At 71.6% G+C, this 57,671-nt stretch carries 46 protein-coding genes and 4 pseudogenes (2 of these 50 only partly in view); 29 read left to right on the plus strand and 21 right to left on the minus strand.

The window, feature by feature from the left end; genetic code table 11:
- The 3 genes from PVK37_RS10275 to cysN form a co-directional block, all read left to right on the plus strand.
- Positions 1–579: the 3' portion of an inositol monophosphatase family protein gene (locus tag PVK37_RS10275; RefSeq protein ID WP_275033595.1), read on the plus strand. Its footprint begins 261 nt before the window's first position; only the last 579 of its 840 coding nucleotides appear in the window; its start codon lies beyond the left edge, outside the window; it ends in the stop codon at positions 577–579.
- A 70-nt stretch (positions 580–649) separates the two neighbouring features.
- Positions 650–1,561, plus strand: a complete 912-nt coding sequence (gene cysD, locus PVK37_RS10280; protein WP_275033596.1) for a sulfate adenylyltransferase subunit CysD — start codon at positions 650–652, stop codon at positions 1,559–1,561.
- Positions 1,561–2,856, plus strand: a complete 1,296-nt coding sequence (gene cysN / locus PVK37_RS10285; RefSeq protein WP_275033597.1) for a sulfate adenylyltransferase subunit CysN — start codon at positions 1,561–1,563, stop codon at positions 2,854–2,856. The genes cysD and cysN overlap by 1 nt, the downstream gene beginning before the upstream one ends.
- Before the next feature lie 110 nt (positions 2,857–2,966).
- Here the strand turns inward: cysN and galK are convergent, their stop codons facing one another.
- Positions 2,967–4,268 (minus strand): galactokinase, encoded by a 1,302-nt coding sequence (gene galK, locus PVK37_RS10290; protein WP_275033598.1) that lies wholly within the window; start codon positions 4,266–4,268, stop codon positions 2,967–2,969.
- Complete coding sequence (galE, locus tag PVK37_RS10295) at positions 4,265–5,251, minus strand: UDP-glucose 4-epimerase GalE (protein ID WP_275033599.1); 987 nt, start codon at positions 5,249–5,251, stop codon at positions 4,265–4,267. The genes galK and galE overlap by 4 nt, the downstream gene beginning before the upstream one ends.
- A 166-nt stretch (positions 5,252–5,417) precedes the next feature.
- Between galE and PVK37_RS10300 the strand changes: the two genes are divergently transcribed.
- The 7 genes from PVK37_RS10300 to PVK37_RS10330 all read left to right on the plus strand — a co-directional run bounded on the left by PVK37_RS10300 (position 5,418) and on the right by PVK37_RS10330 (position 11,464).
- The gene (locus tag PVK37_RS10300) at positions 5,418–6,431 is read left to right on the plus strand and encodes a hemolysin family protein (RefSeq protein ID WP_275033600.1); all 1,014 of its coding nucleotides are present in this window, start codon (positions 5,418–5,420) and stop codon (positions 6,429–6,431) included.
- Positions 6,432–6,464: 33 nt separating this feature from the next.
- Complete coding sequence (trpS, locus tag PVK37_RS10305) at positions 6,465–7,490, plus strand: tryptophan--tRNA ligase (protein WP_275033601.1); 1,026 nt, start codon at positions 6,465–6,467, stop codon at positions 7,488–7,490.
- Between the two features lie 9 nt (positions 7,491–7,499).
- Positions 7,500–8,090, plus strand: coding sequence for a 2'-5' RNA ligase family protein (locus PVK37_RS10310; protein ID WP_275033602.1), 591 nt, complete (start codon positions 7,500–7,502; stop codon positions 8,088–8,090).
- Positions 8,091–8,264: 174 nt separating this feature from the next.
- Positions 8,265–9,206 carry a YihY/virulence factor BrkB family protein gene (locus tag PVK37_RS10315; protein WP_275033603.1) on the plus strand — a complete coding sequence of 314 codons (942 nt, stop codon included), beginning with the start codon at positions 8,265–8,267 and terminating at the stop codon, positions 9,204–9,206.
- A gap of 17 nt (positions 9,207–9,223) precedes the next feature.
- The gene (locus PVK37_RS10320; RefSeq protein WP_275033604.1) at positions 9,224–9,967 is read left to right on the plus strand and encodes an SRPBCC family protein; all 744 of its coding nucleotides are present in this window, start codon (positions 9,224–9,226) and stop codon (positions 9,965–9,967) included.
- Positions 9,968–10,070: 103 nt separating this feature from the next.
- A complete protein-coding gene (locus PVK37_RS10325) occupies positions 10,071–10,514 on the plus strand; it encodes a hypothetical protein (protein ID WP_275033605.1) in 444 nt (147 codons plus the stop codon).
- Between the two features lie 77 nt (positions 10,515–10,591).
- Positions 10,592–11,464 (plus strand): hypothetical protein, encoded by an 873-nt coding sequence (locus tag PVK37_RS10330; protein ID WP_275033606.1) that lies wholly within the window; start codon positions 10,592–10,594, stop codon positions 11,462–11,464.
- A 144-nt stretch (positions 11,465–11,608) separates the two neighbouring features.
- On the opposite strand, the gene PVK37_RS10335 is transcribed toward PVK37_RS10330, so the two are convergent.
- Positions 11,609–13,279 carry a glycoside hydrolase family 13 protein gene (locus tag PVK37_RS10335; protein WP_275033607.1) on the minus strand — a complete coding sequence of 557 codons (1,671 nt, stop codon included), beginning with the start codon at positions 13,277–13,279 and terminating at the stop codon, positions 11,609–11,611.
- A 292-nt stretch (positions 13,280–13,571) separates the two neighbouring features.
- The gene (locus PVK37_RS10340; protein WP_275033608.1) at positions 13,572–14,657 is read right to left on the minus strand and encodes a LacI family DNA-binding transcriptional regulator; all 1,086 of its coding nucleotides are present in this window, start codon (positions 14,655–14,657) and stop codon (positions 13,572–13,574) included.
- A gap of 202 nt (positions 14,658–14,859) precedes the next feature.
- On the opposite strand from PVK37_RS10340, the gene PVK37_RS10345 reads away from it, so the two are divergent.
- The 4 genes from PVK37_RS10345 to PVK37_RS10360 all read left to right on the plus strand — a co-directional run bounded on the left by PVK37_RS10345 (position 14,860) and on the right by PVK37_RS10360 (position 20,613).
- A complete protein-coding gene (locus PVK37_RS10345) occupies positions 14,860–16,113 on the plus strand; it encodes a sugar ABC transporter substrate-binding protein (RefSeq protein ID WP_275033609.1) in 1,254 nt (417 codons plus the stop codon).
- Complete coding sequence (locus PVK37_RS10350) at positions 16,113–17,753, plus strand: ABC transporter permease subunit (RefSeq protein WP_275033610.1); 1,641 nt, start codon at positions 16,113–16,115, stop codon at positions 17,751–17,753. The genes PVK37_RS10345 and PVK37_RS10350 overlap by 1 nt, the downstream gene beginning before the upstream one ends.
- A 29-nt stretch (positions 17,754–17,782) precedes the next feature.
- Complete coding sequence (locus tag PVK37_RS10355; RefSeq protein WP_275035070.1) at positions 17,783–18,667, plus strand: sugar ABC transporter permease; 885 nt, start codon at positions 17,783–17,785, stop codon at positions 18,665–18,667.
- 140 nt (positions 18,668–18,807) lie between these two features.
- Positions 18,808–20,613 carry a glycoside hydrolase family 13 protein gene (locus PVK37_RS10360; protein ID WP_275033611.1) on the plus strand — a complete coding sequence of 602 codons (1,806 nt, stop codon included), beginning with the start codon at positions 18,808–18,810 and terminating at the stop codon, positions 20,611–20,613.
- A 33-nt stretch (positions 20,614–20,646) separates the two neighbouring features.
- Here the strand turns inward: PVK37_RS10360 and PVK37_RS10365 are convergent, their stop codons facing one another.
- On the minus strand, positions 20,647–21,357 hold the full coding sequence (locus tag PVK37_RS10365) for a DUF305 domain-containing protein (protein ID WP_275033612.1): 711 nt from the start codon (positions 21,355–21,357) through the stop codon (positions 20,647–20,649).
- A 269-nt stretch (positions 21,358–21,626) separates the two neighbouring features.
- Here PVK37_RS10365 and PVK37_RS10370 point away from each other — a divergent pair, with 269 nt between their 5' ends.
- The 6 genes from PVK37_RS10370 to PVK37_RS10395 all read left to right on the plus strand — a co-directional run bounded on the left by PVK37_RS10370 (position 21,627) and on the right by PVK37_RS10395 (position 29,822).
- Entirely contained in the window at positions 21,627–23,408 is a 1,782-nt protein-coding gene (locus PVK37_RS10370; RefSeq protein ID WP_423791025.1) for an LVIVD repeat-containing protein, read from the plus strand.
- 158 nt (positions 23,409–23,566) lie between these two features.
- Complete coding sequence (locus PVK37_RS10375; RefSeq protein ID WP_275033613.1) at positions 23,567–23,908, plus strand: hypothetical protein; 342 nt, start codon at positions 23,567–23,569, stop codon at positions 23,906–23,908.
- 276 nt (positions 23,909–24,184) lie between these two features.
- Positions 24,185–25,249, plus strand: a complete 1,065-nt coding sequence (locus PVK37_RS10380; protein ID WP_275035071.1) for a BMP family lipoprotein — start codon at positions 24,185–24,187, stop codon at positions 25,247–25,249.
- A gap of 250 nt (positions 25,250–25,499) precedes the next feature.
- Positions 25,500–27,044, plus strand: a complete 1,545-nt coding sequence (locus PVK37_RS10385; protein ID WP_341483444.1) for an ABC transporter ATP-binding protein — start codon at positions 25,500–25,502, stop codon at positions 27,042–27,044.
- Complete coding sequence (locus PVK37_RS10390) at positions 27,041–28,534, plus strand: ABC transporter permease (RefSeq protein ID WP_275033614.1); 1,494 nt, start codon at positions 27,041–27,043, stop codon at positions 28,532–28,534. The genes PVK37_RS10385 and PVK37_RS10390 overlap by 4 nt, the downstream gene beginning before the upstream one ends.
- A 4-nt stretch (positions 28,535–28,538) precedes the next feature.
- Positions 28,539–29,822 (plus strand): ABC transporter permease, encoded by a 1,284-nt coding sequence (locus tag PVK37_RS10395; protein WP_275033615.1) that lies wholly within the window; start codon positions 28,539–28,541, stop codon positions 29,820–29,822.
- A 77-nt stretch (positions 29,823–29,899) separates the two neighbouring features.
- Here PVK37_RS10395 and PVK37_RS10400 read toward each other — a convergent pair whose 3' ends face one another.
- The 5 genes from PVK37_RS10400 to PVK37_RS10420 form a co-directional block, all read right to left on the minus strand.
- Positions 29,900–30,859: an AfsR/SARP family transcriptional regulator gene (locus PVK37_RS10400; protein WP_275033616.1), complete on the minus strand. Its 960-nt coding sequence runs from the start codon at positions 30,857–30,859 to the stop codon at positions 29,900–29,902.
- Between the two features lie 179 nt (positions 30,860–31,038).
- Positions 31,039–31,767 carry a M15 family metallopeptidase gene (locus PVK37_RS10405; RefSeq protein WP_275033617.1) on the minus strand — a complete coding sequence of 243 codons (729 nt, stop codon included), beginning with the start codon at positions 31,765–31,767 and terminating at the stop codon, positions 31,039–31,041.
- Positions 31,768–31,829: 62 nt separating this feature from the next.
- Complete coding sequence (locus PVK37_RS10410) at positions 31,830–32,240, minus strand: hypothetical protein (protein ID WP_275033618.1); 411 nt, start codon at positions 32,238–32,240, stop codon at positions 31,830–31,832.
- Between the two features lie 23 nt (positions 32,241–32,263).
- Complete coding sequence (locus PVK37_RS10415) at positions 32,264–34,642, minus strand: glycoside hydrolase domain-containing protein (RefSeq protein WP_275033619.1); 2,379 nt, start codon at positions 34,640–34,642, stop codon at positions 32,264–32,266.
- Positions 34,643–34,858: 216 nt separating this feature from the next.
- Positions 34,859–35,380 (minus strand): DUF2690 domain-containing protein, encoded by a 522-nt coding sequence (locus PVK37_RS10420; protein ID WP_275033620.1) that lies wholly within the window; start codon positions 35,378–35,380, stop codon positions 34,859–34,861.
- Between the two features lie 154 nt (positions 35,381–35,534).
- Between PVK37_RS10420 and PVK37_RS10425 the strand changes: the two genes are divergently transcribed.
- The 3 genes from PVK37_RS10425 to PVK37_RS10435 are packed head-to-tail and all read left to right on the plus strand — an operon-like array spanning position 35,535 to position 38,236.
- Positions 35,535–36,260: a cytidine deaminase gene (locus PVK37_RS10425; protein WP_275033621.1), complete on the plus strand. Its 726-nt coding sequence runs from the start codon at positions 35,535–35,537 to the stop codon at positions 36,258–36,260.
- Positions 36,257–37,537, plus strand: coding sequence for a thymidine phosphorylase (locus PVK37_RS10430; RefSeq protein ID WP_275033622.1), 1,281 nt, complete (start codon positions 36,257–36,259; stop codon positions 37,535–37,537). The genes PVK37_RS10425 and PVK37_RS10430 overlap by 4 nt, the downstream gene beginning before the upstream one ends.
- 15 nt (positions 37,538–37,552) lie before the next feature.
- Positions 37,553–38,236, plus strand: coding sequence for a DUF4272 domain-containing protein (locus PVK37_RS10435; RefSeq protein WP_275033623.1), 684 nt, complete (start codon positions 37,553–37,555; stop codon positions 38,234–38,236).
- Positions 38,237–38,339: 103 nt separating this feature from the next.
- Here PVK37_RS10435 and PVK37_RS10440 read toward each other — a convergent pair whose 3' ends face one another.
- On the minus strand, positions 38,340–39,245 hold the full coding sequence (locus PVK37_RS10440) for a putative RNA methyltransferase (RefSeq protein WP_275033624.1): 906 nt from the start codon (positions 39,243–39,245) through the stop codon (positions 38,340–38,342).
- A 45-nt stretch (positions 39,246–39,290) separates the two neighbouring features.
- Between PVK37_RS10440 and PVK37_RS10445 the strand changes: the two genes are divergently transcribed.
- Positions 39,291–40,370, plus strand: coding sequence for an adenosine deaminase (locus PVK37_RS10445; protein ID WP_275033625.1), 1,080 nt, complete (start codon positions 39,291–39,293; stop codon positions 40,368–40,370).
- Between the two features lie 93 nt (positions 40,371–40,463).
- On the opposite strand, the gene PVK37_RS10450 is transcribed toward PVK37_RS10445, so the two are convergent.
- A complete protein-coding gene (locus PVK37_RS10450) occupies positions 40,464–41,069 on the minus strand; it encodes a uridine kinase family protein (RefSeq protein WP_275033626.1) in 606 nt (201 codons plus the stop codon).
- Between the two features lie 194 nt (positions 41,070–41,263).
- Between PVK37_RS10450 and PVK37_RS10455 the strand changes: the two genes are divergently transcribed.
- The 4 genes from PVK37_RS10455 (at position 41,264) to PVK37_RS10470 (ending at position 46,138) form a co-directional block, all read left to right on the plus strand.
- The gene (locus PVK37_RS10455; protein ID WP_275033627.1) at positions 41,264–44,656 is read left to right on the plus strand and encodes a sensor histidine kinase; all 3,393 of its coding nucleotides are present in this window, start codon (positions 41,264–41,266) and stop codon (positions 44,654–44,656) included.
- On the plus strand, positions 44,653–45,057 hold the full coding sequence (locus PVK37_RS10460) for a roadblock/LC7 domain-containing protein (protein WP_067370442.1): 405 nt from the start codon (positions 44,653–44,655) through the stop codon (positions 45,055–45,057). Before PVK37_RS10455 ends, PVK37_RS10460 begins: the two co-directional genes overlap by 4 nt.
- Positions 45,058–45,159: 102 nt before the next feature.
- A complete protein-coding gene (locus PVK37_RS10465) occupies positions 45,160–45,540 on the plus strand; it encodes a DUF742 domain-containing protein (RefSeq protein ID WP_275033628.1) in 381 nt (126 codons plus the stop codon).
- 1 nt (position 45,541) lies between these two features.
- Positions 45,542–46,138, plus strand: coding sequence for a GTP-binding protein (locus PVK37_RS10470; RefSeq protein WP_275033629.1), 597 nt, complete (start codon positions 45,542–45,544; stop codon positions 46,136–46,138).
- 123 nt (positions 46,139–46,261) lie between these two features.
- On the opposite strand, the gene PVK37_RS10475 is transcribed toward PVK37_RS10470, so the two are convergent.
- The 4 genes and pseudogenes from PVK37_RS10475 to PVK37_RS10485 form a co-directional block, all read right to left on the minus strand.
- Positions 46,262–47,479, minus strand: coding sequence for an ABC transporter substrate-binding protein (locus PVK37_RS10475; RefSeq protein WP_275033630.1), 1,218 nt, complete (start codon positions 47,477–47,479; stop codon positions 46,262–46,264).
- Between the two features lie 125 nt (positions 47,480–47,604).
- A pseudogene (locus tag PVK37_RS31975) lies at positions 47,605–48,312 on the minus strand (transposase); the annotation flags it as partial.
- 165 nt (positions 48,313–48,477) lie between these two features.
- Positions 48,478–50,208 (minus strand): annotated as a pseudogene (locus PVK37_RS10480) (transposase); the annotation flags it as partial.
- Between the two features lie 55 nt (positions 50,209–50,263).
- Positions 50,264–51,193, minus strand: a complete 930-nt coding sequence (locus PVK37_RS10485) for a DNA primase (RefSeq protein ID WP_275033633.1) — start codon at positions 51,191–51,193, stop codon at positions 50,264–50,266.
- A 146-nt stretch (positions 51,194–51,339) separates the two neighbouring features.
- Here PVK37_RS10485 and PVK37_RS10490 point away from each other — a divergent pair, with 146 nt between their 5' ends.
- On the plus strand, positions 51,340–51,681 hold the full coding sequence (locus PVK37_RS10490) for a PadR family transcriptional regulator (protein ID WP_275033634.1): 342 nt from the start codon (positions 51,340–51,342) through the stop codon (positions 51,679–51,681).
- A 147-nt stretch (positions 51,682–51,828) separates the two neighbouring features.
- On the opposite strand, the pseudogene PVK37_RS31855 reads toward PVK37_RS10490, so the two are convergent.
- From PVK37_RS31855 to PVK37_RS10510, 5 genes and pseudogenes are all read right to left on the minus strand, one after another.
- Positions 51,829–52,689 (minus strand): annotated as a pseudogene (locus PVK37_RS31855) (ATP-binding cassette domain-containing protein); the annotation flags it as partial.
- A gap of 101 nt (positions 52,690–52,790) precedes the next feature.
- Positions 52,791–53,799: pseudogene (locus PVK37_RS31860) on the minus strand (ABC transporter domain-containing protein); the annotation flags it as partial.
- Positions 53,800–53,969: 170 nt separating this feature from the next.
- The gene (gene cydD, locus PVK37_RS10500) at positions 53,970–55,691 is read right to left on the minus strand and encodes a thiol reductant ABC exporter subunit CydD (protein ID WP_275033635.1); all 1,722 of its coding nucleotides are present in this window, start codon (positions 55,689–55,691) and stop codon (positions 53,970–53,972) included.
- Positions 55,688–56,695: a cytochrome d ubiquinol oxidase subunit II gene (locus PVK37_RS10505; protein ID WP_275033636.1), complete on the minus strand. Its 1,008-nt coding sequence runs from the start codon at positions 56,693–56,695 to the stop codon at positions 55,688–55,690. The genes cydD and PVK37_RS10505 overlap by 4 nt, the downstream gene beginning before the upstream one ends.
- A 10-nt stretch (positions 56,696–56,705) precedes the next feature.
- Positions 56,706–57,671 carry the 3' portion of a cytochrome ubiquinol oxidase subunit I gene (locus PVK37_RS10510; protein WP_275033637.1) on the minus strand. 291 nt of this gene lie beyond the right edge of the window, so the window shows 966 of its 1,257 coding nt (coding positions 292–1,257); the start codon falls outside the window, past its right edge — the gene reads right to left on this strand; the stop codon is at positions 56,706–56,708.

Here is a 57,671-nt window from a genome sequence, read left to right on the forward strand (position 1 = left end):
ACCGCCGACCGGGTGTGGATCATCGACCCGCTGGACGGTACCCGGGAGTTCTCCGAGGAGGGCCGGTCGGACTGGGCGGTGCACGTGGCGCTCTGGGCGCGGAACGGCTCCGCCTCGCACGGGCTGGTCGGCGGGGCGGTGGCGTTGCCGGCGCAGCACCGGGTGCTGGGTACCGACCAGCCTCCGGCGTACCCGCCGATGACCCTGGCGGCGGCGACGGCCGGTGACGGCCGGACGATCCGGCTGGCGGCCAGCCGGTCCCGGCCGCCGGTCTTCCTGACCGAGCTGGCCGGGGAGGTCGGGGCGGAGCTGGTGCCGATGGGTTCGGCGGGGGCGAAGATCGCGGCGGTGGTGACCGGTGAGGTGGACGCGTACATCCACGCCGGCGGCCAGTACGAGTGGGACTCGGCCGCGCCGGTGGCTGTGGCGACGGCCACCGGGCTGCACGCTTCCCGGATTGACGGATCTGCGCTGAAATACAACGAGGCGGATCCGCGCCTGCCGGACCTGCTGGTCTGCCGCAAGGATCTCGCCAGTCGGTTGCTTGCAGCGCTGCAGCGGCACTCCGGGGTAGCCTGACCCCACTTCCTGAGGTGTCCGACCGGAAAGGTCTGGAATCCATGAGCCGAGCACGAACCGAGTCGACGTCATGACCGCCCCCGCGGCCTACCGCGTCACCCACCTGGACGCGTTGGAGGCGGAGAGCATCTTCGTGATGCGTGAGGTGGTGGCGGAGATGGAGCGGCCGGTGCTGCTCTTCTCCGGCGGCAAGGACTCGATCGTGATGCTCCGACTCGCCCAGAAGGCGTTCGCCCCGGCGAACATCCCGTTCCCGGTGATGCACGTCGACACCGGCCACAACTTCCCCGAGGTCCTGGAGTACCGGGACCAGCGGGTCGCCGAACTCGGCCTCCAGTTGATCGTGGCGAGTGTGCCCGAGGCGCTGGAGCGCGGCCTGGTCCGCGAGTCCGCCGACGGGATGCGCAACCGGATCCAGACCCCCGTCCTGCTGGACGCGGTGGAGAAGCACCGGTTTGATGCGTTGTTCGGTGGGGCGCGTCGGGATGAGGAGAAGGCGCGGGCGAAGGAGCGGGTGTTCTCGTTCCGGGATGAGTTCGGGCAGTGGGATCCGAAGAATCAGCGGCCGGAGTTGTGGTCGTTGTACAACGGTCGGCATCATCCGGGTGAGTCGATTCGGGTGTTTCCGTTGTCGAACTGGACCGAGTTGGATGTGTGGCACTACATCGCTCGGGAGCGGATTCCGTTGCCGTCGATCTACTTCGCGCACGACCGTGAGGTGGTGGACCGGGACGGCATGCTGTACGCCGTCAACGAGTTCTTCCGTCCCCGGGCCGGTGAGGAGCCGTTCAAGACCACCGTGCGGTACCGCACGGTCGGTGACGCGTCGTGTACTGCTGCGGTGCGGTCGGATGCGGACACGGTGGAGAAGGTGATCGAGGAGGTGGCGGCGACTCGGATCACGGAGCGGGGTGCGACCCGGGGTGACGACCGGGTGAGTGAGGCCGCGATGGAGGACCGTAAGCGGGAGGGCTACTTCTGATGAGCGCCGAGACGATCGCGCCGGAGACGTCGGCCCGCCCGATGGACCTGCTCCGTTTCGCCACCGCCGGAAGCGTCGACGACGGAAAGTCGACCCTGATCGGGCGGCTGTTGTACGACACGAAGTCGTTGTTCTCGGATCAGTTGGCGGCGGTGGAGGCGGTGTCGGCCGCCAGGGGTGACGAGTACACCAACCTGGCTCTGCTCACCGATGGTCTGCGCGCGGAGCGGGAGCAGGGCATCACCATCGATGTCGCCTACCGCTATTTCGCCACCCCGAGGCGGAAGTTCATCATCGCCGACACCCCGGGGCACATCCAGTACACCCGGAACATGGTGACCGGGGCGTCCACGGCCGATCTGGCGTTGATCCTGGTGGATGCCCGGAAGGGTCTGGTGGAGCAGTCCCGCCGGCACGCCTTCCTGTGCTCGTTGTTGCGGGTGCCGCACCTGGTGTTGTGTGTGAACAAGATGGACCTGGTGGACTGGTCGCAGGAGGTGTACGACCGGATCGCCGACGAGTTCACCGCGTTCGCCGCGAAGTTGGACGTGCCGGACCTGTCGGTGATTCCGGTGTCGGCGTTGCAGGGTGACAACATCGTGTCCCGGTCGGAGAACATGCCCTGGTACGAGGGCCCCTCCCTGCTGCACCACCTGGAGCATGTGCACATCGCCTCGGACCGGAACCTGGTCGACGTGCGGTTCCCGGTGCAGTACGTGATCCGCCCCCAGTCGACCACGGTCACCGACTACCGCGGTTACGCCGGTCAGGTCGCGTCGGGGGTGGTCAAGCCGGGTGACGAGGTGATGGTGCTGCCGTCGGGGTTCATGTCGCGGGTCGCGGCGGTGGAGACCGCGGACGGGCCGGTGGAGGAGGCGTTCCCACCGATGTCGGTGACGGTCCGGCTGACCGATGAGATCGACATCTCGCGGGGGGACATGATCTGCCGGCCGAACAACGCCCCGGCGGTGACGCAGGACATCGAGGCGATGATCTGCTGGATGGACGAGACCCGACCGTTGCAGGTGGGTGGGAAGTACACGATCAAGCACACCACCCGCACTGCCCGCGCGATCGTCCGAGGGCTGCACTACCGGCTCGACATCAACACCCTGCACCGCGACGACACCGCCGGTGAACTGAAGCTCAACGAGATCGGCCGGGTCCGGTTGCGGACCACGATCCCGCTGCTGGCGGACGAGTACCGGCGTAACCGGACCACGGGTGGGTTCATCGTGATCGACGAGACCACCAACCGGACCGTCGCCGCCGCCATGATCGTCGACACCGCCTGACCGGGGCGGCCAACCGTACCGTTCCGCCCCGACCGGGCCGGGGTCCGGTGACCGCGCCCCGGCCCCGCCCGTCCGCCACCCGGGGACGAGCGGGGCGGGCCGGTGATCCGCTACAGCCGGGTGGCACCCGGGGCGGGGCTGACCGGCACGTGACCGGGCGCGGCGAACCCGCGCTCGGCGTACGCGGCGGTCACGGCGTCGGCGACCGCGTCCACCGAGGACGCCTCGACCAGCGCCAGGACGCAACCGCCGAAGCCGCCACCGGTCATCCGGGCACCCAGCGCCCCGGCCGCCAGGGCCGCCTCGACCGCGACGTCGACCTCCGGGACGGTGATCTCGAAGTCGTCCCGCATCGAGGCGTGCGAGGCGGTCAGCAGCGGGCCGACCTCACGTACCCGGCCGGCGCGGAGCAGAGCGACAGTGTCCAGGACGCGCTGGTTCTCGGTCACCACGTGCCGGACCCGCCGCCGGGTCTCGTCGTCGGGCAGCCCGGTCAGCGCGTCGGCCAGCCCGTCGGTGGGTAAGTCCCGCAGCGCCGGTACCCCCAGCAGCCGGGCCGCCTGCTCGCAGCTCGCCCGGCGGGACGCGTACTCGCCGTCGGCGTGCCGGTGCGGGGCCCGGCTGTCCACCACCAGCATGGCCAGGCCGGCGGCGTCCAGGTCGAACGGGATGTGCTCGACGGCCTCGGTGCGGCAGTCCAGGAACAGCGCGTGCCCCTCCCGGCAGCGGATCACCGCCGACTGGTCCATGATCCCGGTCGGCGCGCCGACGTAGGCGTTCTCGGCGCGCTGGGCCAGCCGGGGCTGCCGTTCGGTGGGCAGGTCCAGCCCACCCAGGTCGACCAGGGCGGCCAGCACCGCCGCCTCCAGCGCCGCCGAGGAGGAGAGCCCGGAACCCAGCGGTACGTCGCTGGCGACGGCCAGCCGTGCGCCCGGTACGGCGTACCCGGCCTCGCGCAGCGCCCAGACCACCCCGGCGACGTACGCACCCCAGCCGGTGACCCGGCCCGGGGCGGTCGGCTGCCCGCCGACCTCGGCCGGTCCGCCCAGGTCGGCGGCGGTGAAGGTGACCGCCTCGTCGGCCAGCTCGGAGCAGACCGTCCACTCCTCGCCGGGTTGCCCGGCGGCGGCGACCACCGTACGCAGGGAGAGCGCGAACGGCAGCACGTACCCGTCGTTGTAGTCGGTGTGCTCGCCGATCAGGTTGGCCCGCCCGGGAGCCGCCCAGCGGCCGGCGGGCGGACCACCGTACCGCTGCCGGAAGCCGGCGGTGGCGCGGTCGGCGACGGCACCCCCGGCCGGGGCGGTGACGGTCGGCGCGGTGTGGCCTCCGGTCCCGGCGACGGCCTGACCGGCGCGACCCCCGGCCCCGGCTCCGGCTTCGGCTCCGGCGGTGGTCGGCGGCGGGGTCACGGCTGCTCCCGCAGGACGTGCGTGCGGTAGAAGGCCCAGGCGTCGCCGACCATGTCGTGCAGGGTCGGCTTCTCCGGCACCCAGCCCAGCTCGGCGCGGGCCAGCGCGGCGGAGGCGACCAGCTCCGCCGGGTCGCCCTCGCGGCGGGGCGCGACCTCCACCGGCACGGGTTTCCCGGTGACCTCGCGGACCACCTCGACCACCTGCCGGTTGGTGAACCCGTTGCCGTTGCCCAGGTTGTAGATCCGGTGCTGGCCGGCGGTGGCGGCGGTCAGCGCGAGCAGGTGGGCGCGGGCCAGGTCCTCGACGTGGATGTAGTCGCGCACGCAGGTGCCGTCGACGGTGGGGTAGTCGTCCCCGAAGAGCTGGAGCTTGTCGCGGCGGCCGGCGGCGACGTCCAGGGCGATCGGGATGAGGTGGGTCTCCGGGTCGTGCCGCTCGCCGATGGCGACGCCGTCGCGCAGGTACGCCCCGGCGACGTTGAAGTAGCGCAGCGAGACGGCGGCCAGGCCGTGCCCGATCGCCTCGGAGGTGAGCGCCATGTCGACGGCGAGCTTGGTGGCCCCGTACGTGTTGGTGGGGGCCTTGACCGCGGTCTCCGGGATGGGCAGCTCGACCGGGTTGCCGTAGACCGCGGCGGTGGAGGAGAAGACCAGGCGGGGCACCCCGGCGGCGCGGACCGCGTCGAGCAGGGCCAGCGAGCCGACCGTGTTGTTGTGCCAGTACAGCTCGGGTCTCACCATCGACTCGCCGGCGGCGATCAGGGCGGCGAAGTGCAGCACCCCGTCGAAGCCGGCGTCGGGGGTGAGCACGGACGCCGCGTCGTGGACACCGACGGCCAGGTGGGTGGCGTCGGGGGCGAGCGCCTCGGCGTGGCCGGTGCGCAGGTCGTCGAGGACGACCACCCGGTGACCGGCGTCGAGCAGCATCCGGGTCACCACGCTGCCGATGTAGCCGGCTCCTCCGGTGACGAGCAGTTTCACGTCGGTCCCTCCTGACCGGCCGCGATGGTACGGCCGTCCGCGTAGCCCACCCTATGGCCGCCACCTATGCGCGGGCTGGGCACCGCTATTCCACCACGAACCGTCAGTATCGAACAGAGTTGAACAGTGCGGATTCGGCCGGGCCGCGATGTCTACCATCTCTGGTATGCGGGAGACGAGCGGTCCCCGGCCCCGGCGACGATCGCCGGGGCGGCCACGACGATCGGGGCGACCGCGACACGAACCGGGCCCGGTGGCACGGGCCGTAGCCGGAGTCGTGGTCCGGGCCGCCGACGGAGCGACTCGGCTGGTGACCCACCTGCTCGGCGCGAGCCCCACCGCCGGCCGGGAACGGATCAGCGAGGCCGAACTGCGCGACCTGGTCGCCGCGAACACCATCCTCGACCCGGACGAGCGGCGGATCATCGACGAGGTGCTGGTCGCCGGGGCCAGCCTGGTACGCGAGGTGATGATGCCCCGTACCGAGGTGGTCTTCCTGTCCGCGCGGCTGACCGTCGCCGAGGCCGCCGAACTGGCCCGGACCGCCACCCACACCCGGTACCCGGTGGTCGACGGCACCCACGACGACGTGGTCGGCTTCGTGCACCTGCGGGACCTGCTGCTCCGCCCGGAACCCGACCCGTGCGCCACCGTCGGCGAGCTGACCCGCGACGTCAAACGGCTCCCCGGCAGCAAACGGGTGCTGGCCGCACTCACCGAGATGCGCCGGGAACGGCACCACCTCGCGGTGGTGGTGGACGAGTACGGCGGCACCGCCGGCATCGTCACCCTGGAGGACCTGATCGAGGAACTGATCGGGGAGATCCACGACGAGTACGACAACACCCCCGACCCGGTCCGCGTCGGCCTGCCCGCCGCGGTGGACGGTCGGCTGAACCTCGCCGACTTCGCCGAGTACACCGGCGTGGTGCTGCCCACCGGCCCGTACGAGACGGTCGGTGGGTTCGTGATGGCGGCCCTGGGCCGGCTGCCGATCGCCGGGGACGTGGTGCCGGTCGCCGCCGAGTCGCCCGTCCGCCGGCCCGCCGGCCCGGTCACGGTCACCGCCGACGGGTCCGGACCGTCCGACGGTTGGTCGCTGCGGGTGCTCGCGCTGGACGGCCGACGGGTGGCCCGGGTGGCGGTCGTCGCGGCGAAGCCGACGGCCGGCCCGTCATGACGTACGCCGGGTGTTGCTGACAGAATTGCCGGCATGTCCGACGTGCCTGCCCGTCCCCGCGTCCTCTCCGGTATCCAGCCGACGGCCGACTCGTTCCACCTCGGCAACTACCTGGGCGCGGTCCGGCACTGGGTGGCCCTCCAGGACACCCACGACGCGTTCTACTGTGTCGTCGACCTGCACGCCATCACCGCCGGGCACGACGCGAAGACGCTGCGGCAGCGCAGCCGGACGGCCGCCGCCCAACTCCTCGCCGTCGGGCTGGACCCGGAACGCTGCGCGCTGTTCGTGCAGTCGCAGGTGCCCGAGCACGCCCAGCTCGCCTGGATCCTGTCCTGCATCACCGGCTTCGGCGAGGCCAGTCGGATGACCCAGTTCAAGGACAAGTCGCAGAAGCAGGGCAGCGACCGGGCCAGCGTGGGCCTGTTCACGTACCCGATCCTCCAGGCCGCCGACATCCTGCTCTACCAGGCCGACGCGGTGCCGGTCGGCGAGGACCAGCGGCAGCACCTGGAACTCACCCGGGACCTCGCCCAGCGGTTCAACACCAGCTTCGGCCGGACCTTCACCGTGCCGGCGGCGCACATCGTCCGGGACACCGCGAAGATCACCGACCTCCAGGACCCGACGGCGAAGATGTCCAAGTCGTCGTCGAGCCCGGCCGGCATCATCAACCTGCTGGAGGAGCCGGCCCGCTCGGCCAAGAAGATCCGCTCGGCGGTCACCGACACCGGCCGCGAGATCGTCTTCGACGCCGAGGCCAAGCCCGGCATCGCCAACCTGCTCACCATCTACACCGCGCTGACCGGCCGGAGCGTCGACGACCTGGTCAACGCGTACGCCGGCAAGGGCTACGGCGACCTGAAGAAGGACCTCGCCGAGGTGGTGGTGGAGTTCGTCCGGCCGGTGCAGGAGCGCACCCGTACCTACCTGGACGACCCCGCCCAGCTGGACAAGCTGCTCGCCCTCGGGGCCGAGAAGGCCCGTGCGGTCGCCGCCCGCACCCTGGCGACCACGTACGAACGGGTCGGGTTCTTCCCGTCGGTGCGGCTCGGCTGACCCGACGCGATGACGGCAACGGTGGACGGTTCGGCGACCGGAGGAGCGCGGGGCGTGGCGGGCAGCGACACGACGGCGGGGGCCACCACCCAGATCGGGGTGGCGGTGGACATTCCCGAGCCGTGGGGCTCCGTGCTCACCCGGCGACGGGCGGAAGCCGGCGACCCCCTCGCGGCGGACATCCCCGCCCACGTCACGCTGCTCGGGCCGACCGAGATCCCGCTGGACGCGCTGCCGGTGGTCGAGGATCACCTGGCCACGGTCGCCGCCGCGCACCTGCCGTTCAGCCTGCACCTGCGGGGCACCGGCACGTTCCGCCCGGTGACCCAGGTGGTGTTCGTCGCGGTCGCCGCCGGGATCAGCGAGTGCGAACTGCTCGCCGAGGCGATCAGCGCCGCGCCGGAGCTGCACCGGGAGACCCGTTTCCCGTACCACCCGCACGTCACCGTCGCCCAGGACGTCACGCCCGAGGCGCTGGACCAGGTGTACGAGGACCTCGCCGACTTCTCGGCGATCTTCGAGGTGGACGCGTTCACCCTGTTCTCGCACTCCGGCCAGACCAGGTGGCAGCCCCGCCGCGACTTCCGCCTCGGCGGCTGACCCGTACCGCCCGTCCCGGCCCTCTCGGCCGCCCGGGGGTGATCAACACGAGATGCGGCATGTCGGGCCTTCGCCTCGTCTCGGCGACGCCGGGATGCCGCATCTGGTGCCGGGGCCGGGCCCGGCCCGCGGGGGTGGGCGGCGGTGCGGCGGTGGATCGGCGAAGATGATCGCGTGAACGTGTTCGGACGGGTCGAGACCGGGGCCAACCGGTGGATCGCCGCGCTGCGGCGACGGTCCCGGGTGTTCGACCACGTCTGGCGGGCCGGGGTCCGCTACAACGAGGTCTTCGCGGTCCGCCTCGCGGCGGCGATCGCCTACTACGGGTTCTTCGCGGCCTTCGCCCTCGCCCTGATCGGGTACGCGATCTTCGGCGCGATCCTGGAGGACAACGACGAGATCAGCCGGACAGCGGCCGACTTCCTGCGGGAGAACCTGCCCTTCCTCGACCCGGTGCAGATCGCCGACAGCAGCGGCAAGGTCGGTGTGATCGGCCTGGTCATCCTGGCCTTCACCGGGATCGGCTGGGTGGAGGCGATCCGGTCCTCGCAGCGCCTGATCTACGGGCTCAACCAGCAGCCGGGCAACCTGGTGGTCCGCCGGCTGGTGGACCTCGGCATCCTGGTGGCGCTCTTCATGCTGCTCGGGGTGTCGGTGGCGGCCGTGGACGCGTTGGAGTCGCTGCTGCGGTTCCTGCTGCGCAGCACCGGATCGGTCGGGTTGACCACGGTGAGCGCGGTGCTCAGCGTGCTGGTCAACCTGGTGCTGGCGAGCGCCTTCCTGGTGCTGGTGCCCCGGCTGCGGATGAGCCGTCGACGGTTGCGGCCGGTGGTGCTGGTGGTCGCCGTCGGCATCACCCTGCTGAACACCGTCGGGCGGTACTACGTGGTCCGTACCGAGCGGAATCCGGCGTACACGGTGGTGGCCGGCGCGGTCGGTCTGCTGCTCTACCTCTACCTGCTCAACCAGTTGGTGCTGTTCGGCGCGGCGCTCGCCGCCACCAGTGAGCAGGGCCAGGTGTTGGATCTCGCCGACGGGGGTAGGGTCGTCGCCCCGGTCGGTGCCGCCGTACCGGACACCCCGGACCGGCCCGTCCCGCCCCCCGCTGGAGGTTGACCCCGATGGACCCGCAGATGACCGAACCGAAGCCGTTCCGGGTGGAGGTGCCGGTGGCCGCCGACCGGGAGACGGTCTGGTCGGCGCTGACCGAGCCGGAGCTGATCCGGCAGTGGTTCGGCTGGGAGGACGACGAGGCGGACGACGGGCTGGACGAGGAGATCCGGCACATCTTCGTCGACCACGCCGAGCCCTACCCGCCGGACCGGATCGCCCTGGAGGCCGGGCAGGAACTCCAGGTGGAGGCCGACGGGGAACGGACGTTGGTGCGGGCGGTGATGCCGGGCGCCCTGGACGGTGAGCTGGCCGACGTGTACGACGCCCTGGAGGAGGGCTGGCGGACCTTCTTCGAGCAGCTGCGGTACCTGCTGGAACAGCGTCCGGCCGGGGAGCGCCGTACGGTGCGGCTGACCGGGGTGGCGACCGGGAAGCAACTGCTGGCCGTGCTCGACGAGGCCGGACCGACGGAACGCTGGCACGACAGCCGGTACCAGCGGATCGTGGTGGACGCCGAGGGCCGGTTGCTGGCCGCCGCGGCGGAGACGCCGCTGGACGAGGAGGCGGCCGGGCCGGTCAGCCTGGTGGTCAGCGCGTACGGGCTGGACGACGCCGGGCTGGCGGACCTGCGGGCGGAGTGGACGCGACGGTGGACGACCGCGATCCCGCCCGGTGACCCGCACGATGCGTCGGCCGGTGACCCGCACGATGCGTCGGCCGGTGACCCGGACGGAGAGCCGACCGGCGATCGGGGCGCGGAGTAGGCCGACGAGCGGGACGGAGACTCGGCCGGCGGGCCGGACGAGTAAATCGGCAATTAGGGCGAATCGGTCTCGTGGATCGGGTCCGGCGGACGATGATGGGCGCGTGGGCGCACTAGTGACGTTGGACCTGCCGGACGACTCGCCGATGCTCGGCCTCCCGTGGATCATCACCTTCGGGCCGCTCGGCGACGGCGACGACTGGGAGCCGGTGGTCTGCGGCCCGTACGAGCGACCGCACGCGCTGGCCCTGGCCGAGTCGGTGGTCGCCGACGAGCAGTTGATGGCGGTGGTCGAGCCGTTGCTGCCGGCGGTGTCGGCGGACGAGATCCGGGACGAGATCGCCTCCGCGCGGGTGGCCGCCGAGGACCAGACCGCGCAGGTCGAGGAGGCCGACCTGTACGGCGACTTCGAGAACACCATCGACGAGGAGCTGGAGGAGGCGGCCGGCCGGGAATCGCACCCCGAGCCGCGTACCCCGCCCACCGAGGCGGAGCTGCGGGAGGGCTTCCGCCGGATCGCCGCCCGGCTCACCGCCCCTGCGGACTGACGGATCAATAGACAGGTTTCGAATTCTTTCCTAGGCTTCGCCTGTCCCTGCCGAGACTCCCACCCCCAGGAGACCCTTTGCCCAGGCGTCTGTTCCCGCTGCTGGCAGCGATCCTCGTCGGCGTGTCCGTCCTGACCGCCCCCGTCCAGGCCGGTGCCGCCCCGACCGTGCCGGTTGCCGGCACCGACGACACCGGCCTGACCAGCCAGTCGACGCCCACCGGCTGCACCACCTCGGTCGAGTGGGTCCAGGAGGGCAACCACTACTACTACGGCCGGGGCAAGGTCCAGTGCACCGCCGGCCGGTACCGGATCAAGCTCGTCTGCCGCAACCTGCAGACCGGCGTGGGATACGTCACGTACGGCACGACCGTGGTGACCGCCCCGAACACGGCCACCACCACCTGCAACACCGGCAACACGGCGGAGAGTGTGCACGCCGTGCAGGACCCGCCAGGCACCGGCCTCACCGGCTGCGTGACCTGGCGGGAGTGGGTGCACGAGGGCAGCAGCCACTACTACGGTCGGGGCTACGTCCAGTGCGACACCGGCCGGTACAAGGCCAAGCTGGTCTGCCGTAACGAGCAGACCGGCGTGGGGTACGTCCGGTACGGCGGCACGGTGGTGACCGCCCCCGGCAGCGCCACCGCCCAGTGCGACAGCGGCAACACGGCGGAGAGCGTCCAGGCGGTGCAGGATCCGCCGGCGACCGGCGTCAACGGCTGCGTGACCTGGATGGAGTGGGTCCACGAGTCGTTCAACACCATGTACTACGGCCGTGGTCTCGTGCAGTGCGACACCGGCCGGTACGGCGTCCAGCTTTCCTGCCGCAACATCCAGACCGGGCAGACGTACGTGGTCACCGGCTATGCGGTCACCGCGCCGAGCACGAACAGCACCACCTGCTACAGCGGCAACCGGGTGGAGAGCGTGCAGGCCGTCCCGCAGTGACACTCCGGCCGTAACGGACACCGGCGCCCCGGGAGGTCGAAACCGTCCCGGGGCGCCGGTGCCACCCACCCCCCACCACAAGGGGTCGTCTGCCCCAGTCGCCCGCCGGCGCTTAGCTCGACGAACGACCAGGTGAGATCAGGTCTACCCGACCCGACGCCGTTCGAACCACACTGCGGCGTCGATCGGCAGGAGATACCCGTCACCCTGCTCGGCGAGCGGCGCGCTGGCGACCAGCGGCCGGCCGTACCCGGTGACCGTCACCGGGGCGCCGCTGAGGTTGACCACGCAGCTCAGCTCGACGTCGCCGGCCGTGCGGTCGAACGCCAGTACGCCCGGGTCGCTCTCCCGCCAGGTGACCCCGCCGGCGTCGATCGCCAGCGCCGGGTGCTCGTGCCGGATCCGCAGCGCGGTGCGGTACAGCTCCAGCGTCGAGCCGGGCACCCCGGTCTGGGCGGCGACCGAGAGGGCGGCCCAGGTGGCCGGGGCCGGCAGCCAGCTCAGCTCGCTGCCGGCCGGCCCGAAGCCGTACGGGGCGAGCCGGCCGCTCCACGGGATCGGCACCCGGCAGCCGTCCCGGCTCTCCCCGGTACGCAGGAACGACGGGTCCTGCCGCAGCTCGTCCGGCAGGTCGAGCACCTCGGGCAGGCCCAGTTCCTCGCCCTGGTAGACGTACGCGCAGCCGGGCAGGGCCAGCATCAGCAGGGCGGCGGCGCGGGCCCGGCGCAGCCCGACCTCGCCGTCGCCGTACCGGGTGACGTGCCGCTGCTTGTCGTGGTTGGAGAGCACCCAGGTGGTCGGCGCGCCGACGATGGTCGACTCGCCCAGCGCGGTGTCGATCACCTTGCGGAACGAGTCGGCCGACCAGGTGGCGTCGAGGAAGTCGAAGCTGAACGCCTGGTGCAACTCGTCCGGGCCGATGTAGCGGGCCAGCCGCTGCGGGGTCTCCGCCCACGCCTCGGCCACCGCCATCCGGCCGCCGGGGTAGCTGTCCAGGATGGGCCGCCAGGCCCGGTAGATGTCGTGCACCTCGTCCTGGTCGAAGTAGGGGAGCCGGCCCTTGCCGAGCAGCTCCACCTGCCGCCGGCCGGTGGTCATGGTGCTGAACCCGACGTCCGGCAGCCCCTCCTCCTTGATCATCCCGTGCGCCACGTCGATCCGGAAGCCGTCCACGCCCCGGTCGAGCCAGAACCGGAGCACGTCCTCGAACTCGGCGCGTACCTCGGGGTGCCGCCAGTTCAGGTCGGGCTGGGCCGGGTCGAACAGGTGCAGGTACCACTGGCCGTCGGGCACCCGGGTCCAGGCCGGGCCGCCGAAGATGCTCTCCCAGTCGTTCGGGGGCTCCGCGCCGCCCTCGCCCCGGCCGTCGGCGAACATGTACCGGGCCCGTTCCGGTGAGCCGGGGGCGGCGGCCAACGCGGCTCGGAACCACGGGTGGGCGCTGGAGGTGTGGTTGGGCACCAGGTCCACGATGATCCGCAGGCCCAGGGCGTGCGCGTCGGTGATCATGTGGTCGAAGTCGGCCAGGGTGCCGAACATCGGGTCGACGTCCCGGTAGTCCGCCACGTCGTAGCCGCCGTCGATCATCGGCGAGGTGTAGAAGGGGGTCAGCCAGAGCGCGTCCACGCCCAGGTCCCGCAGGTACGGCAGACGTTCCCGGATGCCCTGGAGGTCCCCGATGCCGTCGCCGTTGGAGTCGGCGAAGCTGCGGACGTAGACCTGGTAGACCACGGCGGAGCGCCACCAGTCGAGGTCGGTGGCGGGCGGCGACCCGTCGGGGCGGGCCTGGCCGGCGGGGGAGTGGCTGACGGACACGGTGGCGTACCCCGTTCTCTGGCGCGGGACGGCGACCCGCACGCGGACGGGCGTACGGGTGTTCGTGCAGAATGCCGGCCGAGCGCTGCAAGAGTCAAGCAGCTCTTGCGCAAGGAATGACGTCGGTCACCGTCTCCGGCGGTGGCGGACCGTGCTCACGCCGGTACGGCCAGCGCCGGATGCGCCGGCTGGCGGGGCGGACCGTCCTCAGGCCGGTACGGCCGCCGTCGGCTGGCGGGGCGGACGGTACTCAGGCCGGCACCGGCGGCACCGGCTGGTGGGGGGACGGTGCTCAGGCCGGGATGGCCAGTGCCGGAGGCACCGGCCGCTGCCGGTTCGGGGCCGGGCCGGGCTCGGCGGCGGTGGCCCGGGCGACCGCGGTGGAGCCACGGACCACCAGCTCGGGGCGGAAGACGTACTCCGAGTGCGGCGCGCCGTGCCCGTTGATCTCGTCGACCAGGGCCCGGACCGCGGCCACCGCCATCGCGGTCACCGGCTGCCGCATGGTGGTCAGCGGCGGGTCGGTGAAGGCCATCAGCGGGGAGTCGTCGTACCCGACCACGGACAGGTCACCGGGGACGCTCAGCCCGCGCTGCCGGGCGGCCCGGATCGCGCCGAGGGCCATCAGGTCGGAGCCGCAGACGATGCCGGTCACCCCGCGTTCGAGCAGCCGGGCGGCGGCGGCCTCGCCCCCCTCCACGCCGAACAGCGACAGCTCGGCCAGGGACTCCAGCTCCGCGTCGGACGGGCCGACCAGCCGCTTCATGGCGGCCCGGTAGCCGGTCACCCGGCGCTGCACCGGCACGAACCGGTCCGGGCCGGTGATCAGGCCGATCCGGCGGTGTCCGAGGGCGACCAGGTGGGCCACGGCCAGCTCGGTGGCCTCGCCGTCGTCGCAGGAGACGAAGGGCGCGGCGATACCCGGCGCGAACCCGTTGATCATCACGATCGGCAGCGGCCGGGCGATCAGCGCCCGGTAGCGGTCGTGGTTGGCGGCGGTGTCGGCGTGCAGGCCGGAGACGAAGACGATCCCGGAGACCTGCCGGTCCAGCAGCATCTCGACGTACTCGTCCTCGGTGACCCCGCCGGGGGTCTGGGTGCACAGCACCGGGGTGAACCCGCTCTGCGCCAGGGTCGACTCGATCACCTGGGCGAAGGCGGGGAAGATCGGGTTCTCCAGCTCGGGCACGACCAGGCCGACCAGCCCGGCGCTGCGTTTGCGCAGCCGGGCGGGGCGCTCGTAACCGAGCACGTCGAGGGCGGTCAGCACGGCCTGCCGGGTCTCGGGGGCCACGCCGGGGCGGTCGTTGAGCACCCGCGACACCGTGGCCTCGCTGACTTCGGCCTGTTGGGCGATGTCGGACAGTCGAGCGCGCATGGGCCGCACTTTAGCTCAACCGCAACTTCTTGCGTACACCTCTGCAAGCCCTTCCATTGTCTGCAACCTCTTGCTAACGTCCCCGCAACACGCGAGAGCAGCGGCGCAGCAGGCACAGCGCCGGTTGGCACGAATTTTACCGAGGTTTCCACCGGCGGGCCGCCCTTACCTCAGGCGGACCGCGATGACGACAGGAGTACCGATGCGCATCCGTACCGCGGGTGTGGTCGCCGCCTTCGCCCTGGCGCTCGCCGCGTCCGGCTGCGGTGGCAGCGACAGCAGCGACGAGCCGGCCGCCCAGGAGTCCACCAAGGCCTCCGGTGGCGAACTGGTGATCTGGGCCGACGACAAGCGGACCGCCGCTCTCCAGCCCTTCGCCGACAAGTTCGGCCAGGAGAACGGCGTCACCGTCAAGGTCGAAGCCATCTCCAAGGACCTGCAGACCAACTTCGTCACCGCCGCCCAGCAGGGCAACGGGCCGGACGTCGTGGTCGGCGCACACGACTGGATCGGCAACCTGGTCCAGAACGGCGCGATCGAGCCGGTGCAGCTCGCCGCCGACAAGAAGAGCGCGTTCAGCGAGATCTCCATCAAGGCGGTCACCTTCAACGGCCAGGTCTACGGCGTCCCGTACGCCCAGGAGAACCTGGCGCTGATCCGCAACACCGAGCTGGCCCCCGAAGCGCCGAAGACGATCGAGGACCTGGTCGCCACCGGCAAGAAGCTCAAGGCGGAGAAGAAGGTCACCGAGACCCTCTGCCTCCAGGTCGGCCAGAACGGCGACGCGTACCACATCTACCCGCTGTACACCTCCGGCGGCGGATACCTCTTCGGCACCACCGCCAACGGCGACTACGACCCGAAGGACCTCGGCGTCGGCAAGCCGGAGTCGATCGAGGCGTTCAAGAAGATCGGCGCGCTCGGTGAGAAGGGCGAGGGCGTGCTCAAGCGCTCCATCGCCGACACCAACTCCATCGCCACCTTCACCAGCAAGAAGTGCGCCTTCCTGGCCTCCGGCCCGTGGGCGATCACCGACGTGAAGAAGGCCGGCCTGAAGTACGACATCTCCCCGGTCCCCGGCTTCGCCGGTGGCAAGGAGGCCCAGCCGTTCGTGGGCGTCCAGGCGTTCTACGTCGCCGCGAAGGGCAAGAACAAGGCCCTGGCCCAGGAGTTCGTCGCCAACTACACCAGCACCCCCGAGCTGGCCGTGGCCCTCTACAACGCCGAGCCGCGTCCCCCGGCGCTGACCGCCGCCCTCGACCAGGTCAAGGGCAGCGACCCCGACCTGGTCAAGTTCCAGGAGGCCGGCAAGAACGGCCAGGTGCTCCCGGCGATCCCGGCGATGGCCGCGATCTGGGACCCGTTCGGTAAGGCCGAGGCGGCCGTCATCGGTGGCGCGGACCCGACGACCACCGTCACCGCCGCCGGCAAGACGATCGCCGGCTCGATCAAGTAATGACCACGTCGCTGTCCGGCCCGGGGTCTGCCAGCCAGGCCCCGGGCCGGGAGCCCACCGGCTCCCGGCCCGCGCGGAAGCGCCGTACCGCGCGCAACGACGCGCCGATCACCCTCACCGGCCTCGCGGTCAAGGTGATCCTGCTCGGCCTGACCGCCGGGATCGCGGTCTGGGCCGCCTTCCCGCTCGTCGAGGGCGAGAAGTGGGCCGGGTTGGCGCTGCTGGCGGCCACCACCGCCGGCCTCTTCTACCTGTACCTGACCCCCCGGCACATCCCGGCCAAGTACCTGGTCCCCGGCACGCTGTTCCTGATCGCGTTCCAGGTCCTCCCGGTGCTGTACACGGCCAGCACCGCGTTCACCAACTTCGGCGACGGCCACCGGGGCGACAAGGACGACGCGATCGTCGCCATCCAGACCGCCTCGGTGAAGCAGGTGCCCGGCTCCGCCGAGTACGCCCTCTCCGTCGCCACCAAGGGCGACCCGGCCACCGGGCCGCTGGTCTTCCTGGTCTCCGACCCGGCGACCGGCACCGTCTCCGCCGGTGACGCCGGCGGGCTGACCCGGCTGGACGCCGCCGACGTCACCGTCGCCCCCGGCGGCAAGGTCACCGCAGCCGAGGGCTACACGATCCTCAACTTCGGTCAGGCCGGCGCACGCAGCCAGGAGATCACCGACCTGGTGGTGCCGACCGACGCCGGCGCGCTGCGCTCGTCCGGCCTGTCCCGCGCCTACGAGGGGCGGGCGGTCCGGGCGTACGACCAGGGCTGCGACTGCATCCGGGACAGCGAGACCGGCAAGACCTGGACGGCGGACGAGGCGGTCGGCTCCTTCGTCGCCGCCGACGGTGAGCGGCTCGCCCAGGGCTGGAAGGTCAACGTCGGGCTGTCGAACTTCACCCGGGTGATCACCGACGGGAACATCTCCGGGCCGTTCTTCGGCACGCTGATCTGGAACTTCGCCTTCGCGATCGGCTCCACCGGCGGGACGTTCCTGCTCGGCATGTTCATCGCGCTGGCCCTGCACTCGCCCCGGATGCGGTACACCAACCTTTACCGGGTGCTGCTGATCCTGCCGTACGCCATGCCGTCGTTCGCGATGCTGCTGGTCTGGCGGGACATGTTCAACACCGACTTCGGCCTGGTCAACAACCTGTTCGGGCTCGGCGTGAACTGGTTCGGCGGGGAGTGGACGGCCCGGTTCGCGGTGATCCTGGTGCAACTCTGGCTCGGGTACCCGTACATGTTCCTGGTCGCCACCGGGGCGTTGCAGGCCATCCCGCGCGAGCTGACCGAGGCCACCTCGGTCGACGGGGCGTCGCCCTGGCAGTCGTTCCGGGCGGTCACCCTGCCGCTGCTGCTGGTCGCGCTCTCCCCGCTGCTGATCGCGTCGTTCGCGTACAACTTCAACAACTTCAACGCGATCTACCTGACCACCGAGGGCGCGCCCTTCCCGGCGGACAACCCGACCAACGGCGCGACCGACCTGCTGATCACGTACACCTACCGGCTGGCCTTCGGCGGGCAGGGCGCGGAGTTCGGCTTCGCCGCGGCGATCTCGCTGTTCATCTTCACCATCGTGGCGGTGGTGTCGGCGGTGAGCTTCCGGCGTACCCGTAAGCAGGAGGAGGTGTACTCGTGACCACAGCGACGGGACCGGCCACCGCGAGCGTGGCCACCGCCCCGGTCAACCGCAACGCCGGGCGGAACCGGTGGTTCGCCCAGGTCGGCTGGCGGCACCTGGTCGGCGTGCTCGGGGTGGTGTTCAGCCTCTTCCCGATCCTGTTCGTGTTCTCGGCGGCGCTCAACCCGCTGGGCACCCTCTCCTCCACCGAGCTGGTGCCCACCGACGGGGTGTCGTTCGGCAACTTCGGCGAGTTGTTCGAGCGGACCGCCTTCGAGCGGTGGTTCCTCAACTCGCTGCTGATCGCCGGGCTGGCGTCGTTCATCTCGGTGTTCCTGTCGGCGCTGGCCGCGTACGCGTTCTCCCGGATGCGGTTCCGGGGCCGACGGGTCGGGCTGCTGTCGCTGCTGCTGATCCAGATGTTCCCGCAGTTCCTGGCGATCGTGGCGATCTTCCTGATCTTCGGCACCATCACCGAGCTGTGGCCGGAGATCGGCTTCAACACCCCGTGGGGGCTGATGCTGCTCTACCTCGGTGGGGCGCTCGGGGTGAACACCTGGCTGATGAAGGGCTTCTTCGACACGCTCCCCCGGGAGCTGGACGAGTCGGCCACCATGGACGGCGCGACGCACGCCCAGGTCTTCTTCCGGATCATGCTGCCGCTGGTGGCCCCGATCCTGGCGGTCACCGGGCTGCTCGCCTTCATCAGCACCATCAACGAGTTCCTGATGGCGAACGTGTTCCTGACCGACTCGGAGTCGAAGACCCTGGCGGTCGGCATGTACGGCATGTTGCAGGGCAACGAGCGGAACAACAACTTCGGCATCTTCGCGGCGGCCACCCTGCTCACCGCGATCCCGACCGTGCTGGTGTTCCAGGCGTTGCAGCGGTACATCGTCTCCGGCCTCACCGCCGGAGCGGTCAAGGGGTGAAACCAGCCCTACCGGCAAGGGCGTCGGCGTAAGGCCGGCGTACACCGGAGCAGTCGCGTGCTGCCCGTCGGGTCGACACCGACCCGGCGGGCAGTTCGTCTTCTTTCCCCTGATGTCCTGACGGAAAGGGCTCCAGCATCATGCAACCGCACCACGACGGATCCGCCCGGTACGTCCCCGACCAGGCCCCGGACCTCGGCGACACGGTTCCGGTCTTCGTCCGGGTACCGGCCGGCAGTGACGTGCGCCAGGTGCACGTCCGTACCACCCCGGACGGCGAGCCGCGCTTCGCCGAGGCGGTGGTGGACCGGCGCGACGGCGACGACGTCTGGTGGCGGGCCGACGTCGAGGTCCGCAACCCGGTCAGCAACTACCGGTTCCTGCTCACCGGAGCACGCGGCACCCGCTGGCTCAACGCCGCCGGTCCGGTCGACCACGACGTCCCGGACGCCGGCGACTTCAAGCTGGTCACGTACGCCCCGCCGCCGGCCTGGGCCCGGGACGCGGTGATCTACCAGATCTTCCCGGACCGGTTCGCCCGCTCGGCGGCGGCGGACGGCCGGACCGCCCCCGACTGGGCGATCCCCTGCGACTGGGACACCCCGGTCGTCGGGCGCGGCCCGGAGACCCCGCGCCAGTTCTACGGCGGGGACCTGGACGGCGTCACCGAACACCTGGACCACCTGGACCGGCTCGGCGTGAACACCGTCTACCTGACGCCGGTCTTCCCGGCCCGGTCCAACCACCGGTACGACGCGGCCAGCTTCGACCACGTCGACCCGCTGCTGGGCGGGGACGCCGCCCTGGCCCGGCTCGCCGACGCGGTGCACGCCCGGGGCTGGCGGCTGCTCGGCGACATCACCAGCAACCACACCGGCGACGCCCACGAGTGGTTCACCGCCGCAGCGGCCGACCGGCACGCCGCCGAGCGGGAGCTGTACTACTTCGACCTGCCGGGCGGCGACTACGAGTCGTGGAACGGCGTCCGGTCGCTGCCCAAGCTGAACTGGGGCAGCGCCGAGCTGCGCCGCCGCTTCGCCACCGACCCGGACTCGCTGCTGCGCCGCTGGCTGCGCCCGCCGTACCGGCTGGACGGCTGGCGGGTGGACGTGGCGAACATGACCGGCCGGCGGGGCGCGGACGCGTACACCCACGAGGTGGCCGCGCTGCTGCGGGCGGTGGCCGCCGACACCCGCCCGGACGCGCTGGTGATGGCCGAACATGGCCACGACCACACCGGTGACCTGGACCGGGACGGCTGGCACGGCACGATGAACTACGTCGGCTTCACCGACCCGGTGTGGAGCTGGCTGCGCGCCGGTGACGACCCGGTGCCGAACTTCCTCGGCACCCCGGGCGGGGTGGCCCGCCGGGACGGACACGCCATGCTCGCCACCATGAACACGTACCGGTCGCTGGTGTCCTGGCGGTCGTACAGCCACTCCTGGCAGCTGCTCGGCTCGCACGACTCGGCCCGGATCCGCACCGTGGTCGGGGACGCGGCCCGGCAGGAGGTCGCCGCCGGGCTGCTCGCCACCCTGCCCGGCACCCCGATGGTCTACGCCGGGGACGAGCTGGGGCTGACCGGCGGCAACGGCGAGGGCTCGCGTACCCCGATGCCGTGGCACCGGCCGGAGACCTGGGACCAGCGGACCTTCGGGACGTACCGGTCGCTGCTGGCCCTGCGGCGGGCCGAGCCGGCGCTGCGCCACGGCGGCCTGCGCTGGCTGCACGTGGACGCGGACACGCTGGTCTTCGCCCGGGAGGCGGTGGACGGTACCGCCCTGGTGCTGGCCCGCCGGGCCCCCGGCGACCCGGTCCGGCTGACCGGCCTGCCGTCCGCCGACAACGTGTACGGTGGCGCGCCGGCCCTGCGCCCGGACGCCGACGGCGCGGCCACCCTCCCCGCGGACGGCCCCACCTTCCAGGTCTGGCGGACGAGGTGACCGGTGGGGGCCCTTCCCGGGAGGGGCCCCCGCTCACCCGGCCAGGGCTTCGCGCATCCGTTCGATCTCGATGGCCTGCTCGAAGCCGACGCTGCTGGCGGTCTCGTTGACGATGGCGTCGACGCCGAGGGCGATCGCCTCCTCGGCCATGGTGATGGCACCCCGGTGGTGGGCGGTCATCATGTCCACGAACATCCGGTCGAAGGCCGCGCCGCGGGCGTTCTCCAGGGCGCGCAGAGCGTCGGCGGACTGCATGCCGGTCATCTCGTGCCGGTGCCCGTCGCCGGTGTTCCGGTCGAGTCCCCGGGTGGCCAGCCAGCCCTCCATCATCTGGATCTCGGGCGCCTGGGCCGCCAGGATCCGGTCGGCGATGGCGACGATCTTCGGGTTCTCCGCCCGGCCGTTGGCCAACCGTGCCATCACCAGTGCCTGCTCGTGGTGCGGGATCATCATCGTGACGAACCGGACGTCCGCGTCGTTGTAGGACGGGCTCGGCGCGGGGGTGATCTTGTCCGCCGGTACGGTCCGGGCGGATTCGCCGGGTCGTCCGGGCAGCACGACCGGTGCGGTCGAGTCCGGCACGCCGGGCTGGTCGACGGGGGCCGGCGGCTCAGGGGTGGCGGTGGCCCGTGCCTGCGGTGCCGGGTCGTCGTCGGACAGCCCGAGGGCGACCGTGACCCCCACGGCGAACACCACGAGGACGACCAGCTCCACCAGGACGATCGGCCGGAGGCGGGGAGCCATCTTCCGGAAACGCTCTCTTAGCACAAGTTGACTCCCGCCGCTATCTGGGTTGGCCGGATCCTAGCTTGGCCCTGACCTGCGCGAAAGGTTGATGTGGCGGATGGGCCGTTGGGCCTACCTGCGGTTATTCAATACGGCAGGGTTTGTTGATCGTTTCCTAATCGTTATCTGTGCGGTTCCTCGATGTGACGTAAATCACAAGTGGTCTGGCTGACTCGGGATAGGGTCCCGCTACCTCTTGATCAACCCCCTGCGAAAGGGCGTGCCAGATGGCCAGTAGAACCCCCCGAGGGGCGCGCAGGATCGGGGCCATCAGCCTCGCCGCCGCGACCGCCCTCCTGGGCGCGGCGGTGGCGGCGGTCCCGGCCAACGGAGCTCCGGGCACCGTTGACAGCACCGACAACTGCGAGGCGCTACAGGGGGCCGGCGACAACTTCGCCGAACTCTGCCTCACCGCCGAGGAGGCGGCCGACGACGTCCCCACCCCCTTCGTCATTCCCGGCGTCGACGAGATCGCCAGCAGCCCGAACCTCCGGCAGCTCGCCAACCTGCCCAAGGCCGGCGCGTTCGCCCGCGAGGCGTCGTACTCCACCGACGTCGCCTTCCAGGGCAACTACGCCTTCGTCGGCAACTACGACGGCTTCACCGTCTACGACGTCAGCACGCCCAGCGCGCCGCAGATCACCAGCCAGGTCGTCTGCCCCGGCTCGCAGAACGACATCTCGATCTACGGCAACCTGCTGTTCCTGTCGGTCGACTCGTCCCGTAACGACGACTCGTGCAACAGCGTCGGCCAGTCGGCGAACATCAAGAGCTCCTGGGAGGGCATCCGGATCTTCGATGTGACCGACAAGGCCAGCCCGGCCTACGTCAAGGCCATCGAGACCGACTGCGGCTCGCACACCCACACCCTGGTGCCGGGCAAGAACAGTAACGACCTCTACGTCTACGTGCAGTCGTACAGCCCGTCGGCGAACGCCCCGGACTGCCAGCCGCCGCACGACAAGCTGTCCATCATCAAGGTGCCCCTGGACAACCCGACCAGCGCCGCCGTGGTGGCCACGCCGAACCTGTTCCCGACGACCACCGGGGCGACCTCGACCAGCGGCTGCCACGACGTGACCGTCTACCCGGCGCTGGACCTCGCGGCCGGCGCCTGCATGGGCGACGGCATCCTGATGGACATCGCGGACCGGGAGAACCCGGTGGTGCTCAGCCGGGTCCGGGACACCAACTTCGCGTTCTGGCACTCGGCCACCTTCAACAACGCCGGCACCAAGGTCGTCTTCACCGACGAGCTGGGCGGCGGCGGCAGCGCCACCTGCAACCCGACCATCGGGCCGAAGCGCGGCGCGGACGCCATCTTCGACATCGAGGGCGCGGGCGCGAACCGCACCCTGGTGTTCAAGAGCTACTTCAAGATCCCGCGGGAGAACACCCGGTTCGAGAACTGCGTGGCGCACAACGGCTCGCTGATCCCGGCGATGGGCCGCGACATCATGGTCCAGGCGTGGTACCAGGGCGGCATCTCGGTGTGGGACTTCACCGACTCGGCCAACCCGCAGGAGATCGCCTTCTGGGAGCGGGGCCCGCTGTCGGCGACCCGGCTCGTCCTCGGCGGCCCCTGGTCGACGTACTACCACAACGGGTACATCTACTCCAGCGACATCCAGAAGGGTCTGGACGTCCTCCAGCTGACCGATCCCCGTACCGACAACGCCCGCGCGGTGGCGTTCGGTGAGCTGAACGTGCAGAGCCAGCCGAGCTACCCGAGCTGCACCGAGGTGATCACGGGCCGGCGTAACGGCGGGCTCACCGTCACCTCCGGCGTCACCTGCCTGGACGGCGCCCAGGTCAACGGGCACGTCAAGGTGGCCCCCGGGGCCAGCCTGATCGCGTTCAAGGCGAAGCTCAACGGTGGCGTCAGCGCGAACGGCGCCGCGGTGGTGTCGATCGTGGAGAGCCAGGTCAACGGCTCGGTGTCCGCCACCGGTGCGGTCGCCTCGGTCCGGGACAGCCAGGTCAGCGGCTCGGTGAAGATCGACAGCTGACGGACCGTGTCGTCGGGCGACGGTTCGTACCGCCGCCCGGGGCGGGGCGCGACGACCGGAACGCCCGGCCGGGGGAGATCCCGGCCGGGCGTTCCCGCGCCGGCGTCCGGAAGGGTCCCCCTACTACAACCCGTCGTTGATGGGGGAGGATGGTCGGCGTGGAAGCACTCAGGCTGATTCTTCTCTACGTCCATCTGATCGGTTTCGCGCTGCTGCTCGGCGGCGGGATCGCCCAGTACGTCACCGGCCGGTACCGGATCAATGCCGCGATGCTCTGGGGCGCGGTGATCCAGGTCCTGACCGGGCTGGGCCTCTCCGCGCCGCTGCGCGACGGTGACGAGCCGGCCCCGGCGAAGCTTGTTACCAAGTTGGTGCTCGCGCTGCTCATCTTCGTCATGGTCTTCTTCTCCCGGAAGCGGGAGTCCGTCAACCGGGGCCACTTCCTGGCGATCATCGGGTTGACCCTGGTCAACGCGGCGGTGGCGGTCTTCTGGCGGTGACGGTCCGGGTAACCGGACGACCGCCGGAACCCGACACGGGGGACGTCGGGGCGGGTGGAAGTTAACTCGGCAAGTGATCTGCCGCACCCAACGGTTACGTAGCGGTAACAGCCACCCAACAGTCGTGCACGATTGTCGGCCGGCGGGAGGGCGTGCGGCTACGCTTCGCGTCCGTAACGTGAGACGCCGGCGGCAAGGCGCAGGCCGGCTTGATGACTGCCACCGCGACCAAGCGGTGGCGATGGGGAGGGAGTCGTCTTGCGCTCTGTGCGTGGGATGCGGGTCGTCTCGGCCATCGCGGTGGGCGGGCTGGTGCTCGGTGCCGCCGCCTGTGGCGAGGCTCCCGAGGAGGAGACCGGGGCCAGCGGCGGTGGCGAGAAGTTCAGCGCCTGCATGGTGACCGACGTCGGCGGCATCGACGACAAGTCGTTCAACACCTCCGCCTGGAAGGGCCTGGAGGCCGCCAAGGCGGAGAACAGCAACATCGAGACCAAGTACGTGGCGTCCAAGGCCGAGGCCGACTACGAGCCGAACCTGACCCAGTACGTGAACCAGAAGTGCGACTTCATCCTGGCGGTCGGTGGCCTGATGGGCACCGCCACCTCGAAGATCGCCGCGGCGAACCCGAACCAGCAGTTCGGCATCGTCGACGCCAAGCTGCCGGAGACCAACGTCTACCCGATGCAGTTCGACACCGCGCAGGCCGGCTTCCTCGCCGGGTACCTGGCGGCCGGCATGAGCAAGAGCAAGAAGGTCGGCACCTACGGCGGCATGAAGATCCCGCCGGTGACCATCTTCATGGACGGCTTCGTCGACGGCGTCGCGCACTACAACAAGACCAAGAACGCCACCGTGCAGCCGCTCGGCTGGGACAAGGCCACCCAGAACGGGTCGTTCACCAACGACTTCGTCAAGCAGGACGAGGGCAAGAAGGTCGGCGACGCGCTGGTCGCCCAGGGTGCCGACATCATCATGCCGGTCGCCGGTGGCGCCGGGCTCGGCACCACCGCCGCCGCCCAGGCCAGCGGCGGCAAGTACAACACCATCTGGGTGGACGTCGACGGCTGCGAGAGCACCCCGAACTGCCCGGCGATCATCAGCACCGTGGTGAAGAACATCCCGGACGCCGTCAAGGAGGCCGTGGTCAAGGCCGCCAAGGGCGAGAAGCTTGAGGCCACCCCGGGCTACCTGGGCACCCTGTCGAACAACGGCGTCTCGCTGGCGCCGTTCCACGACTTCGACAGCAAGGTCCCGGCGGAGCTGAAGGCCGAGCTGGACAAGCTCAAGGCCGACATCGCCGCCGGCACCGTCACGGTCACCTCGCCGGCCCAGCCGAAGTGACCCGCCACCGGTCGCCGGATCGACGGTGACCGGAGGTCACGCACCAACCCGGCCGCTCCGGCCGACGCGGGCACCGCGCCCGTGCCGCCGGAGCGGCCGGTCTGCACCGACCACCCCCAGCTCGCGGCCCTGCCGAACGGCCACCCCGGCCGGCTAGGCTGCACCATCGCTCGCACTCCAGGAGGTTGCGCTGAGACTCGAACTGCGCGGCATCACCAAGCGGTTCGGTGATCTGGTCGCCAACGACCACATCGACCTGACGGTGGAGCCTGGAGAGATTCACGCCCTGCTCGGCGAGAACGGCGCGGGCAAGTCGACCCTGATGAACGTCCTGTACGGGCTGTACCAGCCGGACGAGGGCGAGATCCTGGTCGACGGCAAGCCGCTGAAGCTGAAGGGGCCGTCGGACGCCATCGCCGCCGGCATCGGCATGGTGCACCAGCACTTCATGCTCGTACCGGTCTTCACCGTCGCCGAGAACGTCATGCTCGGCGCGGAGAAGGTCCGTGGCGGCCTGGCCGGCTTCCTGGACCGGCGGCGGGCCGCCCGGGAGGTCGCCGAGGTCTCCGAGCGGTACAACCTCCGGGTCGACCCGCACGCGGTGATCGAGGACCTGCCGGTCGGCATCCAACAGCGGGTGGAGATCGTCAAGGCGCTCACCCGCGAGGTGGACCTGCTCATCCTGGACGAGCCGACCGCGGTGCTCACCCCACAGGAGACCGAGGAACTGCTCACCGTCATGCGGTCGCTGAAGGCGGCCGGCAAGTCGATCGTCTTCATCACCCACAAGCTGGGCGAGGTCAAGGCCATCGCCGACCGGATCACGGTGATCCGGCGCGGGAAGACCGTCGGCACCGCCTCCCCGTCCGCCAGCCGGGACGAACTGGCCGCGCTGATGGTGGGCCGCAGCGTGCACCTGACCGTGCAGAAGGAGCCGGCCCGGCCCGGCGCGCCCGTCCTCGAGGTGAACGGCCTGGTCGTCGACGACGAGCGGGACTGCCGCGCGGTGGACGGCGTCGACCTGACCGTACGGGCCGGCGAGGTGCTCGGCGTCGCGGGCGTACAGGGCAACGGGCAGACCGAACTGGTCGAGGCGATCATGGGCCTGCGGCCGGTGCTCGCCGGCAGCGTCTCGCTCAACGGCGCACGGATCGACGGCTGGTCCACCAAGAAGGTGCTCCGCGCCGGGGTCGGCTACGTCCCCGAGGACCGCAGCGTCGACGGCGTCGTCAAGGAGTTCTCCGTGGCGGAGAACCTGGTCCTGGACCTGTACGACCGGCCGCCGTTCGCCAGCGGCCTGGCCCTGAAGCCGGACGCCATCGCGAAGTCGGCGCGGGAGCGGATCGCCCAGTTCGACGTCCGGACCTCGTCGGCGGACGCCCCGGTCGGCACCCTCTCCGGCGGCAACCAGCAGAAGGTGATCGTGGCCCGGGAGTTCTCCCGGCCGCTGAAGCTCTTCATCGCCGCCCAACCGACCCGGGGCGTGGACGTCGGCTCGATCGAGTTCATCCACAGCCAGATCATCCGGGAGCGGGACACCGGCACCGCCGTCCTGGTGGTCTCCAGCGAACTGGACGAGGTGATCGGCCTGGCGGACCGGATCGCGGTGATGTACCGGGGCCGGATCATCGGCATCGTGCCGCCGGACACCCCGCGCGAGGAGATCGGCCTGCTGATGGCCGGCATCACCCCGGACCAGGCCGAGGAGACCCGGGCGCAGGTCGCGGAGACCCGGGCCGCCGAGGGCACCGGACCGGCCGCCGAGGGCACCGACGCGAACGAGGACGAGGCATGAGCAACCCCACCCCCGAACCCGGGTCCCCGGACAAGGAGCCGGCGAGCCGGGAGCAGGCCGCGCAGACCGCCGTCGGCAACGCCGACAAGGCCGCCACCGTCGGCAACGCCGACCAGGCCGCCACCGTCGGTACCGCCGACCAGGCCGCCACCGTCGGCGACGCGGACCGTACCCCCGGCGGCACCCCGGCGGACGCCGGAACCAAGACCGGTACGAAGCAGAGCGCGCCCGGCGGGCCGAAGCACGGCGCGGACGACGCCGGTGACGGCCGGGCCTCGCTCGGCCAGCTCTTCCTGGCGAACCTCTGGGCGGCCAACACGGTCACCGTGACGGTGCTCGCGCTGGTGCTGGCGATGCTGGTCGGCGCGATCCTGATCATCATCTCCGACCCGGACGTGCTGGCCACCTACAGCTACATCACCGCACGCCCGTCGGACGCGATCAACTCCAGCTGGGCGGCGGTCAGCGAGGGCTACGCCAACCTGTTCAAGGGCGCGATCTTCGACCCGGAGGCGTTCTCCGGCTGGCTCAACGGCAGCAACGGCTGGGAGCCGGTGTTCGCGCCGATCTCCGAGACGCTGACCTACGCCGCGCCGCTGGTCTTCACCGGCCTGTCGGTGGCGCTCGCCTTCCGGGGCGGCCTGTTCAACATCGGCGCCCAGGGGCAGGCCACCATCGGCGTCATCCTCGCCGCGCTGGCCGGGTTCCTGCTGCCGCTGCCGCCGGTGCTGCACCTGCTGGTCGCGGTGATCGCCGGCGCGCTCGGTGGGGCGATCTGGGGCTTTATCCCGGGCATCCTGAAGGCCCGCGCCGGGGCACACGAGGTGATCAACACGATCATGCTCAACTACGTCGGCGTGTACTTCCTCTCCTGGATCATCGTGCAGAACGGCGTCCAGGACCCGAACCGTACCGACGCGATCAGCCGCTCGGTGGACGGCTCCGCGCAGCTGCCCCGGCTGCTCGGCTCCGACCTGCGGGTACACGCCGGCATCCTGCTCGCGGTGGCGGCCACCTGGTTCGTGGCCTGGCTGCTCAACCGCTCCACATTCGGCTTCGAGCTGCGCGCGGTCGGGGCCAACCCCGAGGCCGCCCGCACCGCCGGTATCAGCGTCGCCAAGGCGTACGTGCTGCTGATGGTGCTGGCCGGCGCGCTCGCCGGGCTGGGCGGCGCGCAGATGGTGCTCGGCACCACCGCCGCCGCGCTGACCCCGCTGGTGGTGGCCCAGATCGGCTTCGACGGCATCCTGGTGGCGCTGCTCGGCCGGGTCAAGCCGTGGGGCGTGCTGCTCGCCGCGCTGCTGTTCGGCGCGCTCCAGGCGGGCGGCAACCGGATGCAGTCGTACGCGGGGATCTCGCTGGAGCTGGTGACCGTGCTCCAGGCGCTGATCGTCATCTTCATCGCCGCGCCCGCCCTGGTGAAGGCGATCTTCCGGCTCCGGGCGGCCCGCGCCGCCCGGTTGCAGACGAGCCTCGCGAAGGGCTGGTGACCTCATGTCCACGATGGCTGTCGACGACGTGGCGGTCGCCCCCGTAGCGGAGGGCTTCTGGACCCGCAACCGCAAGATCGGCGTGGTGCTGCTGGCGCTCGGTCTGCTCGCGGCGGTCCTGTTCGGGGCGCTCGCCACCGACCAGCAGGCCCGCTTCACGCTCAGCGACGACGCCGAGGGCGCGGCGCTGGAGGTCAACGGGACCCTGGGCGCGATCCTGTTCGGGGTGCTCGCGGTGGCCGCCGGTGCCGCCCTGCTCGCCGGGGTGGTGCCGAAGCGCTGGTTCACCACCGTCCTGGCGGTGGGCGTGGTCGGCTTCGTCGCGTCGTTCCTCTGCTGGCAGGTCTCCGCCGCGCCGGCCGGGCAGAACTTCATGCCCATGGTCAACATCGTCCGGGGCACCTTCATCCTGGCCCTGCCGCTGATCTTCGGCGCGCTGGCCGGGGTGCTCTGCGAACGCTCCGGCGTGGTGAACGTGGCGATCGAGGGGCAACTGCTGATGGGCGCCTTCGCGGGCGCCCTGTTCGGCACGATGACCGGCAGCGTCTGGATCGGCCTGGTGGCCGCCGCGCTCGGTGGCGCGTTCATCTCGCTGCTGCTGGCCGTCTTCGCCATCCGGTACCTGGTCGACCAGGTGGTCATCGGGATCGTGCTGAACCTGCTCGCGCTCGGCCTGACCGGCTTCCTCTACGAGCGGCTGATGCAGACCGACACCCAGAAGTACAACCAGCCGCCGCGCTTCGAGACCTGGGCGATCCCGGTGCTAGAGGACATCCCGGTGATCGGGCCGGCGCTGTTCCGGGGCAACATCTTCCTGTACCTCGGGCTGATCCTGGTCCTGGTGATCCACCTCGCGCTGTTCCGGACCCGGTGGGGGCTGCGTACCCGGGCGGTGGGCGAGCACCCCACCGCCGCCGACACCCTCGGCGTGAAGGTGCTGGCGGTCCGGTACCGCAACGTCATCCTGGCCGGGCTGGTCGCCGGCATCGGCGGCGCGTCGTACACCCTGGCGCTCTACACCTTCACCAAGAACATGATCGGCGGTAAGGGCTTCATCGCCCTGGCCGCGCTGATCTTCGGCCGGTGGAGCCCGACCGGGGCGCTGCTCGCCGCGCTGTTCTTCGGCTTCGCCGACCAGCTCGGCACCTACCTGGGTGCGATCAACAGCATCATCCCCAGCCAGTTCCTGGCGATGCTGCCGTACCTGGCGACCATGCTGGCGGTGGCCGGGCTGGTCGGCAAGGTGCGCGCCCCGGCCGCCGACGGCAAGCCGTACATCAAGGGCTGACCGCGCGTCGGCGTGGCCCCGGCGGGGAAGCTCTCCCGCCGGGCCACGCCTGTCGCCGACGGTCGGGGAGCGGACCGTCAGGCCCTTGGTGCCGGTATCCGATCGGGTGCCCAGCTGTCCGGCTCGTTGTGGAGAAGCCAGAACGCCGCCTGGATGTGGGTGACGGCGTTCTCCAGATGGTGCAGGAGTTCCGTGGGCGCTGCGGCCGGGATATCCGACGTGCGGTATCGGACCGTATTCCTGAGGTGGGGGCGCTCAGGCCCGTCGGACCGCGCAGGGCGTCGGCTGTCGTGCGGCGGGTGAGGTGCGTGCATCGCTTGCAGAATCTGTCGCTCCCGGCTGCGGGCCGTGCGGCTGGGGCGGACTCCCAGCTCTTCTGCCATCCCGCTCGCAAAGGTGCGGTACGCATCAAGGGCCTCGGCGTAGCGCTGGCGGTGGATGAGATTGTCCGTCATCAACAGCATGTACTGCTCGTGTAGTGGATGTAACCGGGTCAATGACCGCAGGTCCGCCAGTGCCTCGTCGTGGCGTCCCAAGTCCATCGTCATCTTGATCAGGCGCTCGGTGGCCGAATTTCGCATCTCGTCGAGCCGGTTTGCGTGTGCGCTGAGCTCGACGCCGGTCAGGCCATCGAGTGCCGGGCCGCTCCAGAGCGCCAAGGCTTCTCGCAGCTTCTCGACCGCGCCGGTGAGATCACCGGTGGCGTGTAGTTCCCCGGCTGCTCGAACTCCCCGTTCGAACCGCTGTGCGTCGATCTCGTCCGGGTCGGCGTTCATCTGGTAGCCCGGACCGTGCCGGCTGATCGTGATTCTCGCTGCTCCGCCGGACAGGCTCCGGCGGAGCAGCGAGACGCAGTTCTGCACCTGCTCGCGGGCGGTGGCCGGCGGGCGGTCCTCCCAGATTGCGTCGATCAGCCGGTCGATGGAGACCGCCCTGTTGATGTGTAGTGCCAACAGGGCGGTCAAGACGTTGGCGCGACGACCGGCCAGCCTCGAAGAACCGGCTACGGACGGTGTTCCCAGGATCCGGATCTTCATTACGTTCCCCGTTCCGGCAGCGCTCGGTATCCCCTGTCGGAAGCCATCTTGCGATGATGGTTGCGGAACGTCAAGATCTAATAACTACAGGTGAATGCTGTTGACTAATAGGCGTCGAGCGATCTATATTACGCCTCCGTGCGCTGGCTTGTTGGTCGCGCTTGCCCGCCAGCAGGTCCTCATCCGGCGGCACCCTGACGCGCGGCCAGTGCCTTCGCCGCCTGCTGCCGGGTCGGCGAGAAGACATCAATCGGGCTTCCGGCGCCCCGACCTGGAGTATCCTCCCGCTGTCGAACTCGTCGGGCTAGTTGACGTAGACGCGCGTCGCTGGGGCGGACGTCGATCTGGAAGTGCCCTTCCTTCGGGTGCCCCCGGTGGTCCCCACCCCAACGGACGACCCCCTCGCACTCGGTGAGGATATCGCGTACGACCGCCAGTTCATGAGGAAAGAGGCCACCTCGGGCGTCGGTCGGGAAGCGGTTGGGCATGATCGCTATCGCCGTGCCAGAGAGATGGTTCGACTCGTACGGGGCCAGTATGCCGCGACCCGTCAGGTGTCCAATCACCGACTCGTGAGTCAGTTCGTCGATCTCGTAGTGGAATCGTCGTGCCACGTACAGCAAAACGGTCGCGACGGCTCCCGGGAGCAGCGTGACAGTGGCGTTCGACCCCTCGATGCGGTGGACCGGCGCGGCGTTCGAAGTCACCACCGGCCAGCCGTTCTCCGAGGAGGCGCGGCCCCACATGGTGCGGGGCCTGTCGGTCGAGGCAGGGTGCCCGTCGCCTGGGGTCGCTTCGGCGGGGGCGGCTGCGGCGGAGATGGCCACCGTGCCGGCGGCAGCCACCCCGACGGTCACAAGGAAGCGGCGACGAGCCCAATGCGGACTGTGATCTTCGGTCTCGTTCATAACTTTCAGTACTCCTTGAGATGTGGGGTGGTCCCGGCCCGGACGGCAACCTATCCAGGCCATCAGGAGCGGACCGATGAATGCGACCGACCGTGGAAGAAGGCCATACCGGCCGCCATCAGGGCGGCAGTAGCAGCTCCGGAGAGGAGGACGACGAGGGTGGGATGGACGAAGCCTGGAACCATGTCGACGAGTTCGCTGCACCGGCGTGCGATCGGCCAGTAGCGGGCGTGCCCGTACCGGCCGTCCCAGACCCCATAGCGGGAGATGCAGATATCTCGAACGCTAATCCCGAAGTATGAGATATTGGCCAATCCGTAAACATACACCTCTATCGCTGCTATCGCGAGCCAGCCGGCAGATCGAGCCCATATCCGGGTAGCCGGTGCCCAGCATCGCGTCCGTCGGTGTAGCGGCAGTACGGCAAGCACCGCGACCGGTGTGGTGAGTAGGACGACCAGAACTGGCAGCATGACCCGCTCCTCTACGTGTGGCGTTACTCGCGGGCCGCACGTCGGCGCGCGATGAGGCTTTCCTCGTTCATCAGGTTCTGTAGCGTATCCACATAGCCGTTGATGAACGGATCTAGCTTGCTCGCCGGGAGTACGCTCGGCATCAGCGCGCCCTCCGTGGCGGACTGGATGGCGAGGAGGCGAAGATTCTCGGTGATCAGGTCGTTCGTCTCGCAGAGCATGATTCGGGTCGCGGCCCGCGCGTTGGCGGCGCTGCCGTAGCGGTTGGTGAAAAGCTGTCTGAATCGGGAGAGGGGCCCGGTGCCGCCGAGGTGGTCACGGAAGACCTGGTCAACGTTGCCGCCGCTGCGCAACGCCATGCCGATCACGTAGCCGTCGGCATCCTCTACGAGGTCGTTGAAGGCGAAGGATGAGATCTGGTTCAGCTTAGCGAGTCGGTCCATGCAGAACTCGTACCCGGAGGCGTAGCTATCCTCGTTGTTCCACCAGTCGGCGTAGAAGGTTGTCAGGTCACCGCCCCACCCAGCGAAGTCGCCCCGCCAACCCTGACCGCCGGAAGTCAGTCCACCACTGCCCTTGACATAGTGTCCGCACGCGGTAGCGGCCAGGTGGTCGACGTTTACCTGAATTCCGTACGCCGGGTCCGTAAAGGTCGGCTTGCGCGGCGGTCCATTCGCGACCGCGTAGGCGATCCAATCCTGGCTGACGCCCAAAGTGTCCAGCAGAGTGTTCCAACCAAGGATCTCGCCGTCGTACCGGGGATACCGGAGGTAGTCCAGGACCAGGCGGTCCGGGTCCCCGCTTCCGTACGCCACGGCCGTTGCCCGGAGTTGGTCGATGTAGGTCAAGAAGACTTCGATCGGAGCGGTCGTGCCGCCGATGTTCTCCGGGCCGACTCCTCGGTCGGTAAAGGGTCGGTGCACGTTGCGGTCGAGATCGAACGAGTCCCCTCCGGCGGAGAAGCGGAACTCTTTGATCTGGGTGAACGACCAGTTGGCGGGCATTGGGAAGCCGAGATTTCCGGAGAATCCCCATGACATTCCAGAGACGAACGAGTACACGGTGTAAGCCTCGGCGCTGACCCTGGAGCAGACGTTCCGGGATCCGTAGACCCCAGCGAGATACCGCTTGCCGCGACTGCTGAGCCCGGCCTGTACGCCGCGGAAGTATGGGACGATGTTGCTGGTGATCTCCTCGTCTGTCGCGTCGTAGTCGACGGCAAAGTAGATCACGGTACCGCGGTTGAAGCCGTAGCCGACGGCGCGATCGTGTGCCCGTAGCGCATGGCTGTAGCCCTGCGAGTACGTGAAGTCCCCGAGGCCACGACCGTTGTATTGGGAGATCGGGAACATTCGCATGCCGCCTGCGAAGATGGCGCTAAGCTCGCCGGGCTGGATCTCCTTCTGGAGTTCCTTCGGTTCGTCCTCGTCGAGGTAACGGCCGACCGTGTAGTACTGAGCGGCCACCAAGGCTTGTGCCCGTGCCTGCGTGATGTGGAAGCGGGTGTCGCAGGCGTGCGCCGGCCTGTCCGGATCGCCAGTGGATACCAGCAGTTGTGCCCAGGTCTGGTAGTCACCTCGACCGTTGTCGGTCAACACCGAGAACCGCTGAAACACCTTGACGTACGTGGTGAGGTTGGAATCAAAAGAGCTCTTGAAGACGGTGTAGTATGTGTCCTCACCCTCTTTCACGCTCCCGTTGAAGACGCAGGCTGCGCTGAACAGTTGGACGAAGATTCCCGAGTCGCCCTGTGCCACCGGATGGTCGCGCAGCCCTTGCTGCGTGCCGGGGCCGAAGTTGCCGTTTGCCTGGTCCTCCGGGATTCCGACCTCGTACTGGATGGCCTTCATCAGGGCTTGCTGCACGTCCCGCGTGTAGTGACCGTCGCAGGGGACGATGTAGAAGGTGGACTTGCTCAGGTACCGGCCGTTGAACCATCGTTGGATGTTCCGGACCTCCTCACTGCCCCCAGCCAGCAGGATGTAGGCATCCATGGTGAGGAGTGACTTGAAGACCTTGGGCTGGACATCCGTGTCCGAGATGTCGAGGCCGGCGTGTCCCTTGAGTTCCGCGATCGCTGAGGCGGCGTCGATGTCCCACTGGCCGTTGCCCGCACCGCCCCAGTAGCCCTTGCAGAAGAGGGCGTACTTGACGATGTTGATGATGTTGCCGTTCGTGGTGTCCGGCCCGATGTCCCCCAGTGCGGCGAGGCGGGACATGGTGGTGGGGCCGAACGAATCGGAAAGGGCCGTGATGCCGAGTTCGTGCTGCAGCGCGCGGGTGAACGCGTACATCGTCGGCCAGCCGGTCTTACCGTCCTCCGGGCAGCGGTTGTAATTCGGCACTGACTGGTACGTGGTATTCAACCACTGCTGGGCTTCCAGAACCTTGGCGTCAGCCATCACTGACCCTTCTGTCTTTTCCTGCAGATTTGAGGATGCTTGGCGGACAAATCGCCGCCGGATCGTCGCGTTCTTGGCAATGCATTCAGAATGCGAGTGGGTGGTCCGAAATGAAGGGGACTGGCCGCGCGCACGCGAAGAAGGCGACCCGCGACTTCCGGGCTCCCGCGATGGGCCGTCCGGAAGTCGCGGGTCGTGTGCCTATGGCCGCGTTGGTCAGTACCAGCCGGTGCAGGTCAGGCTGTACGGACCGCTGGGCTGAACGCAGGCTCGGGCCTGGAGATCAGCATCGTCCATCATGACGGTGTAGTTGCCGACATACTCGGTTACGGTGGCCCGGTGAGTGCCGTTCAGGTACCGGCTTTCGGCCTTGATGTAGGAGACGTTGGAGTAGGTGGTCTTTGCCCAGGCCGTCCGGCACCGTTCGCTGTACCGAAGGATAATGGAGGCGACCGCATCCATGATCGTGCGCTTGTCGTCTGCGTCATCCACGCAGTGGTAGTAGCACCCGGTGCAGGTGTTGTAGTAGACGCGGAATGTTGCCGGATCCTTGAAGTCGCACGCTGAACCGCATCCAGAGTTCAGCAGCGTGGCTTCAGGAATGTAAGTGCTGTTCTCGGTGATCATCTCGGCCATCGTCAGTTGGCCCCTGGTGTTTGCGCCCGCAGCGCTGGGGTGCAGACCGGCGGATACTACCAGCGCCGCCAGTAGCGCGAGTGCGGTGATCATTCGCTTCATGGTTTCTCCTCTCAGTAGGTGGCATCCATAGTGGAGTAGACATTCATCGTCTCCTCATCGTTGTGCCATCACTCCACGGCCGAAGGCTCTCCCCGCCACGTGGTCTGTCGAGCCCTGCCGCAGGTAGTCGCGGGGGTCAGGCAGAATCGCCGGCATGGACATCGACTGGGAGCGGCTGCGCAGCGCCGCCACCGAGGTCATGCGGCACGCCTACGTGCCGTACTCGAAGTTCCCGGTCGGCGCGGCCGCTCTGGTTGACGACGGCCGGGTGGTGGTGGGCTGCAACGTCGAGAACGCCGCGTACGGGGTGGTGCTCTGCGCCGAGTGCGGGGTGGTCTCCGCGCTGCACGCCTCCGGCGGCGGCCGGCTGCTGGCGCTCTCCTGCGTCGACGCCACCGGTGAGCCGCTGATGCCGTGCGGCCGGTGCCGCCAGCTGCTGTGGGAGAACGGCGGCCCGGAGTGCCTGGTCGAGGCGAAGGGCGGGCCGCTGCGGATGGCCGAGCTGTTGCCGCACGCGTTCGACGTGGCGGACCTGGACGCGGTGGTGGCCCGGGCCCCGGTGCCGGTGGTACCGGACCGGTTGGCCGCCTGGCGGGGGCGGGGCACCGTCTTCGTGCACCCGGACCTCTCCGCCGGGCAGCAGATCTGGACGGCGTACTGGGAGCGGTCGGCCGGTGACGACGCCGGCGCCGAGACCGGCGTACTGGAGGAGGGGCCCACCTGGGCGGACCCGGCCGAGGCCATAACCTGGGGGCTCGCCCGGACGCCCCGGGTGGTGGTGGTCGACGCCACCGGCACCATCTACTGGGCCGGCGAGGGCGAGCCACCACACGAGATCCCGGCCCGCTGGCCCGGCCCGGACGAGGGAGCGAAGCGATGAGCGGGTTCGCCGCTGTCGACGTGATCCGTACCAAGCGCGACGGCGGGGTGCTCAGCGACGCGCAGATCGACTGGGTGGTCGACGCGTACACCCGGGGTCAGGTGGCCGACGAGCAGATGTCGGCGCTGGCCATGGCGATCCTGCTGCGCGGCATGACCGCCCCGGAGATCGCCCGCTGGACGGCCGCGATGATCGCCAGCGGGGAGCGGCTCGACCTGTCCGCCGTGCACCGCCCGACCGTCGACAAGCACTCCACCGGCGGCGTCGGCGACAAGATCACCCTGCCGTTGACCCCGCTGGTCGCGGCGTGCGGCGCGGCCGTGCCGCAGCTCTCCGGCCGGGGCCTCGGCCACACCGGCGGCACGCTCGACAAACTGGAGTCCATTCCGGGCTGGCGGGCCGCCCTCAGCAACGACGAGTTCACCGCCCAGCTCCGCGACGTGGGCGCGGTGATCTGCGCGGCCGGCGCGGGCCTCGCCCCGGCCGACCGCAAGCTGTACGCGCTGCGCGACGTCACCGGCACCGTCGAGGCGATCCCGCTGATCGCCAGCTCGATCATGAGCAAGAAGATCGCCGAGGGCACCGGCGCGCTGGTCCTCGACGTGAAGGTCGGCTCCGGCGCGTTCATGAAGAACCCGGACGACGCCCGCGAGCTGGCCCGGACCATGGTCGCCCTGGGCGGCGCGCACGGGGTGAAGACGGTCGCCCTGCTCACCGACATGTCCACCCCGCTCGGCCTGGCGGTCGGCAACGCGGTCGAGGTGACCGAGTCGGTGGAGGTGCTCGCCGGTGGCGGTCCCGCCGACGTGGTCGAGCTGACCCTGGCCCTGGCCCGGGAGATGCTCGACGCCGCCGGGCTGCCGGACGCCGACCCCGCCGCCGCGCTGCGCGACGGGCGGGCGATGGACGCCTGGCGGGCGATGATCCGGGCGCAGGGCGGTGACCCGGACGCCCCGATGCCGAAGGCCAACGAGGTCGAGGTGGTCCGCGCCGAATCCGACGGTTTCGTGTCCACGGTCGACGCGTACGCGATCGGGGTGGCCGCCTGGCGGCTCGGCGCGGGCCGGGCCCGCAAGGAGGACCCGGTCAGCGTCCCGGCCGGCGTGGTGCTGCACAAGCGCCCCGGTGACCCGGTACGGGCCGGCGACCCGCTGTACGAGCTGCGCGCCGAGGACGCGGACCGGATCCCGGCGGCCCGCGCCGAGGCGGCGGAGGCGGTACGGATCAGTCCGACCGCCCCGGTGCAGACCCCGCTGGTCCGCGAGCGGATCGCCTGAGCTGGGACGCGACCGGTGACCGCCGTACCCGCACCCGACCCGGCAGCCGTCCGGGAGGCCAGCCTGGACGAGGTGGGACGGCTCGGGCTGCCCGTACCCCCGGCCAACTTCCCGCTGGTCTGGGAGCCGGGGGACGAGGTCGCGCTACGGCCGACCATCGAGGTGGAGGCGCGGATCGCCGTCCTGCACCTGATCCAGGCCCGCTGCTTCGGCATGCCGGCCGACGCGGCGATGGGCTGGCTGCTCAACTCGCGGCTGGTGGACTCCGTCACCCCGCCGGAGTGGGACTTCGTCACCGTCGGCAAGGGCGACCACCGGTCGTTCGTGCTGCACCACGACGCCCTGTTCGCGCTGACCTGGGTGCTCGGACTGACCAAGCAGCTCGACCCGTCCCTGCCGGTGGACGAGGACCTGGTGACGAAGCTGCCGAACATCGTCGGCGGGGAGACCTTCGACCAGTGGCGCTCCCGCCTGCTGGCAGCCCCGCAGCACCCCGCCGACGCGGCGGCCCTGCTCGACCTGCACTACTGCCTCGACTGGGCGTACCTGGAGTCGGAGCGGGCCGGGCTGCCGCTGCCGGGTGTGATCGACTCGCACGCCATCGGGCAGCGCCGGTGGGCGCTGGAGTGGGCGGTGGTGCTGCTCGGGCCGTACCACGACCCGGCCCCGGGTTGGGAAGAGGTCGACCTGTCCACCTGAGACCGCCGCTGCCGCCCGGTCCGGTCCGTCGCTCCCCGGTCGGTCCGTCGCTGGTCGGTCGGTGTCGGCTGCCGCCGGCCGTCTCCGCTGCCGGTGGTGCCGGTCAGCGGGGGCGCCAGGTGCCCAGCCGGACCGCGACGGTCGCGTCGACCGGCTCGGGCAGGGCGGCGATCCGGGCGGCGAGCCGGGCCGGGTCGGTGTGCCAGGCACTCGGCCCCATCCCGACCAGCGTCGTCACCTCCGCCCGGGTCAGCGTCAGCCGGGCCCGGTGCACCGTCGTACCCACCTCGGCGAACCGGTCGCCGAGGCTGCCGGCGACCCGTTCCGCCTTGGCCGGATCCACCCGGAGCAGGTCCAGCGCCCCGACCAGTTCGGCCAGGTGGTCGTCGGCCGGGGTGACCACCAGCAGCGTTCCGGCCGGGTGCAGCACCCGGTGGAACTCGGCCCCGTTGCGCGGGGCGAACACGTTGAGCAGCACCGCCACCGACGCGTCTGCCAGCGGCAGCCGCTGCCAGGTGTCGGCCAGCGCCGCGCCGGCCCGGGGGTGGGCGCGGGCCGCGCGGCGCAGTGCCGGCTTCGACACGTCCAGGGCCAGGCCCACCGCGTCGGGCAGCGCCGCCAGCACCGCGGCCAGGTGCCGGCCGGTGCCCGCCCCCGGCTCCACCACCAGCGGGTACGCCCCGAAGCCCGGCACCGCGCCGGTTCCCGTACCGGGGGCCGGCAGCGCGGCGTGCGGGGTCGGTACCGCCGTGCGGGCGGCGTCGGCCAGCGCGGCGGAGACGACGTCGTAGTGGCCGGCGGCGAGGAAGTCCGCCCGGGCGGCGACCATCGCCGCGCTGTCCCCACTGTGCGGGGTGCGGCCGGCGAGCAGGTCGACGTACCCCTGGCGGGCGGTGTCGAAGCTGTGCCCGCGCGGACAGCGCAGGGCCCGGGCGGTGCCGGCGGTGGCCGACGCGAGCGGCCCGGCGCACACCGGACAGCGCAGCCGGCTGACGATCTCCGGGTCCACGGAGGCCATCGTACGGAACGGGCGGCGGCTGACTAATGTCTGAGCATGGTCGCTATCTCTTACGAGGACATCGTCAAAGTCCCGAAGGCGCTGCTGCACGACCACCTCGACGGGGGACTGCGGCCGGCGACGGTGGTCGAGCTGGCCGCCGAGGTGGGCCACGAGCTGCCCACCACCGACCCGGAGGCGCTCGGCCGCTGGTTCGTCGAGGCGGCGAACTCCGGTTCGCTGGAACGGTACCTGGAGACCTTCGCGCACACCGTGGCGGTCATGCAGACCGCCCCCGCACTGGCCCGGGTGGCCCGGGAGTGCGCCCTGGACCTGGCCGCCGACGGGGTGGTCTACGCCGAGGTGCGGTTCGCCCCCGAGCAGCACCTGGAGCGGGACCTCACCCTGGACGAGGTGGTCGAGGCGGTGCTCGCCGGCTTCACCGAGGGCAGCGAGCTGGCCGCCCAGGCGGGCCGTCCGATCCGGATCGGCACCCTGCTGACCGCGATGCGGCACGCCGCGCGCTCGCAGGAGATCGCCGAGCTGGCCGTCCGGCACCGGGACGCCGGGGTGGTCGGCTTCGACATCGCCGGTGCGGAGGCGGGGTTCCCGCCCACCCGGCACCTGGACGCGTTCGAGTACCTCCAGCGGGAGAACTTCCACTTCACCATCCACGCCGGCGAGGCGTTCGGGCTGCCGTCGATCTGGCAGGCGATCCAGTGGTGCGGCGCGGACCGGCTCGGCCACGGCGTACGGATCGTCGACGACATCACCCTGGGGGACGACCGGCCGCTGCTCGGGCGGCTGGCCGCGTACGTCCGGGACAAGCGGATCCCGTTGGAGCTGTGCCCGTCGTCCAACGTGCAGACCGGGGCCGCGCCGTCGATCGCCGAGCACCCGATCGGGCTGCTGCGCGAGCTGCGCTTCCGGGTGACGGTGAACACCGACAACCGGCTGATGAGCGGCACCTCGATGTCCCGGGAGATGGCGCTGCTGGTGGAGGCGTTCGACTACGGCTGGGACGAGCTGCGCTGGTTCACCATCAACGCGATGAAGAGCGCGTTCATCCCGTTCGACGAGCGGCTGCGGATCATCGACGACGTGATCAAGCCGGCGTACGCCAAACTGCTGAGCTGAGCCGAGGGGACGCCGCCCCGACCGGTGCGGGTCCCGCCACGACCGGTGCGGGTCAGCCGTGATGCCGGCGGTGGTGCGGAGGGCCGGCGGTGGTCAGTGGTGGTGCGGGTGGCCGGCGAGCAGGTCGGCCACCCGGCGCAGCACCTTGCGGGCCCGGGCCGCCTCCGCGCCCAGGCCGGTCTGCCGCCGCAGCACCGCCGGTTCCTCGCGCAGCAGCGTCATCCCGCGTCGGAGCAGCACCTTCGGGGCCTTGCGCTGTTCGGCCAGATCGCGGACGAGGCGGCGGACGAAGGTGGCCCCGCGGGGCCGGCGCAGCGCGTACGCTCCGGCGAGGAGACCCAGCTCACGGCATTTCCCGACGATCTCGGCGGCGAAAATCCCTTCGGCGATGAAGAATGGCGATCCGGCCAGGTCGAAAGTACGGGTGGACACTCTGCGGTCTTCACCGATTGCATAAACCGGCACTTCGGCCTTGCCGTCGTGAGCCAGCCGGGCAATGGTTTCCACGGCGAATCCGGCATCCCAGGCATCCGGTGAATCCCAGTCGATACCCCCGTGCCGTCGGGGCAACGTAGGGTCATCGCCATCCTTGTAGAAGTCGTCCAGGCAGAGGACGGGAAGTCCGGTTCGTTGCGCGATGTAGGACTTTCCAGAGCCTGAGGGGCCGGCAAGGAGGACGACGCGGTGCGGATGATCCATTACTGTTGGTAACTCCGGCCAGACGGGCTGCGATCAAATTGCCTCAACATCTCACCACACCCCGGGTGAGGGACAACCTGGGCTTTCTCTTTGAGGGGCGGCGTGATGGAATCTCGGAGGTCCGGCCCGAGGGGTCGGCCGCTGGGCGTTGCCCGGAGCAACGCGGTGAACGCTGAGATCGCGAGGGCGGTGACGTGAGTAAACGACCCAAGACGGCGGGCTCCTTCCTGTCGCGGTTACGCCGGCCGACCGGTCGGCTCCGTGACATGCCGATCTGGTCGAAGCTCGGCCTCATCATGATCGTGCCGACCATCGCCACGGTGGTCGTCGGCACCAGTGGTCTGATTGACCACCTGGAGACGCTCAACAGCGCCAACCGCGCCGGTGACCTGGCCAACCTCACCGGCTACTCCGGCGAGCTGGTCGACACCCTCCAGGACGAGCGGGCCGCCGCGGTGCTGCTGCTCGGGGCCACCAACCAGACCCGCGACCAGTACAACAAGGCGTACACCGAGGTACACAAGCGGGTCGACGCCGCCCGGGGGCCGTACCTGTCCCAGCGGGCCGAGCTCGACGACCTCCCGGCGAACTTCGGCAGGGTGCTCGACCGGATCGACCAGAGCCTCGCCGACCTGCCGGGTACCCGCAGCCAGGTGTTCAACAACAAGCTCCCGCTCACCGACGCGGCGCGTTCCTACGAAAGCCTGATCAACGACCTGCTGGACATCCGCGACTCGGCCAGCCAGCTCGCCGGCGACACCGACCTCAGCGAGCGGATGCGGGCGGTGGCGGCCACCACGCGGGCCAAGGAGTACCTCTCGGTCCGCCGGGTGGTGGTGCACCGGGCACTGATCCAGGGCTCGATGACCCCGGTGCTGCGCACCGACTACATCGCCACCGGCACCGGCCAGCAGCAGGCGCTGCAGAGCTTCCAGGCGGTCGCCAACCAGGCCGAGTCCGAGCTGTACCAGCAGACCGTCGCCGGTTCCGACCAGCGCCAGCTGGAGAACTACCTCGGCTGGATCAACGGCAACACCACCGAGAGCATGGCCGGCGCGCCGTTCGGCGCGAACGAGTGGGACGCCGCGACGGTCGCCAACGCCAAGCTGATCCGTACCGTCGAGGCGAAGCTCGACGGCGACGTGGCCCGGCTGGCCGACCAGCTCCGCTCCGACGTGCAGCGCCGGGTCTTCCTGGAGACCGGCCTGCTGCTCAGCATGCTGCTGCTGGCGATCTTCTTCGCGTACCTGGTCGCCCGGTCGATGGCCCGGTCCCTGCGCGACCTGCGGCAGGGCGCGCTCAGCATCGCCCAGTACGGCCTGCCCCAGGCGGTGGCCCGGCTGCGTGACCCGAAGGTCACCGGCCAGCTCACCCCGATGCAGCTGGCGAACCAGATCGCCGAACCGCTGCCGGTGCGCAGCAAGGACGAGTTCGGGCAGGTGACCGAGGCGTTCAACGCGGTCCACCTGGAGGCGGTCCGGACGGCGGCCGAGCAGGCCGCGCTGCGCGCCTCCGTGGCGACCATGTTCGTCAACCTGGCCCGCCGCTCGCAGATCCTGGTCGACCGGCTGATCGGCCACCTGGACCGGCTGGAGCGCGGCGAGGAGGACCCGGACCGGCTGGCCGAGCTGTTCCAGCTCGACCACCTGGCCACCCGGATGCGCCGCAACGACGAGAACCTGCTCGTCCTCGCCGGCGCCGACTCCACCCGCGTGCAGCGGCAGCCGGCGGCGCTGATCGACGTGCTCCGCGCCGCCCAGTCCGAGGTCGAGCACTACACCCGGATCGAGTTCGGCGTGATCGACCGGGACATCGAGGTCGCCGCGCACGCGGTCAACGACCTGGTGCACCTGGTCGCCGAGCTGTTCGACAACGCCACCGCGTTCTCCCCGCCGGACTCGCAGGTGATGGTGGAGGCCCGCCGGGTCGGCGACCGCGCCTCGCTCTACGTGGAGGACCGCGGCATCGGCATCAGCGCCGAACAGCTCGCCGACCTCAACGAGCGGCTCGCCACGCCCCCGCAGGTGGACGTCGCCGTCTCCCGGATGATGGGCCTGGTCGTGGTGGCCCGGTTGGCCTCCCGGCACGGCGTCAAGGTGGAGCTGCGGCCCGGCAACGAGCGCGGCACCGTGGCCGACGTCACACTGCCCACCTCGGTACTGGTGCCCCGGGCCCTCTCCGGACGGTCGCAGCAGCCGCCGGCGTTGCCCTCGTCCGCCGCTCCGGCACCGGCCTTCGGTGGCGCCCTGCCCGCGCTGGGCAACGCGCCCTCGGTGCCGGGACCGCGTCCGGCCGGTTCCGGCAACCAGGTCACCCTCGGCGGGCGGCCGTTCGAGCCGACGCCCCGTAACGGTTCGCCGGCCACCGGTCGGCCCCTGCCGGCCTGGTCGGACCTGACCGGGGCCGGCACCAACGGTGGCGACGCGTTCACCCCGCGCCCGGCCAACGGGCAGCAGGTCGACCCGCTGCCCCACCGCCGCGCGACCGAGGACGAGCCGGCCGACGCCGGCCCGCAGCCGGGCATCCCACGGCAGATCCCGCCCGGCCCGGAGGCCCGGACCACGCACCCGCAGACCCCGCCGCCGGTCTCGGCCCCGCCGGTTCCGCCGGCGTCGGCCACGCCGGTGTCCGGTCCGCCGGTGTCGGGTCCGCCGGCCGCGTCGCCCGGTCCGCTGCCGGCCCGGCCGACGCCACCGGCGGCAACCCCGGCCCCGACCACGCCGGTCCCACCGGCCTGGCCACCGGTGGCCGGTACCGAACGGGAGCCGGCCACCCCGCCGGTGCCCGAGCGGCTCGCCGCGGCGCTCGACATGACCACCGAGCTGCCCCGGATCCCGCGTTCGGCGAACGACGCTCCGCCGACGCGGGCCGGCACGCCCGGCCCGGCACCGACCCCCGCTCCGGCGGCCCAGGACCGGCAGCGGTACGCGGACGAGACGATGGAGCTGCCGATCTTCCGGGAGCTCGAGTCCGCCTGGTTCCGTACCCGTCGGCCGGTCAACGACGAGACGGCCGGCGATGTCCAGGCTCCCTCCGGGAGCAGCCTGGACACCGCCCAGACGCAGCAGTTCGCCGCGGTCGACCCCACCCGTCCGGCCGTACCGAGCACAGCAGGGACGGCAGGTAGCGCACCGATGGCAGCGAACACCGGAGGAACGCCGCGCGACAACGGCGCGGTGACCAACGGGAGCACCCGACCCGCGTACGCGGAGAGCCTCGCCGGCCGGCGCGGACCGCAGGCGACCGGGCCGGGCTGGCAGACCGCGGCGGACGACGGCTGGCGCGCGGCCAGCGCGGCCCGTGAGGTTCCGGTGGTGGAGACCACGCAGACCGGCCTGCCGAAGCGGGTGCCGATGGCCCAGCTCGTCCCAGGTGGGGTGGAGAAACCGTCCACGTCGGTGCAACGGCGGACGCCGGAGGCGGTACGCGGACTCCTCTCGGCATACCATCGTGGCGTGCAACGTGGCCGCAGCAACCCCGCAGACGGCCACTCGTCCGGCCCGGAGGGGACCCCGGGTGGGCAGCAGTCCTCGCAGTCCGGCTCGGGCCCCCTGGCCGGGAGCAGGCAGAAGGAGCAAGAAGGATGACAACTACGCAGGATCTCGGTTGGCTGCTGGCCAACTTCGCCGACCGGGTGCCCGGTGTCGCGCACGCGGTCGCCGTCTCCGCGGACGGCCTGCTCCTCGCGTCGTCACGGGACCTTCCGCGCGACCGCGCCGACCAGTTGGCGGCGATCGCGTCCGGGCTGGTCAGCCTCACCCAGGGTGCGGCCCGGTGCTTCGAGGGCGGTGCGGTGCTCCAGACAGTCGTCGAGATGGACAATGGCTTCCTGTTCCTGATGTCGATCTCGGACGGCTCGTCGTTCGCCGTGCTCGCCGCCCGTAGCTGTGACGTGGGGCAGGTCGGCTACGAGATGGCGCTGCTGGTCGACCGGGTCGGCGACGCGCTGACCCCGCAGCCGCGCGCCGCGGCGGGAATGCTGGGTTGAGACGCGCGCTGACCGGACGGTCGGCGGAGCGAGAACGCAAGAGTCGACGGGTTCCACCGGAGCGAGCCGGTGGCGGGTACGCGGAAGGAGGTGAGCGGCGACATGGCTGATCGTGACGAGCCGACCGGTGCGCTGGTCCGTCCATACGCCGTCACCCGTGGTCGTACCCGCCCCCGCCTCGACATCGCGTTGGAGGCGCTCGTCGAGACGACGGTGCGCGGTCGGGCCGCCGCTGCCAACGGCAACGGTGGTCAGGGCCGGGAGCACCAGTACATCGCCGCGCTGTGTGACGGACGGTTGCAGTCGCTCGCCGAGATCGCGGCGCGGATGCAGCTACCACTCGGGGTGGCCCGGGTGCTCATTGCCGACATGGCTACGGACGGCCTGGTCGCGGTGCACGAGCCGACCATCCTGGACGACTCCGACGACGCGGTGGGCACTGAACTGCTGGAGAGGGTGCTGAGTGGACTTCGCAGGCTCTGACATGTCGCACCGTCCGCCGACTCCGTCGAGCGGGCGCGTGACATCGGCGAAGATCGTTATCGCCGGTGGGTTCGGCGTTGGCAAGACGACGCTGGTCGGCTCGGTTTCGGAGATCACGCCACTGACCACCGAGGCGATCATGACCTCGGCCGGTGTGGGCGTCGACGACACCCGGCAGGTGCCGGGCAAGACGACCACCACCGTGGCGATGGACTTCGGTCGTATCTCGATCGACCGGGACCTGATCCTGTACCTCTTCGGTACGCCGGGTCAGACGCGGTTCTGGTTCATGTGGGACGAGCTGGTCCGGGGCGCGATCGGGGCGGTGGTCCTGGTCGACACCCGCCGGCTGGCCGACTGCTTCGCCGCGATCGACTTCTTCGAGCACCGGCGGCTGCCGTACCTGGTCGCCATCAACTGCTTCGACGGGATGCAGTACCACGACCCGCAGGACGTCCGGGACGCGCTGGCGATCTCCCCGGAGGTGCCGGTGGTGGCCTGCGACGCCCGGCACCGGGAGTCGACCAAGCACGTGCTGATCTCGCTGGTCGAGTACGTGCTGACCATGCGCCGCTCGCGCGCGGTCGCCCCGGCCTGATCGACCCCTTCGCACCGCCCGGTCACCGGCTCCGTGAGCCGGCCCCGGGCGGTGCGTCGTCCGGGGCCGCCGGTGGTGCGTGTCCCGGCCCCGGGCGGTGCGTCGTCCGGGGCCGCTGGCCGGTCAGGAGATCCGGACCCAGCTGCCCCGGTTCACCGTGTACTCGCCGAGCGAGTCCCGCTCCATGCCACCGTGCCGGATCGGCGTGAACGCGTACGACCCGGCGATCCCCTCGGTGACCTGACTCTGCAGGTACGCCCGGAGCCGGCCCCGGTCGACGCTGCCGGCGAACCGGGCGGCGTCCACCACCAGGCGCAACGCGTCGGCGGCGTACGGGGCGAAGCCACTGAACCCGCCGTGCCGCTGAATGTAGCGGAACACGAAGTCCCGGCGGGCCAGCGCGGCGGTGGTGGTGTTGGTCAGGGTGGACCCGGCCAGGCTGATCGGGTGCACCGCGAACGCGCCCTCCACCGCCTCGGCGTTCCGGCCGGCCAGGGTGTCCTCCACCACCGCCCCGGCGTCGAAGAAGATCGGCCCGTCGTGGCCGGCGCGGCGCAACGCCCGTGCGGCGGCACCCGAGTCGGGGGCGGTACCCCAGACGACCACCCCGTCCGGTTCGCCGGCCACCGCCCGCTCGGCCGCCCGGGTGAAGCTGGCCCCGCTGGCCGGCAACCGGACGGTACGCAGCAGGTCCACCCCGGCCGCGCGCAACGCCTCCGGAACGGCCCGTACGCCCGAGTCGCCGTGCAACCCGGCCTCGGCCAGCAGCACCACCCGCCGGGCCCGCTGGGTGTCGATCAGCCGGCCCAGCCGCCACGCCACGTCGGTGGCGTCCGGGGTGAGCTTGTAGACGTACGTGCGGTCGGTGGCCGGGGAGACGATGCCGTCGCCCGGGGCGAGGGAGACGAACGGGATGCGATGCTCCTCGGCGACCGCCACCATGGCCATGGAGACCTCGGTGAGCGTTCCGCCGACCAGGACGTGCACCTGCTCCGACCCGGCCAGCTCGGCGGCCTGCCGGGCGGCCAGGCGCGGGTCGCTGGCATTGTCCCGGATGTCCAGGCGGACGGTACGCCGCAGGTTCCCGACCGGCACCCCGTCCGGGCTGAGTGCCTCCCGGGCGATGTGCAGCGCCCGCTCCTGGAGCACCCCGAGCGCGGCTCCCCGGCCGGTCAGTTCCAGGCTGGCCCCGAGCACGATCTCCTGCGGGCCGTCCGCCCGGGAACCGGAGCCGTCCCGCCGCTCGTCCCGGCCACAGGCGGCCAGCAGCAGGGTGCAGGCCGCCGCGGTGAGCACCCCCCGCCGGGTCAGCGCGGACGGGTCGAATGCCGGTGTCGCCATGAGTCGCCTTCCCACGTCCCGGCGACACCTGCCGCCGGCTGTTCCGCGGGAATGCTGCCGGCCGGCCCGACCCAGCGTCAACTCATGTGGTCGGGAACACGCAGGTCAGGGGCGGTGGAGTCCACTCAGGACCGGTAGCCGGCGGAGCGGTACTCGTACTCCCGGTCGTCGTCCCGGTCGCCGGTGTCGCGGGTGAAGTCCCAACCGCCGGCGGCCTCCCGGCCCGGTCGTCCACCCACCGCGAAACCGCCGATCTCCTGCCCGCGACGCCAGCCGCGGAAGTAGCCGGTGGTGTTCTCGGCGAGGCTCGCCGCGTCGCGGACGATCCGCAGCGGACGCTCCTCGCGCAGCGGTGAGCCGGGGACCAGGTTGGCCTGCGGCACCCGCCGGGGCAGCCCGGCCGGCGTCGCGTCGCCCATCACCGGGCGGGCGGCCTGCTCGGCCGCCTGCCAGCCGGTGTCCGCGATGGTGCCCCAGTCGACGTCGTTCTCGTCCGAGTGCCCGACGAACCAGGCCGACTTGGCCTGAGCGAAGATCAGCAGGTCGCCGTCGTTCTCGTCGGAGACCGGCGGGCGGCGGTGCTCGGTGGCCGGCCGTTCGGGTCGACGCTGTTCGACGCCGGGGTGCTCGGGTCGACGCTGTTCGACGCCGGGATGGTCGGGTCGACGCTGCTCGGCGGCCGGATGCTCGGGCCGACGCTGCTCGACGCCGGAATGCTCGGGTCGACGCTGCTCAGGCCGACGCTGGTCGGCGGCGGGGCGCTCCGGCCGGCGGGCCGGGTCCTGCCCGTCGACCAGCCGCAGCGGCGGGGTCTCCAGCCGGGGGTCGGTGCCGGGGCTCGGCAACTCCCGGCCACCCTGCGGGCGGTCGGACCGCGACTCCCGGTTGATCGGCGGGATGAAGCTGGTCCGCTCGTCGGACGGGTTGTCGCCACTGCGGGCCGCCGGGGCCATCCCGTTCCGGCCCGGCGGCTCGGCGGCCTCCCGGGGCCGGCGCTCGGCCGGCGGCGTCTCGACCAGGCGGAGCACCGGCGGTTCCGGCGGCAGGTCGTCCGCCAGCCACGGCGGGGTGACCCGGTCCGCGCGTCCCGGGTCGGTGGGGGCGTCGATCTGCCGGTCGGGCCGGTCCTGCGCGGACTGCGCGACCGGATTCCGGGGCGAACTGTCGGCCGGATCCTCCGGGTTGTTGACCAGCGGCCAGTTCGCCCGCGAGCCCGGTGCCGGGGCCTCCTGCTCGGGGCGCTGGGCGGGCACCGGGACGCTCAGGTCGGTGGCGGCGAAACCACCGGTCGGGGCGTCCGGGGTGGTCTTCGGGCGCGGCGGGATGACGGTGCGCTGCCGCTCGGCGCGGGCGTTGTTGATCGCAGCGGTGGTCAGCGTGGGCCGGAAGGGCTCGCCCGCCTCCGCCGGCGGGATGGCGCCGCGCTGGGACGGCGGGATCGGGGTGATCCCCGGCGGTGGCGGCGGCGAGGAGACCGGCCGGTTCGCCGGCGTCTCGCCCCGGTGCGGCAGACCGGGGACGTCACCCCGGCCGGGTACGCCGGCCGGCGGGTTGGCCGACGCGGCCGGGGCCAGCGGGGCCGGCGTGAGCGGGGCCGGGGCGACCGGCGGCGGGGCCACCGGCGCGGGGGCGACCGGGGGCGGGCCGAGCGGCCGGGGCGGCGTGGGCAGCCCACCACCGGAGACCGGCTCCGGCCGGCTACGACGCCCGACCGAGGGCACCGGCTGCGGATCCGCCGGGTCGACCGCGCGCAGACCGACGCTGCCCGCGCCGACCTCGGTGAGGTCGGCGACCGGCTCACCCCGACGGGCGGCGGCCCGCCGGCCGGGCACCGGCGACGGGGCGCTGGACCGGGCGCTGAGCGCGCCGACCAGGGCGTCACACCCGGCGTCGCAGGCCCGGACGGCGGCGACGGCCTGGCGTACCGTCTCGGCGACCGCGGAGGTCAGCGCACGGCTGACCGCGGCCCGGCGGGGCGTCTCGGAGATGGCCACCCGAAGCGCGGTCACCGCCTCGTTGATGGACTCGGCGTCGGCCACCCCGTCGGCGGCGAGATGGGCGGCGATGGCGTCCGCGGCGACCGAGACGTCCCGGCCACGGGCGATGGTGCCGCCCAGCATGCCGGGCTCCGGGAGCGCGTCGAGCACGGCCAGCGAGACCGGCTCGGCCGGGTCGGGGTAGGCGCGCAGGGCGGCCGGATACAACTCCCGCAGCACCTCGCGCAGCGCCACGGCGGCCGAGTGCCGGCCACTGGCGAGCGCGGCGTGCGCGGCCAGGACCTGCTTGTAGCCGGCCAGGTCACGGGGAGCCGGCAGGGTGACCGCGGAGAGGGCCCCGGCCTGGAGCGCACGGGCCAGCCCGACGGCACGGCGCTCGGCCGGCGGGGACTGCATCTCCTCCAGCGAGTCGTCGTCGGCGAACCGCTCGGCGAAGTCGTCGACCGAGTCGTCGTCGGCGATGGCCAGTGGACGACCGGCCGCGCTCAGCAGCGAGGTGACGGTGTGGTCGTCACTGTCGGCGGCGATCGCCGCACCGCTCGGCCCACCGGACCGCTCCACGAGCAGCGCGACGAGCCGGGCGTAGCCGGCCGGATCGTCGCCGATCTCGCAGACGTGGAGCAGACGGCCCGCGTCGTCGACCACAGCGGACGTCAGCGTCGAACTGGCCGAAGCCGGTCGGTCCGCTGAGTCCGCCGAGGCAAGACCGCAGTACACGCGCACGAGCGCCACGGCGTCGTCCTCCTCCCGGTTTTCTGTGCCAGTGACTGATGCTCCCTGTTACAGCTCAGTCGCGCCAGTCCACGGCAGCAGAGATCTTGCCGACAATGGTCCGCCAACCCAAACTGGCGGTCTGGGCGCCGATCTTCTTGAGCCGGCGTCGACCCATGAAGCCGCCGATACCGCCGTCGACCGTGGCCCGCAGCGCCTCGTCCAGGTCGTCCAGGCTGGAGCCGGCGGAGAGCATGTCGAGCACCGCGGGCAGCCGCAGCGCGTACGCCAGGTCACGGGCCACCTCGCCGGCCTCGATCAGCAGCGTGGCGTCCCAGGTGTCGTGCCCGCCCCGCAGGTTCTCCACCACCAGGTCGAGCTCGTAGGTGTCCTCGTCCAGCGGGGCGATGTCCGCCGGCTCCACCCGTTCGGCCAGATCATTCCAACCGTCCAGTTGGGACATGTCGTTCGGCGCGCCCGAGCGGACGAAGCTGACCAGCGACTCGGGGGTCTTGAACAGCAGCAGGCGGCCCCGGTGGGTGAGGAAGACCGGCACCTCCTCGTCGCCGTCGTCGTCCTCGTCCTCGTCGTCGCTCTTGCCGGCCTTCGCGTCCTTGGCGTCCTTGGCGGCGGACTTCTCGTCCTCCGCCTCCGCCTCGGCGAACTCCTCGGCCAGCTCCTCGTCGAGGATGACCACGGTCTCGTCGTCGTCCTCGTCCTCGTCGACCGCGCGGCCCCGGGCCAGGAACGGGTCGTCGGCGTCCCGCTCGGAGACGTCGGTCGGGGTCAGCTCCCGGGCCGGGCGGTACGCCCGCAGCGTGTAGCCGGTGCCGGCGGGCAGCGCGATCTCGACCGGGTCGATCCGCAGCTCCTCCCAGAGCGACCGGTCGGGATCTGCGGCGGCGGTGTCGGCGGTGTCGGCGACCTTCTCCGGCTCGGCCGGTGTGGTCGACTCGTCGAGCTGGGGCTCGTCGGCGTCGGGCCGTGGGGACGACTGGCGGGCCACGCTGACCTCCGTTGCTTCGGGCTGCCCACCCGGCGGAAGTCCGTGCCGTCGGGTGACTCTGCGCACATACCCTAGTGGGCGATCCGGGGAGACCGGTGCCCGCACCCCGTTGGCGATACCCCTGATGGTCAGTAGCGTTGTCCGGTGTGAAGGGCCAGACGCTGCACGGACACCTCGACGCGCTGCTCCTGGCGGTGCTCGAGGACGGCGCGCTACACGGGTACGCGATCATCGAGGCACTCCGGGTCCGCAGCGGCGGCAACCTGGACCTCCCCACCGGCACGACCTATCCGGCGCTGCGCCGGCTGGAGCGGGCCGGCTACGTCGCCAGTTCCTGGCACACCGTCAACGGGCGGGAACGCCGCACGTACGAGCTGACCGATGCGGGCCGGCGGGCGTTGGACGGTGAGCGGGCCGGCTGGCGGGAGTTCAGCTCCACCGTCGGACGGTTCCTCGGCCCCGACCGCCCGTCGCCGCTGACCGCCTGACCGCGCCCGAGGGCCCGTCTGACCGTCCGGGCCCGCCTGACCGCCCGTCCGGGGGACCGTCGACCGCCCGAGGGGCCGTCTGACCGTCCGGGGGCTCGTCCCCGCTGGCCGCGCCCGGCCGCCGTCAGCCAGCCCGGGCGGGGCGGGTCACGGGGTGAGGGAGAGGTAGCCCCGCTCGGCCGCCGCCTGGATCAGCCACTGGTCGCGGTACCAGCCGGGGGCGGCCACCAACTCGTCGTGCCGGCCCCGCTGGACCGCCCGGCCGGCGTCCAGCACGACGATCTCGTCCAGCCCGGCCAGACCGCTGAGCCGGTGCGTGATCAGCAGCACCGAGTGGTCGGTGGGCACCGCGGCGAGGGTCGAGGCGAGCACCGCGTCGGCGGCGACCGGGTCGAGGCCCTCGGTGGGCTCGTCCAACACCAGCAGCCCCGGCGCGGCGAGCAGGGCCCGGGCCAGCGCCAGCCGCTGCCGCTGACCGCCGGAGAGCTGCCCGCCGTCCTCGCCCACCACGGTGTCCCACTGCTCCGGCTGGTCACGTACCCAGTCGAGCAGCCCGGCCGCTGCGGCGGCCGAGGCGAGCGCCCGGTCGTCGGTCCTGCCGCCCCCGCGCTCGTCGGTCCCGTTCCGGCCGGGCTCGTCGGGCGTGTCGCGGCGGGGCTCGTCGGCTCCGTTCTGGCCGGTATTGTCGGGCTTGTTCCGGGTGGACTCGTCGGCTCCGTTCCGGCCGAGCAGGAGGTTCTCCCGGACCGTGGCGTGGAACACGTGCGCCTCGGCCAGCAGCCCGCCCACCGCCCGGGGCAGCTCCTCCGCCCGGTACGCCGACAGCTCCACCCCGTCCAGGGTGACCCGGCCCGCGTCCGGGGTGACCAGGCCGGTCAACACACCGGCCAGGGTGCTCTTGCCGGCCCCGCTCGGCCCCACCACGGCCACCCGACGGCCGGCAGGCAGATCCAGGTCCAGCCCGTCCAGGGCGGCCGGCGCGCCGGTCCGGTAGCGGACGACCACCGCCTCCAGGCGTACGTGGTGCGGGGCGGCCACCGGCACCGGCAGGTCCCCGCCGCCCGGCACGTCGCCAGGGCCGGTGGCCGAAGCGGCGTCGGGGCCGGTGGCGGCAGTGGCGTCGGGGCCGGTGGCGGGAGCGGCATCGGAACCGGCTCCCGGGGCGGCAGCGTGGTCGGCGTCACCGGGAAGGGGACCGGAGGTGAGCAGGGCGGCGACCCGGGTCAGCCCGGCCCGCAGGGCGATCCACTGCCGGGCCGCCCCGACCAGCGCCAACGTCACCTCCACGGCGGCGAGCGTGCCCACCGCGAGGACACCGACCAGCACCCCGGACAGCTCGGCCCGGAGGGCGACCACCACCACCGCCGCACTGGTCAGCCCACCGACCAGCACGCCGGCCGCGTCCACCGCGAAGCCGGTCGCGGCGAGCCGGCGCTCCAGCCGGGCCAGCCGGTCGGCCCGTTCGGTCGCCGCGCGCAGGGCCGCGTCGGTCGCGCCGAAGGCGGCCAGGTCGGCGGCCCCGTGGGTGAGGTCCACCGCGTCCGAGGCGAGCGCGCCACGCAGCGGGGCCACCTGGTCGGCGCCGCGTCGGGTCAGCCCGGCGGCCAGCAACGGCAGCCCGACCCCGGCGACCAGCAGGCCGACCGCGAGCGCGCCGGCCGCGGCGGGGGACACCAGCGCCGCCCCGGCCACCGCCAGCACGCTGACCATGGCCGCGGCGGCACCCGGTACGAGTACCCGGAGCAGCAGGTCCTGCACGGAGTCCACGTCCGACACCAGCCGGCTCAGGGTGTCCCCGGAGCGCTGGTCGGCGGTGGGCCGACGGCCGGCCAGGGTGGCGAAGATCCGGGTACGCACGTCGGTGACGACCCGGAGCACGGCGTCGTGCCCGGCGAGTCGTTCGGTGTAGCGGAGCACACCCCGGCCGATCGCCAGCGCCCGGACCGCGACGATCGCCACGGTCAGCCGGTCCAGCGGTGGCCGGCCGGCGGCGCTCATCAGCAGCCAGGTCGCGGTGGACATCAGCGCCAGCGCGGCGAGTTCGGTGGCGGTGGCGAGCAGCCCCGCCCCCAGCAGCCGGCGCAGGTACGGCCGGGCCAGCCGCAGCACGGCCCGCTCGGCACCCCAGCGTCCGCCCGGCCCCGCCGCGCGGCCCGGCCGCCGCTGTTCACCCGGCTGTCGCGTCCCGTCCGCCCGTCCCGCCCGGTCCGACCGTCGTTGCTCGCCCGGCCGTCGTTGCTCGCCCGGCTGTCGCGTCCCGTCCGCCCGTCCCGCCCGGTCCGGCCCGCTCATCCGACCACCTCCCCGGTACGGGTCAGCTCGGTGACCCGGCCGTCGACCACCCGCAGGATCCGGTCGGCGTCGGCGAGCAGTGCCGGACGGTGTGCCACCAGCAGGGCGGTCCGCCCCGCGACGAGTCGTCGGGTCGCGTCCAGCACCACGACCTCCGCAGCGGTGTCCAGCCGGGCGGTGGGTTCGTCGAGCAGGACGATCGGGGCGTCCCGGAGGAACGCCCGGGCCAGCGCCACCCGCTGCCGTTGGCCGCTGGACAGGCCGTGCCCGCGCTCGCCCAGCGTGGTGCCCAACCCGTCCGGCAGGGCGTCGACCACCTCGTCGAGAGCGGCGTCCCGGACCGCGGCGGCGAGCGCCTCCGGTGGCGTGTCCGGTGCGCCGAGGCGGATGTTGTCGGCGAGGCTGGCCGCGAAGAGGTGCGCCCGCTGCGGCACCCAGGCGAGCTGCCGTCGCCAGGTTGCCGGGTCGACGGTGGCGAGGTCGACGCCGTCCACGGTGACCCGGCCGCTGGTCGGGGTGACGAAACCGAGCAGCAGGCCCAGCAGGGTGCTCTTGCCGGCGCCGCTCGGCCCGACGACCGCGATCCGGTCGCCGGGACGGACCGTCAGCGTGACGTCCCGCAGCGCCGTCGTCCGCTCGTACTCGACGCTCACCGATTCGAACCTGATCTCGCTCCGGAAGCCGGGTGCCGTTCCGCCCTGCGCGGGAGCTTCCCCGGCCTGCGCGGGGGTCGCCCCGGCCGGCGTGGCGGCCGGTACCGCGGCCGGCGGAGCGGCGTCCAGCACCGTGAAAGCGTCGTCCAGTGCGGTGAGCCCCTCCATGCTGGCGTGGAACCGGGCCCCGGCGGCCCGCAGCGGCAGGTACGCCTCCGGGGTGAGCAGCAGCACCAGCAGTGCGGTGGTGAGGGTGAGCCCGCCGTCGAGCAGCCGGATGCCCACCGGTACGGCGACCAGCGCCACCGAGAGGGTGGCGACCAGCTCCAGCACCAGCCCGGAGAGGAAGGCGATGCGCAGGGTACGCATGGTGGCGACCCGGTGCCCGTCGGCCATCCGCCGCACCACGTCCACCTGGGCCCGGGTACGGCCGAAGGCGCGCAGCGTGGCCAACCCGGCCACCATGTCGAGGAAGTGCCCGCCGAGCATGGAGAGCCGCCGCCACTGCCGTTCGGTGGCCGACCGGGCCTGCCAGCCGAGCAGCGCCCCGAAGACCGGGATCAGCGGCAGGGTCAGCGCGATGATCAGCGCGGAACTCCAGTCGGCGACGACCAGCCGGGCCAGCACGGCGACCGGCACGGTCACGCTCAGCACGAGCTGGGGGAGGTACCCGGTGAAGTAGGCGTCCAGGGCGTCCAGCCCGCGTCCGGCCAGGGTGGCGAGCTGGCCGGCCCGCTGCCCGGCCACCCAGCCCGGTCCGTGCCGCCCGACCGCGCCGAGCAGGTCGGCGCGGAGGGTGGCCTTGACGGTCGCCGCCGCCCGCGCCGACACCGTGCCCTGGGCCCAGACCACCGCCGCCCGCGCGGCGACCGCCGCGACGAGACCGGCCAGCGCCCCGGTGTGCAACCGCCCGTCGAAGGCGGTCGCCAGGAGCACGGCCAGGGCGGTGGCCTGGGCGATGACCAGCAGCGCGGTGAGCACGCCGAGTCCACCGAGCACGGCGAGGTGGCGCCGGACCGCGGGGACCCGGCGCAGCAGACGCGGGTCGAACGGGCGACGGTTCACCAGTACACCGGTGCCCTGCCGCCGATCCGTCCCCGGAAGATCCACCACAACATCACCTGGAAGCCTAGTAGGGCCGGCAGGAGGGGCACCGTCAGCCAGGACAGCAGCCGCAGCGTCGGCCCGCTGGCCGCCGCGTCGGCGACGGTGAGGCTGGCCGCCGGGTCGATGGTGGAGTACAGCGCGTTGGGCCACAGCGTCGCGCCGACCAGGAACACCGGCAGGGCCAGGGCCAGGCTGGTCGCGGCGAAGGCCGGTCCGGGCCGGCGGCGGGCGGAGGCGACCAGGGCCACCCCGAGGGCCACCACCAGCAGTACCGGCATGGCGAGCGCGGCGAGCGGCTGCTGCGTCGCCTCGCGTACCCGGTCGGAGAGCAGGCCCACGACGGTGGTGACCAGCACGGCGGCCAGCGCGACCGGCACCAGCCGGCGGCCCAGCGCGGCGACCGGGCCGGCGGTGTCGGCGGGCAGCCGCAGCGCGAGGAAGGTCGCGCCGTGCACCGCGACCAGCGCCACCATGGTCAGCGCGGCGGCCGCGGCGAACGGGGTGAACAGGTGACCGATCCCGATCACCCGGCCGTCGGCGTTCAGCGGCACGCCCTGGAGCATCCCGGCGAGCACCGCGCCCCAGCCGAGCGCGGCCAGCGCGGAGCCGACCACGATCACCCGGTCCCAGGCGGTACGGGCCCAGGCGCTCGCCGGACGACTGCGCAACTGCACGGCCGCAGTGACCAGGATCACTCCGGTGAGCGCCCCGGCGAAGGCCGGGTAGAGGCCGGCGAGCAGTTCCCCCTCCAGGATCGGGAACGCGCCGAACAGGATGCCGACGGCGGCGATCAGCCACACCTCGTTGCCGAGGAAGAACGGGCCGACCGCGTTGAGCAGGCCGCGTCGGGCGGCCGGGTCACCGGTGCGGGCCAGCAGCAGGCCCGTCCCGTAGTCGTAGCCGCCGAGCACGAGGTAGGCGGCGAAGAAGGCACCCAGCAGGGCGTACCAGGCGAGTTCCACGGTCGGCTCCTCAGGCGAAGGCGGGTTCGGGACGGTCGGTGCTGGGGTCCGGCTGCTCCGGTGGGCGGCCGAGGGCCAGGTCGTCGTGCGCGCCCCGGGCGGCGTGCTTGGCGATCAGGATCCAGTTGGTGACGGCGAGGGTGCCGAGCAGCAGGGTGAAGCCGAGGAAGGAGGTGAGCATGACGCCGCCGCTGACCGGGCTGACCGCGTCGTCGACGGGGAGCAGCCCGTACACCGCCCAGGGTTGGCGGCCGATCTCGCGGGCCAGCCAGCCGAGGATGGCCGCCACGAACGGCAGCGGCAGCGCGAACAGGATGATCCAGAGCGGGAAGCGCAGTCGGATCAGCAGGTCCTTCGGCAGCAGCAGGAACTGGAGGCAGACCAGCACCAGTACGAAGCCGATGACGAACATGAAGCTGAGGCTGCTCAGCGCGGCGGTCGGCGGTTCGTAGTCGCCCGGACCGAAGGTGCCGGTGAACTCGGCGAGCTTGGCGGCCTTCTCCTCCGGGGTGCCGTACTTGGTCGGCTGGAGCCGGGCCATGTCGACGAGTTGGACGAAGCCGAAGTGCAGCAGCGGGCCGACGGTGAGCGCGGCGGTGACCAGGCCGATCCGCAGTGACTTGCGGAAGAACTCGTAGTCCTCGGTGCGCCGGATCAGGTGCCAGGCGCTGACCGCGGCCATCAGGATGCCGCCGGTGACCAGGGCGGCGAACATCGTGTGCACGAAGGCCATCCCGAAGGCGGGGTTGGTGACCAGGGCGGAGAAGTCGGTGAGGTGGGCGATGCCGTTGCGCATCTCGTACCCGACCGGGTTCTGCATCCAGGCGTTACCGGCCATGATCCAGAACGCCGAGACGTACGCGGTGAGCGCGACGCCCCAGAGCAGCGCCAGGTGTACGCCCCGACGCAGCCGGTGCCAGCCGAAGATCCACATGCCGAGGAAGGTGGACTCGAGGAAGAAGGCGGTGAGCGTCTC

This window comes from Micromonospora cathayae (assembly GCF_028993575.1).
Classification (GTDB): Bacteria; Actinomycetota; Actinomycetes; order Mycobacteriales; family Micromonosporaceae; genus Micromonospora; species Micromonospora cathayae.

Excerpts from the sequence above, each read along its gene's own strand:
- PVK37_RS10350 (WP_275033610.1), top strand. The coding sequence starts at position 16,113 with ATGACCACGTCGCTGTCCGGCCCGGGGTCTGCCAGCCAGGCCCCGGGC.
- PVK37_RS10360 (WP_275033611.1), top strand. The coding sequence starts at position 18,808 with ATGCAACCGCACCACGACGGATCCGCCCGGTACGTCCCCGACCAGGCC.
- trpS (WP_275033601.1), top strand. The coding sequence starts at position 6,465 with ATGTCCGACGTGCCTGCCCGTCCCCGCGTCCTCTCCGGTATCCAGCCG.
- PVK37_RS10450 (WP_275033626.1), bottom strand. The coding sequence starts at position 41,069 with ATGGATCATCCGCACCGCGTCGTCCTCCTTGCCGGCCCCTCAGGCTCT.
- PVK37_RS10425 (WP_275033621.1), top strand. The coding sequence starts at position 35,535 with ATGGACATCGACTGGGAGCGGCTGCGCAGCGCCGCCACCGAGGTCATG.
- cysN (WP_275033597.1), top strand. The coding sequence starts at position 1,561 with ATGAGCGCCGAGACGATCGCGCCGGAGACGTCGGCCCGCCCGATGGAC.
- PVK37_RS10300 (WP_275033600.1), top strand. The coding sequence starts at position 5,418 with ATGCGGGAGACGAGCGGTCCCCGGCCCCGGCGACGATCGCCGGGGCGG.
- PVK37_RS10475 (WP_275033630.1), bottom strand. The coding sequence starts at position 47,479 with ATGGCGACACCGGCATTCGACCCGTCCGCGCTGACCCGGCGGGGGGTG.
- PVK37_RS10465 (WP_275033628.1), top strand. The coding sequence starts at position 45,160 with ATGGCTGATCGTGACGAGCCGACCGGTGCGCTGGTCCGTCCATACGCC.
- PVK37_RS10470 (WP_275033629.1), top strand. The coding sequence starts at position 45,542 with ATGTCGCACCGTCCGCCGACTCCGTCGAGCGGGCGCGTGACATCGGCG.
- PVK37_RS10430 (WP_275033622.1), top strand. The coding sequence starts at position 36,257 with ATGAGCGGGTTCGCCGCTGTCGACGTGATCCGTACCAAGCGCGACGGC.
- PVK37_RS10415 (WP_275033619.1), bottom strand. The coding sequence starts at position 34,642 with ATGGCTGACGCCAAGGTTCTGGAAGCCCAGCAGTGGTTGAATACCACG.
- PVK37_RS10400 (WP_275033616.1), bottom strand. The coding sequence starts at position 30,859 with ATGAAGATCCGGATCCTGGGAACACCGTCCGTAGCCGGTTCTTCGAGG.
- cysD (WP_275033596.1), top strand. The coding sequence starts at position 650 with ATGACCGCCCCCGCGGCCTACCGCGTCACCCACCTGGACGCGTTGGAG.
- PVK37_RS10460 (WP_067370442.1), top strand. The coding sequence starts at position 44,653 with ATGACAACTACGCAGGATCTCGGTTGGCTGCTGGCCAACTTCGCCGAC.
- PVK37_RS10390 (WP_275033614.1), top strand. The coding sequence starts at position 27,041 with ATGAGCAACCCCACCCCCGAACCCGGGTCCCCGGACAAGGAGCCGGCG.
- PVK37_RS10410 (WP_275033618.1), bottom strand. The coding sequence starts at position 32,240 with ATGCTGCCAGTTCTGGTCGTCCTACTCACCACACCGGTCGCGGTGCTT.
- PVK37_RS10320 (WP_275033604.1), top strand. The coding sequence starts at position 9,224 with ATGACCGAACCGAAGCCGTTCCGGGTGGAGGTGCCGGTGGCCGCCGAC.
- PVK37_RS10445 (WP_275033625.1), top strand. The coding sequence starts at position 39,291 with ATGGTCGCTATCTCTTACGAGGACATCGTCAAAGTCCCGAAGGCGCTG.
- PVK37_RS10365 (WP_275033612.1), bottom strand. The coding sequence starts at position 21,357 with ATGGCTCCCCGCCTCCGGCCGATCGTCCTGGTGGAGCTGGTCGTCCTC.
- PVK37_RS10395 (WP_275033615.1), top strand. The coding sequence starts at position 28,539 with ATGTCCACGATGGCTGTCGACGACGTGGCGGTCGCCCCCGTAGCGGAG.
- PVK37_RS10405 (WP_275033617.1), bottom strand. The coding sequence starts at position 31,767 with ATGAACGAGACCGAAGATCACAGTCCGCATTGGGCTCGTCGCCGCTTC.
- PVK37_RS10380 (WP_275035071.1), top strand. The coding sequence starts at position 24,185 with ATGCGGGTCGTCTCGGCCATCGCGGTGGGCGGGCTGGTGCTCGGTGCC.
- PVK37_RS10340 (WP_275033608.1), bottom strand. The coding sequence starts at position 14,657 with ATGCGCGCTCGACTGTCCGACATCGCCCAACAGGCCGAAGTCAGCGAG.
- PVK37_RS10370 (WP_423791025.1), top strand. The coding sequence starts at position 21,627 with ATGGCCAGTAGAACCCCCCGAGGGGCGCGCAGGATCGGGGCCATCAGC.
- PVK37_RS10310 (WP_275033602.1), top strand. The coding sequence starts at position 7,500 with ATGACGGCAACGGTGGACGGTTCGGCGACCGGAGGAGCGCGGGGCGTG.
- PVK37_RS10345 (WP_275033609.1), top strand. The coding sequence starts at position 14,860 with ATGCGCATCCGTACCGCGGGTGTGGTCGCCGCCTTCGCCCTGGCGCTC.
- PVK37_RS10420 (WP_275033620.1), bottom strand. The coding sequence starts at position 35,380 with ATGAAGCGAATGATCACCGCACTCGCGCTACTGGCGGCGCTGGTAGTA.